The sequence below is a fragment of the Geodermatophilus sp. SYSU D00742 genome, assembly GCF_054049935.1.
The window spans coordinates 1-56,315 of the sequence record NZ_JBJGYJ010000028.1; the positions used below are offsets into that span (position 1 = coordinate 1).

A 56,315-nucleotide genomic window follows, 5' to 3' on the forward strand; every position below is an offset into this window, starting at 1 on the left:
ACGACACGACCGCGGCGGTGACCGCGATCGAGGAGATCAGCACGATCGTGGCGCAGATCTCCGACCGGCAGACCACCATCGCCTCGGCGGTGGAGGAGCAGACCGCGACCACCAGCGAGATGTCGCGGTCGGTGCAGGAGGCCGCGCAGGGCACCGGCCAGATCGCCGCGAACATCACCGGTGTCTCCGGTGCCGCCGACGCGACCACCCAGGCGTTGTCCCAGACCCGCACCGCCGTGGACGAACTCTCCCGCATGGCCGCCGACCTGCGGTCCGGGGTCTCGCGCTTCACCTACTGACGGGCGGGGGTGCCCGCCCCCCGCCTGGTCCCGTCCCGCGGGTCAGGCCCACTCGTTGGGCTTGACCCGCGGGCACTCCCCGCCGATGTACCACCCGGAGCGCGTGCAGCGCCGGATCGAGAGAGAAGAGCAACGTGGACGGTCTGGACGACATCGTCGAGGAGTTCCTGGTCGAGAGCCACGAGAACCTCGACCAGCTGGACACCGACCTGGTCGCCCTGGAGCAGGAGCCGGACTCGCGGGAGCGGCTCTCGAGCATCTTCCGGACGATCCACACGATCAAGGGCACCAGCGGCTTCCTGGCCTTCCACCGCCTGGAGGAGGTCACCCACGTCGGCGAGAACATGCTCTCCCGGCTGCGGGACGGCGCGCTCGCGCTGACCCCCACCCGGACCAGCGTGCTGCTCCAGATGGTGGACACGGTCCGCTCCCTGCTCGCCTCGATCGAGGCCACCGGCGGCGAGGGCTCGGTCGACGTCTCCGCCGTCGTCGCCGCGATCAGCGCGGCGATGGAGGACTCCCCCGCCGTCGAGATCGCCCCCGCCGTCGCCGCCCCCGATCCCGCGGCCCTCGTCGCCGAGGCGCCCGCGCCCGTGTCCGAGATCCCCGCGCCCCGGCCCGAGCCGGCGGTCGAGACGACCGAGCCCGCCGAGGGCGAGGCCGGCCCCACCGCCGACAACGCCGGCGGGCAGGCCCGCCGGGCCGTCGCCGACAGCACGATCCGGGTGGACGTCGACCTGCTCGACGAGCTGATGCTGCTGGTCGGGGAGCTGGTGCTCACCCGCAACCAGATCGTCCAGTACGTCGGCCGCTCCAACGACACCGACCTGGTGCGCGCCTCGCAGCGGCTGAACCTGATCGCCAGCGAGCTGCAGGAGGGCGTCATGAAGACGCGCATGCAGCCGATCGACCACATCTGGTCCAAGCTGCCGCGCGTCGTCCGCGACCTGGGCCTGCAGTGCGGGAAGAGCGTCCGCCTGGAGATGGAGGGCCGCGACACCGAGCTCGACAAGACGCTGCTCGAGGCGGTCAAGGACCCGCTGACCCACCTGGTCCGCAACTCCGTCGACCACGGCATCGAGGCCCCCGAGGGCCGCCGCGCCGCCGGCAAGCCGGCCGAGGGCGTCCTGACCCTGCGGGCCAAGCACGAGAGCGGCCAGGTCGTGGTGGAGGTCGCCGACGACGGCGCCGGCATCGACCCCGCGAGGGTCGGCGCCAAGGCCGTCGAGCGCGGCCTGATCAGCGCCGACGCGTTGAGCCGGACCAGCCCGGCGGACGTCCTGCAGATGATCTTCCTGCCCGGGTTCTCCACCGCGGCCGCCGTCACCAACGTCTCCGGCCGCGGCGTCGGCATGGACGTGGTCAAGACCAACATCGAGTCCATCGGCGGCACCATCGAGGTCGAGTCGGTGCCCGGCGAGGGCACCGTCTGCCGGCTGCGGATCCCGCTGACGCTGGCGATCGTCCCCGCGCTGACCGTCGAGTGCGCCGGCGACCGCTACGCCATCCCGCAGATCAGCCTGCAGGAGCTGGTCTCCCTGGACGCCGAGAAGGCCGCCACCGCGGTCGAGGAGGTCGGCGGCGCGCCGGTCTACCGGCTGCGCGGCGAGCTGCTGCCCCTGGTGCGGCTCACCGACGTCCTCGGGCTGACCTCCGACCGGCACGACGGGCACGTGGTCATCGCCGTCCTCCGCTCGGAGGGGCGCCGCTTCGGCCTCGTCGTCGACCGGGTCATCAACACCGAGGAGATCGTCGTCAAGGCCGTCGGCGGCCAGCTCAAGGCGATCGGCCTCTACTCGGGCGCCACCGTCCTCGGGGACGGCACCGTGGCGCTCATCCTCGACGTCCAGGCCCTCGCCCGGCGGGCGCTGCGCACCGAGACCAGCGAGCGCCAGGAGTCCCGCGAGGCGGCCCTGCACGCGGCGGCCACCGACGGCGACCGTCAGCGGATGCTGCTGGCCGCGATCGGCGGCGGACGGCGGGTGGCCATCCCCCTGGACACCGTCACCCGCCTCGAGCAGGTGCGCACCGAGTCCGTCGAGCGGGTCGGCAACCGCGAGGTCGTCCAGTACCGCGGCGCCATCCTGCCGATGGTGCGCCTCGACCGGCACCTGGGCGCCTACGGCGAGAGCGACCGCGACGTCCTCGAGGTCATCGTCTACAGCGACCACGGGCGCAGCGTCGCCATCGTGGTCGAGGAGATCCTCGACATCGTGGACGGCGAGGCCGCCGTGCGCAGCGACATCGACGACATGGGCCTGCTCGGCTCCGCCGTCCTCGGCGACCGGGTGACCGAGCTGCTCGACGTCCGCGCGGCCATCCTCGCCGCCGACCCCGCCTTCTACTCCGCCCCCGTGACGCCGGCCGGCGTCCCCGCGTCCCTCCTGGAGGCCTGACGATGACGACCGCGACCGAGGCCCCGGTCATCGGCGGCCAGCTGGCCACCTTCTGGCTGGACGGCGACCTCTACGGCATCGAGGTGGCGCACGTGCAGGAGGTCCTGAAGAGCCAGGGCCTCACCCGGGTGCCGCTCGCGCCCGCCGCCGTCGCCGGCCTGATCAACCTGCGCGGCCAGGTGGTGACCGCGATCGAGCTGCGGGAGCGGCTGGGGCGCCCGCCCCGCCCCGAGGGCACCGACGCGGTGGTGATCGTCGTCCGCCTGCACGGGGAGGCGGTCAGCCTGCTCGTCGACGCGATCGCCGACGTCGTCGACGTCGACCCGGCCGACTTCGAGGCGCCGCCGGACACGCTCGACGGGTCGGCCCGCGAGCTGATCCGCGGCGCGTTCAAGCTCGACGGGCAGCTGCTCCTCGCGCTCGACGTCCAGAAGGCGGTCAGCGCCTAGCCCCACCCCGACCCGGGCGCGGCCGGACTTCCCCGGCGGCCGTCGCCCTGCCTCCCCGACCCCCGGTCGGGCGGCCCCTCTCTCCGGAGGGCCGTCCAGCCGGGGGTCCCGGCGTCCGGGGGTCAGTCGTCGAGCAGCTCCCACTCCAGCAGCTCCTCGGCCCCCAGCAGCGGGACGACGACCAGCAGCACGAGGACGACGGCCAGCGCGGGCCGCGACCGGAGGACGGCACCGCCGGGCAGCGCCGCCAGCGACGAGCGGGCCTGGAGGACGGCGAGCGCGGACAGCGCCCGCCACCCCGGGGCCACCGGCACGGGCCCGGCGGGCGTCAGGTCCGCGGTGAGCGGCACGAGGTCCCGCTGGAAGCGGGCCCCGTAGGCCGTCGCCATGCGCTCGTCGCACTCGTCGAGGGTCAGCTGCCCGCGCGCGGTGGCGTCCCGGAGGACGCGCACGACGCCCTCCCGGTCGGCGTCGGAGGCGCGCAGCGGCGGCTGGGTCCGTGACGGCTGCGGCAGGTGCTCCTCGCCGGGGGAGGGCGGTGCGGTCATGTTCCTGGGCTCCTCGGTGGTCGGTGCTGTGCTGGGGGAGGGCAGGTGCGTCACCGGCGTCCGCCGTGGTGGGCGGGCTCGCCGGCCGCGCCGAGCGCGAGCGTGACGGTCAGGCCGCCGGACCCGCCGTTGGCGGCGGACACGCGGCCGCCGTGCGCGGTGGCGACCGCGGCGACGATGGCCAGGCCCAGGCCGGCGCCGCCGGGCTCGTGCCGGGCGTCGTCCACGCGGCTGAACCGGTCGAAGAGCACGGGCAGCCGGTCGGTCGGGACGCCGGGGCCGGTGTCGCGCACCCTGACCTCGGCGCTGGCCGGACCGGTGGCCTGGACCTCGACGGTGACGGACCCGCCGTCGGGGGTGTGCCGCAGCGCGTTGTCGACGAGGTTGGCCACCGCCCGCTCCACGCCTGCGGGGTCGCCGCGCACCACCGCCGCACCGCCGGCCTGCAGCCGGACGCCGCGCCGTGCGGCGAGGGTGGCGAACCGGCCGACCACCCGCTCGACCAGGTCGTCGAGGTCCAGGGGACGCTCGATCTCCAGGTGACCGGTGTCGGCCCGGGCCAGCACGAGCAGGTCGTCGATGAGCCCGGACAGCCGGCCGGCCTCCTCCAGCGCGGTGCCGAGGGCGGCCCGCACGTCGGGGTCCTCGGCGCCGTCGCGGGCCAGCTCCACCTCCGCGGTGAGGATGGCCAGGGGCGTGCGCAGCTCGTGGCTGCAGTCGGCGGTGAACTGGCGCTCACGGGCGACCGCGGCGGCCAGCCGGTCCAGCATCCCGTTGAGGGTCTGCACCAGCCGGCCGGCCTCGTCGGGGCGGACGGGCGGGGACAGCCGCCGGGACAGGTCCGCCGCGCTGATCGCCAGCGCCTCGTCGGTCGCCCGCCGGAGCGGGGCCAGCCCCCGGCGGGCGATGCCGTAGCCCAGCAGGCCGGCCAGGAGGGTGGCCAGCCCGGCGGTCGGCAGGTACCCGGAGACCAGTGCGTCCTGCGCCTCGTCGACGTCGTCGAGCTCGGCGGCGAGGACGGCGACCTGCCCGTTGTTCCCGTCGTGGACCGCGAGCACCCGCAGCCCGTCCCCGTCGTCGGAGACGGTGCCGAGCACGTCCTCGCGCGCGCGGGCCCGGTCGAGGTCCGCGGCGCCGAGGAGGGGGACGCCCGGGACGTCGTCCCCGGCCGTGCCGACCACGCGGTCCTGCGCGTCGACCAGCTGGACCATCCGGTCGTCGAGGTCGACGGCGAGCAGGTCCTCGTCCAGCTGGGGACCGTCCAGGCCGACCGGGAGCGCGCCGGCGAGGTCGTCGAGTCGCTGGTCGACGCCGGCGCGCAGCGCGGTGCCGAGCTGGAGGTGCACGACGACGCCGACGAGCGCCAGCAGGACGGCGAGCGATGCGGCCGAGAGCGCCGCGATCCGCGCGCTGATCGGCAGCCGGGACACGCCGTCACACCCCCGGCCCGGTGCAGGCCAGCCGGTACCCGGTGCCGCGGACGGTCTGCACCAGGTCGAGGGAGAACCGCCGGTCGATCTTGTCCCTCAGGTACTTCACGTAGACGTCGACCACGTTGGACAGCCCGTCGTAGTCGTGACCCCACACCTGTTCGAGGATCTGGCTGCGCGACAGCACCTGCCCCGGGTGGCGCAGGAGGAACTCCAGCAGGGCGTACTCCCGCCGGGAGAGCTCCACCTCCTCGCCACGGCACTCCACGGTGCGTGCGGCCGGGTCCAGGGAGAGCGGGCCGCACCGCAGCACGGCGGGCCGGGGTGGTGCGCCGCGGCGCTGGAGGGCGCGCAGCCGGCCCAGCAGCTCGGTGAAGGCGAACGGCTTGACCAGGTAGTCGTCGGCGCCGGAGTCCAGCCCGTGCACCCGGTCGGGGACCGCGTCGCGGGCGGTCAGCATGAGCACCGGCGTCCACACCTGCCGGTCCCGCAGCGTCCGGCACACGTCGAAGCCGTCCATGCCCGGCAGCATCACGTCGAGCACGACGGCGTCGTAGAGCACCGACGTCGCCCAGGCCAGCCCGGCCGCCCCGTCGGCCACCGCGTCGACCGCGTGCCCCGCCTCGGTGAGGCCCCGCGCGAGCACGTCACGCATGTTCACGGAGTCCTCGACGACCAGCACCCGCATGCCCCGAGGGTGACAGCTGGCGATGAGGGAGTGATGAGAACGGCGCGCGGTTGCGGCTCATCGTCCCCTCATCCGGCGCGGGCACCGTGGTCCCCGAGCACCGGCGCCCGGCCGGGTGCGTCGAGGAGGGCCGGTCCATGCACATCCGGAAGCGGGTCGCCGTGGTGACCGCGGGGGCCGCCGCGGTGCTCGCCGCGGCCGGTGGGGTCGCCGTCGCCACGGGCGGGGACGGCGAGCGGGACGACCTGACCCGCCCCGGCACGGTGCGGGTGGACGAGTCTGCGCTCCCGGAGGACGACGCCGCGGAGCAGCGGGCGCTGGCCGAGCTGACCTCCGTCGACGAGGCCGCCGCGACGGCCGCCGCCGTGGGGTCGCTCGGCGGCGGGCAGGCCGTCGAGGCCGAGCTGGAGGACGAGGACGGCTTCGTCGTCTGGGAGGTCGAGGTCCGCCGCGCCGACGGGACGCTGCACGAGGTCACCGTCGACGCCGGCGACGCGAGCGTCCTCGGCACCGAGGCGGAGGACGACGAGGGGGAGGACGACGAGGGGGAGGACGACGAGGGGGAGGACGACGACTGAGCCGCGACCCTCACGTCTCGTGACCGACCGGTGACAGGCGCCCGGGGGACACGCAGGCCGACCGCTCCCCGGGTCCGGCGATCGGGTGACGGTGACGTGGCGCTCCCTGCTGATCACCGTCAGCATGGTCTGACCTCACCTCGGGGGACGTGGAAAGGGAGGCGCTGCCGTGCCCTACTCGCTGGTCAGTGCCGCCACCCTCGGCTTCGACCTCGTCCGGCTGCCCGCCGGCCGGGCCGTCGCCGACGCCCTGCTCGCCGGGCTCGCGGCCGACGCCGCCACCCTCGGGCAGTTGGCCACCGTGCACCCGGGCGCCGGCCGTGACCGCGAGCAGCGGGCGGCGCTCGCCGTCCGGTCGCGCAAGGCCCGCGAGCTCGCCGTCTCGGTGCCGCACGTGCGTTCTGCCGCCGCTGACCTGCCCGGCACCGACCGCACCGCAGCCCTCGTCGCCCAGCTCGAGCGCAGCACCATCGGGGACGCCGTCGCCGTGGAGCGCGTGCTCCGCGAGGACGTCCTGGGGCCCGAGCACCCGGCCGTCCCCCTGGTCGACCGGGACGTCCTGGCCGCGGCCGCCGACGTCCTCGCCGACGCCGCCGTCGGCTCCTGGGCCGCCGCGGTGCTGCCGCCGCTGGTCCACCGCCAGCTCACCGGGCCGTTCGCCGTCGCGACGGCGGCGGGCATGGTCGGTACGCCGGAGCCCGACCTCGGCCCGGCCACCGCCGAGCTCACCGAGCTGTTGACCGGGCTGCGGGAACTCGACGCCGCGGGCCGGACCCGCTGGCTGGCGGCGGTCGACGCCGCGCGTGCCGAGCGCCGGCCGTGGGCGACCGCGATGCACGAGGCGGCGTGGGCCGCGCACGTCTCCGGCCGTACGCGCACCCTCGCCACCGCCCAGCTGCTCGCCGTCCAGGCGTTCGTGGACGGCGGTCTCGACGCCCCCGCGGCCGCCGCCGGGGTGTGGAACGCGGTCGCCGGCTGCGTCCAGGGCATCGTCATGGGCGACCTGCTCGGCGCCGACGCCCTCGCCGTGCTCTGCGCTCCGCGGTCCTCCGGACCGCACCGCGAGCACGGTCCCTCCCCCTGGTGAGCGCAGCCCTCCCGTGTCCCGGTCGCGGAGACGCTCCGGGCCTCCGCGACCGGTCCACTCCGGGTCGCCTGCCGTCCCCGGCCCGGGAGGGCGCTGCGCCTACCCCTCGTCGGGGTCGGGGTGGCGGGCGCCGGCGGGGAGCTCGGTGCCCGGGGCGACGGTGGCCTCCCGGCCGACCAGGGTGATGTCGCCGTCCCCGCCGACCGACGCCCCCTCCCCGACCTCCACCCGGTCGTCGAGGACCGCGCGGGTGACCGTGGCGCCGGCACACACGCGGGCCCCCGGCAGCAGCACCGAGTCGACGACGGTGGCGCCGGCCTCCACGACGACGCCGGGGGAGAGCACCGACCCGCTCACCCGGCCGGCCACCCGCGTGCCACCGGAGACGAGGCTCCCCGCCACCTCCGCGCCGCGCAGGACCCGGCCGGAGCTGTGTCGGCCGCCGCGGGTGTGCACGGGCCACCGCGGGTCGTCGAGGTCCAGCGGAGGCTCGGGGGAGAGGAAGTCCTGGTGCGCGGCCCAGTACGCCGGGATCGTGCCCACGTCCCGCCAGTAGGAGCCCAGTGCGTGCGCGCGGGCCCCGCCGTCGCGCGTCTGGGCCGGCAGCAGGTGGCTGCCGAGGTCCTCCAGGCCGTCCTCGCCGACCTCCGTGCTCAGCGCCTCCAGCCGGTCCAGCGTCGGGCCGGGGGAGAAGACGAACACCTCGTTGGTCGCGGTCGTCGTGCGCGGCTGGTCGGGCTTGTAGGCGTAGTCCCGGATCCGGTCGCCGTCCCCCACCTCCACGATGCCGTAGCGCGGGGCGTCGTCCTCGGCGACCTCGGTGGTCACCATCGTCACCTCGGCACCGGACTGCAGGTGCTCGTCGACGACCTCGCGGTAGTCCAGCTTGTAGACGGCGTCCGCGCTGACCACGACCAGCGCGTCGGCGGCGAAGTCGCGGACGAGGGGCGCGTAGCGCCACAGCGAGTCCGCCGTGCCCGACACCCAGCCGCCCCGCTCGGTGCCCTGGTACGGCGGCAGGGTGAGCAGGCCGCCGGTGGTGCGGTCGAGGTCCCACGGCCGGCCGTTGGCCAGGTGCTGCGCCAGGGACGTGGGGTGGAACTGCACCGAGACCCACACGTCGGAGACGTGGGAGTGCTGGCAGTTGCTCAACGGGAAGTCGATGAGCCGGTACACGCCGGCGAACGGGACGGCGGGCTTGGCGCGCTGATCGGTCAGCAGCTCCAGGCGGCCGCCGGCGCCACCGGCGAGGACGAGGACGAGGACACGGGGGAGCGCCATGCACCCCGCCTACCCCGCCGGTGGGCCGTCACCCGCGTCCAGGGATGTCTGCTGCTCTCCAGCCGTGCGGCTGGACACCTGCAGACGGCCCGAGGGACGCCGGTCGGAGAGTCGCACGGGCCGGCACCGGAGACCTGTCGACAAATGGCGTGAAATGGTCGCTCACCGCATTCCCGCGGCCCAGAAAAATGCGGCGGGAATTCGTCGGATCGGCTCAAGGAGTGGCGCGGACGGGCCGACAACACGGGGGACAGGCACCGTCTTCGGACGTACCGCGCCGGAGCGGTGCGCCCCCGCGCCCCGCGCGGCCTCCGGGCGACTGCCGACCGACGACAGCACTGCACAGCCCGCCGGCCCGGCCGGGGGGAGACGGAGGACGTATGGACCCGATCCGGGTGATGGTCGTCGACGACTCGGTGGTCGTCCGCAAGATCGTGACCGACGTCCTGTCCGAGGACCCGGCGATCGAGGTGGTCGGCACCGCGGTCAACGGCCGGCTCGCCGTCGGCAAGCTCGAGCAGCTGAAGCCGGACCTGGTCACGATGGACATCGAGATGCCGGAGATGAACGGCATCGAGGCGGTCCGCGCCATCCGCGCCGGTGCCGGGGGTGGTGGGGCGGGACGAGGGCACAGCCGGGTGCCGATCATCATGTTCAGCACGCTGACCGAGCGCGGCGCCGCGGCGACACTGGACGCGCTCTCGGCCGGGGCCAACGAGTACGTCACGAAGCCGGCCAACGTCGGCAGCGTCGCGCAGTCGATGGAGAGCGTGCGCGAGCAGCTCATCCCCAAGATCAAGGCGCTGACCGGCCGGCCCGTGACCCCCGGTCCCGCCCGCGTCGTGCCCCCGCCGGCCCGGGTCGTCCCGCCGGCGCCGCGGCAGGGCGCGGTCAAGGCGCCCGCCGTCCTGGTGATCGGCTCCTCCACCGGCGGCCCCGAGGCGCTGGCGAAGCTGCTCCCGGTGCTGCCGGCCTCCCTGCCGGTGCCGGTGCTGGTCGTCCAGCACATGCCGCCGGTCTTCACCCGGCAGTTCGCCCAGCGACTGGACCGGCTGTGCGCCCTGCGCGTCGTCGAGGCCGTCGACGGCACCCCGCTGGTGCCCGGCACGGTCCACCTCGCCCCCGGCGACCACCACCTGACCATCCGCAGCACCGGGCGTGGGCAGCAGACCGTGCTCAGTCAGGGTCCGCCGGAGAACTTCTGCCGCCCGGCCGTCGACCCGCTGTTCCGCTCCGCGGTCGAGACCTACGACGGCGCCGTCCTCGGTGTCGTGCTCACCGGCATGGGTTCCGACGGCCGGCTCGGTGCCGGTCGCATCCGCGGGTCCGGTGGCGCCGTCGTCGTCCAGGACCAGGCCACCTCGGTGGTGTGGGGGATGCCCGGTGCCGTGGCCGCGGCCGGCTTCGCCGACGAGGTGCTCCCGCTCGACCGCATCGCCGAGTCGATCCACCGGCGGCTGGCCCCGCCCCGCGCCACCACCCCCGCCCCGGTGGCCGTCGGAGGACGGCGATGACCCTCACCGCCACCAGCTTCGACTGGGTCCGTCAGCTGGTGCACCGGGAGAGCGCGATCGTGCTCGCCCCGGGCAAGGAGTACCTGGTGGAGGCCCGGCTGCTGCCGATCGCCCGCCAGCTCGGCCTGCCCGACGTCGGCCAGTTCGTCGACTCGGTCCGCACCCGCCCCAGCCCGGAGTCGACCCGGAGGATCGTCGAGGCGCTCACCACCAACGAGACCTCCTGGTTCCGGGACGGCGACCCGTTCACCGCCCTCACCTCCACGGTGCTGCCCGCCCTGCTGGCCGTGCGCGGCCCGGCCGAGCGGCTGCAGATCTGGTCGGCGGCCTGCTCCAGCGGGCAGGAGGCCTACACGGTCGCGATGCTGCTCGAGGACGCGATGCCCAACGCCGGTGCCCGGGTCTCCATCACCGCGACCGACATCTCCCGCGAGATGGTCGAGCGGACCAGGGCCGGCCGGTTCAGCCAGCTCGAGGTCAACCGGGGGCTGCCCGCGCCCATGCTGGTGCGGCACCTCACCCGGGTGGGCACCGAGTGGGAGGTCGCCACGGGCCTGCGGCGGATGGTGACCGCCTTCGAGTGCAACCTCGCCGCCCCGCTCCCGCGGATGGGCCCGTTCGACGTGGTCTACCTCCGCAACGTCCTCATCTACTTCGACCTGCCGACCAAGCAGGCGATCCTCCGCCGGGTGCGCGCCCTCATGCGCCCCGACGGGTGGCTCTTCCTCGGCGCCGCGGAGACGACCCTCGGCGTCGACGACTCCTGGGAGCGGGTCGTCATCGGCCGCAGCTCCGCCTACCGCCCGCTGAAGGGGGCCTGACGTGCGTGCTCTGGTGATCGACGACTCACGCGCCATGCGGCGCATCGTGAGCGGGACCCTGGGGGGCCTGGGCTACGGGACCCGCCAGGCCGGCCACGGCCAGGAGGCGCTCGACGTGCTGCACGAGGGATGGGTGCCCGAGCTGTGCACGATCGACTGGAACATGCCGGTGATGGACGGGCTGCAGTTCGTCTCCGCCGTCCGCGCCAACCCCGCCTGGCGGGCGGTGACGCTGATGATGGTCACCTCCGAGGGGGAGCAGTCCCAGATCGTGCGGGCCCTGGCCGCCGGCGCCCACGAGTACGTCCTCAAGCCGTTCACCGCCGACGCCATCCGCGACAAGCTCGCGCTGCTCGGCCTGCTCCCCCAGGAGGTCACCCTGTGAGCGGGCTGGCGAGCTCACCGGCGCCGGTCGTCACCTCGCTGATCGACGAGGCCACGATCGAGGAGATCGCCGACCAGGCATGGGCCGCCCTCGTGGGCGAGGACGAGGTCCTCGTGCCGCTCCCGGGCGGGCTCGGCACCGACACGCTCAGCTCGTGGGTCCACATCGTCGGCCCGTGGACCGGCACCGTCGTCCTGACCTGCGACCGGTCGACCGCCGAGGAGCTGGCCGTGGCGATGCTGCGCGAGCACGCCCCGGCCGTGCTGGACGACGAGGACGTCGCCGACGCCCTCGGCGAGCTGGCCAACGTGGTCGGCGGCAACGTCAAGGCCGTGCTCCCCGGACCCTCGGTCCTCGGCCTCCCCGAGGTCGGTACCGCCCCCGGTGTGCCCTCGCCGGCCGACACCTGCCGCGTCGACGCCCAGTGGCGCGGCCGCCCCCTGACCATCTCCGTCCAGGGCACCCCCGCCCCGGGCGGCGACGCAGACCCCTCGTACGAGAACGGAGTGCCCCTGTGAAGATCCTGATCGCCGACGACAGCCGCGTCATGCGGCAGATCGTCATCCGGACCCTGCGGCAGGCCGGCTACGACGACCACGACATCGTCGAGGCCGAGGACGGCCGTGACGCCTATGACAAGGTCCACGCCGAGAACCCGGACCTGGTCCTCTCCGACTGGAACATGCCGAACATGACCGGCATCGAGTGCCTGCAGGCACTGCGGTCGTCCGGCTCCGGCGTGCCCTTCGGCTTCGTCACCTCCGAGGGGTCCGCCGAGATGCGGGAGAAGGCCGCCGACGCCGGCGCGCTGTTCCTCATCGCCAAGCCCTTCACCGAGGAGACCTTCCGCGAGAACCTGGACGGGGTGATCGCGTGACCGCGCCGCTGGCCGTCAGCCTGCCGGACGCGAAGGCCGTCAAGGACATGCTCTCCGGCCTGGTCGGCAAGCCGGTCGCCGTCACGCCGGGCGCGCCGGTCACCCCGACCGAGAAGGAGCCGGTCTCGGTGGCGGTGTACGTCTCCCCGTCGATGGACGTGAACGCCCTGTGCGTCATGGACCTCGGCCTGTCCGCCTACACCGGTGGCGCCCTCGCGCTGCTGCCCCCCGGCGGCGTCCAGGACGCCGTCGAGGAGGACGGTGAGCTGACCACCATGCTCACCGAGGCGCTGCACGAGGTCGTCAACGTGCTCTCGGCGCTGTTCAACGTGCCGGGTGCGCCGCACTCGAAGCTGTACGCGCTGTACGCCCCGGGGGACGACCTGCCCGCCGACATCGCCGGCATGCTGGCCGACTTCAACCGCGTCGACCTGGCGGTCGAGATCCCCGGCTACGGCAGGGGCGGGCTCTCGCTGGTCGTCCCCTCGGCCGGCTGACGCCGGCACGGACGCCCCGGGGCGGCGGCGGGGATCCCGGTTCCCGCCGCCCCGGGCGCACACCGACGACGGCCCCGGGGCACCTGCCCCGGGGCCGTCGTCGTGCGCGCGCCCACCGGCCGGAGGCCGGTTGCACGTGGAACATCAGCTGTAGGCGGGCTCGCGGTCCCCGTTCGCGGTGGGCATGCACGCCCACACGTGCTTGCACCCGTCGTCGACGTACCAGCCGTGCGCGACCGCCAGCCGCGCCACCAGGTGGAGCCCCAGGCCGCCCTGCGCGGGGTCCCGGTCGACCGCCGGCGTCGGCATCGTCTCCGGGTCGTGGTCGCTGACGTCGAGCAGCCACCCACCGCTCCCGGCGACGACCGTCGCGACCACGGGCGACGTCCCGTGCCGCAGCGCGTTGGAGGCGAGTTCGTCGAAGGCCAGGATCAGCTGCTCGGCCGCGTGACCGTCGTCGTCCCGGGGGACGCCCACGTCGTCGAGCCGGGCGCGCAGGCCCGCCCGGGCGCCGGGGAGCTCGGCGACCGTCTGGAGGTCCCAACGCCACAGCTCGCCACGACCGTCCGGGAGCGGGCGCACCGGCCACGCTAGTCGACCCACTGCCCTCTCCTGTCGTCGTCGGCTCCGACGGGACAGGGGTGCCCACCCGACCCCCGGCTCAATCGTGCTCCCGACGGTTCCGCCCCCTCGGGGTGAGGCGTCTCACCCCGCGGTGGCCGGCCCGCCTGGTGCCGGCCCCCGCGGCTGCAGGCGGAGGGCCGTGAGCGCGACGTCGTCCTCGGGGACGCCGGCCAGCATGCGGGCCAGCAGCTCGTCGCAGAGCTGGTCCAGCGGCAGCCCCACCAGCTCGCCCAGGTGCTGCTGGAGCTGGGCCACCCCCGCGTCGACGCCGCGGTCGCGCCGCTCGACCAGGCCGTCGGTGTAGAGCAGCACGGTCGCCCCCGGGCGCAGCGGCAGGGTGAACTCCCGGCGGGGGGAGAGGGGGTCCACGCCGAGCAGCAGGTCCCCGAGCCCCCGGGACAGCACGCTCACCGTTCCGTCGGCGTCGGCCACCAGGGGTGGTGGGTGCCCCGCGCTGGCCCACCGCAGCAGGGTGCCGTCCCGCTCCACGCGGGCGATGGCCGCGGTGGCGAGAGTGCCCGGGTACATGTGCGCGATCGCGGCGTCCAGTCCGCGCAGCACCTCGGCCGGCCCCGCGCCGCTGTAGTGCGCGATGCCGCGCAGCAGGCCCCGCAGCTGGCCCATCTCCGCGGCGGCGGCCGTGTCGTGCCCGGCGACGTCGCCGATGACCAGGACCGGGTCGCCGGCGGGGTGCAGGAAGGCGTCGTACCAGTCGCCGCCGACCTGGGCGGCCTCCGCGGCCGGCACGTAGCGCACCTCCAGGCGGGCGCCGTCCACGCTGAGGGGCTCGGTCAGCAGGCTGCGCTGCAGCACCTCCGCCAGCTGCGCCTGGCGGCTCTGCCGGTGCACCCGGTCCACGGCGCGGCCGGCCCGGTCGGCCACCTCGCGGGCGGCGGCGAGGTCGTCGCCGTCCAGGGACCGTCCCGGATCGAGGTAGAGGGTCAGCACGCCGACCGGACGGTCCCCGGCCGGGAGGGGGAGGACGACGGCCGACGCCGGCCGCAGGGCGGCCAGCAGGTCCCGCGCCGGTCCGGGAACCATGAGCCCGAGGACGCCGTCCACCGACTCCTGCGCCTCCGTGCCCGTCCGGAGCGCCCGGGCGACCGGTGAGCTCTCCGGCAGGGTCTCCATCCGCACCGCGGCGTAGCGCGCCACCACCTCGCGGCGGTCGGGGTCGGCGTGCCAGGAGCCCACGTCGCGCGCCCGGCCGTCGCGGTCGATCACCGTGACGATGCAGCCGTCGGCGAGGTCGGGCACCACGAGGCGCGCCAGGTCGCCCAACGCCGACTCGACGTCCCGGGCCCCGGCCAGCTCGGCGCTGACCGCGGCCAGCAGCGCCAGCCGGGCGCCGGCCCGTTCCGCCTCCTGCCAGGCCTCCTCGGCGGCCTGCTGGGCCCGCCGCCGGGCGGTGATGTCGACGAACGCGAACGCCGGGCCGGCCGGGGTGGGCCAGGCGTGCAGCTCCGTCCACCGCGCGTCGGCACCGGCACCGGCCGGGGGCAGTTCCACGGCGACCGCCCGGCCGGTGGTCATCGCCTGGGCGCAGGCGGTACGGACGGCGGCGGCGACCCCGGGCGCCACGACGTCCTCCACCGGCCGGCCGAGGAGCTCGGCCGCGGGGCGGCCGAGCAGCCGCTCGGCCGCCCGGTTGGCGTAGCGGACGCGCTGGGCGAGGTCCAGACAGCACAGGGCGGCCGGCGCGCTCGCGAGCACCGCGGTGGACAGCGCCGGTTCGGGCGGCGTCCGGACGGCGGTCAACGGGACGACGGTCGGTGCCACCGCGGCTGGGCACCGGTCGTCCACACCGATCACCCCTCCTCCGTCGCGCACTCCGGGCGGCACTGCCCGGCGCGTTCCCCCCGCACCGGCCCGCCGGGGCGGGCTCCCGGATCGTGGCAGCGCGCGGACCGGCTGCCAAGCGTCCCCGGCGCGGCGGGACCGCCCCCCATCCGGGCGACGCCGGGCCCGCCGTGCCGGAGGGCACGGGGGCGATGCGGCAGAGTGATCACCATGGACCCGGAGGCGGCGCACGACCCCGGCCTGCTCCTGCAGGCCGTCGAGGGGATGGAGCGACCGCTGTTCGTCCTGGACGCCGACTGGCGGTTCCGCTACATCAACCCCGCGGGTGCACGGGTGCTCGACCGCACCGTCGGGGAGCTGCTCGGCCGGGACGTGTGGACCGAGTTCCCCCAGGCCGTGGGCGGGCCGTTCGAGGAGCTCTACCGGACGGTCAGCGCGACCGGGGTGTCGGGCAGCGTCGAGGCCTGGTTCGAGCCCCTGGACCGGTGGTTCCGCGCCGACGCCTTCCGCACCGACGCCGGGCTGGTCGTGACCTACGACGACGTGACCGAGCGGCGGCGCACCGAGCAGGAGCGCTCCCGGGCCGCGGCGGAGGCGGAGCGGACCGGCCGGCACCTCATGCTCCTCGGCGACATCAACCTGGCCATGACCTCCACCGTGGACGTGGACGAGGCCGTCGGCCGGTTCGCGCAGCTCGTGGTCCCGCTGCTGGCCGACTGGTGCCTGGTCAGCGTCGTCGACCCCGACGGCACCCGGCGCGACGTCGGCCGGGCGCACAGCGACCCCGCCATGGTCGAGGTCATGCACCGCTACGCCGACTCGCGGGTGCGCTCCAACGCGCCCAGCGCCCCGGTGCCGCAGTCCCTGCGCAGCGGCCGGCCGGTGGTCATCGAGGCGCTGACCGCCGCGGACGTGGAGGGGATGGTCAGCGACGCCGACGCCCGGCGCTTGCTCGAGGCCCTGCAGCCCGCGGCGGTCGCCACGTTCCCGCTGGTCGCCCGCGGTGAGGTCATCGGCGCGTTCACCCTGGTCAACGGCCCGGAACGCGGGCCGCACACGCCGGCCGAGCTCCGGACGGCGGAGATCGCCTCCCGCCGGGCCGCCCTGGCCCTGGACAACGCGCGGCTGGCCCTGGCCAACCAGCAGGTCGCCGAGCGACTGCAGGTCAGCCTGCTGTCCCCGCCCGTGCAGCCGGACCACATGCAGCTCGCCGTCCGCTACCGGGCCGCCACCCGCGGGGTGGCCATCGGCGGTGACTGGTACGACTCGTTCCTCCAGCCCGACGGCGACACGGTGGTCGTCATCGGCGACGTCATGGGTCACGACATCGAGGCGGCCGCGGCGATGGGCCAGGTCAAGACCCTGGTGCGGGCGATCGCCTTCGACCGCCTGGAGGAGCCGGCCGGCGTCCTGCGCCGGGTCGACCACGCGCTGGTCGGCCTGGCGGTGCCCGCGATGGCCACCGCGCTGGTCTGCCGGGTCGAGCAGTCCCCGGAGGACCGCGAGGCGGGGGTGCGCCGACTGCGCTGGGCCACCGCCGGCCACCCCGAGCCGATGCTGCTGAACCCCGACGGCACGGTCACCGACCTCTCCGCGCCCGTGGGCCCGCCGCTGGGCATCGGCTGGCGCGGGCCCCGCGCCGGCGGCCAGGTGGTCCTCCCGGACGGCGCGACGCTGCTGCTGTTCACCGACGGCCTCTTCGAGCGGCGGGGTGTCCTGCTCGACGACAGGCGGGACCAGTTGCGCCGGCTGCTGGCGGCCTCGCGGGAGGAGACCCTCGACGAGCTCGCCGACCGCCTGCTCGCCGAGATGGTGGGGGAGGGCACCGAGGACGACGTCGCCCTGCTGGCCGTCCGCCTGTACGCGCAGGACCGACCGCCGCCGCCGGTCCCGGGGCCGGTCCTGGTGCAGCCGGTGGCCCGCCGGCCCTGACCTCAGGTCCGGGCGGCGGCGGCCCGGGTGGCGTCGGCGATCGCGGCCACGCCCTGCGCGGCCCACAGGATCGAGTAGTGGTTGGTGTCCGGCACCTCGTGGGCCGTGATGCCGCTGGGCTCCAGTCCCAGGCCGGCCAGCCGGCGCTCGTCGTAGAGCCCGGGGGTCTGGTCGAGCAGCCCGCGGGTGGCCCACAGCAGGGTGGCCGGCACCGGCAGGTCGGTGGTCGCCTCGAGGACCCGCTCGTTGAGCAGCACGTCGCCGCCGTCCACGCGCACCGCCTCGGGGACGCAGGTGCTGCGCAGCGCCGGTGGCTCGCCCACCAGGTCGCGGTCCAGGTAGGCGGCGACGGCGGGGTCGTCAACCCACGGGCCGACCGCCGGGTGCGCCGCCCAGAAGCCGCGCACGGCCGCCCGGTCGGGGAAGGTCGTCGACAGCCGGTCCAGCGCCGGTCCCAGGACGGCGGCGAGCATCGCGTCGACGTCGGCGCCGGGCGGCTGCGGGAAGGCGAGGCCGCCGTCGACCAGCACGAGCCCGTGCACCCGGTCCCGCGCCGTCCCCGCGGCGGCCATCGCCGCGACGAACGCCCCCATCGAGTGCCCCACCAGGACCGCGGCGTCCGCGCCGCCCTCGGCGTCGCCCCCGAGGCGGTCGACCAGCGTGGCGACGTCGGCGGCGTGCGCCTCGATGCCGTACGGGCCGGGGAGGCCGGCCGAGCGCGCCCGGCCGCGCAGGTCGGGGGCCACCACCTCGAACTCCCCGGCCAGTGCCGGCGCCACCGCGGCCCACGCCATCGCGTTGGCGGTGATGCCGTGCAGGAGGACGGCGATGGGCGCCCCCGGTGCGGACGCCGGCCAGTGCAGGGCGGCGAGCTCCCCGCCCTCGACGGGGACGCTGATCTCCTGGGGCGCGCGCAGAGCTGAGGTCACGGGCCCACCCTGCCCGCGCCGCCCGCGGGCCGCAGCCCGGGTGCCCGGGTCCGGACCCCCGGCGAGGGGACCTGGGGTCTCCTCAATCGGCGTGCGCGAGCAGGTAGCGGCCGAAGTGGGGGACGGTGAAGGCGATCTGGCCGCGCTCGGCGGAGTAGACCAGGCCCTTCTTGATGAGTGCGTCGCGCGCGGGGGAGAGGGACGCCGGCTTGCGGCCCAGCGAGACCGCGACCTCGGAGGTGGACACGGCCGCCCCGGCCGGTCCGCCGAGCTCGGCCATGGCGTGCATGTACTCGCGCTCGGCGGGGGTGGCGCGGTCGTAGCGGGAGCCGAAGAAGCCCACCGCCAGCTCGGCCTCGGCGACCGGCGCGGCCATCGCGACGTCGGCGGCGGTGATGGGGGAGGCGGCGGCGACGTCCCAGGTGACCTTGCCGTAGGCCTGGACGAAGTAGGGGTAGCCGTCGGCGGCGGCGTACAGGGCGTCGAGGGCCTCGGGCTCGAAGGTGACGTCCTCCCGCTCGGCCGGCGCCAGCAGCGCGCGGTCGGCGGCGGGGCGGTCGAGCCGGTCGATGCGCAGGTAGCGGAACAGCCGCTCGGAGTAGCTCTTGGACGCCGAGAGCACCGCCGGCAGGTGCGGCAGGCCCGCGCCGACGACGATCAGCGGGGCGCCCTGCTGGGACAGCTCGTGGCAGGCGGCGCAGATGGCCGACACGTCCTCGGCCTGGACGTCCTGCATCTCGTCGATGAACAGCGCGACGCCCTTGCCGACGTCGGCGGCCAGCCCGGCGGCGTCGCTGAGCAGCTCGACGAGGTCGATCTCCATGTCGCCGGAGTCGGCGCGCCCGCTGGTGGCCACCACGTCGATGCCCGGCTGCCATCGGTCCCGCACCTTCGCGTCCGGCACCTGCCGCAGCGCGAACGCCTTGAGCACCCCCAGGACGGCGTCCATCGACTCCTGGTCGGGGTGGCGCAGCTCGCGCAGCGCCATGTGCAGCGCGGAGGAGACCGGCCGCCGCAGCGACTGGTCGGGCCGCGCCTCGATCTTGCCGGTGCCCCACCCGCGGCTGATCGCCGCCGAGCGCAGCTGGTTGAGCAGCACCGTCTTGCCCACGCCGCGCAGCCCGGTCAGGACCAGCGAGCGCTCCGGGCGCCCGTGCGCGATCCGCTCGAGGACGACGTCGAACGCCGACAGCTCGGTGTCGCGGCCGGCCAGCTCGGGCGGCCGCTGGCCGGCACCGGGGGCGTACGGGTTCCGCACGGGGTCCATGTCGACCACCGTATGGGCTCGTCTAGGCCAGCCCCTAGAGATCGGTAGAGGTCGCTACGGCGTGTCGTCCCCGGCGTCGTCACCCGGGCCCGGGTCCTCCGTCGCCAGGGCCTGGATGCGTGCGGCCCGCTGCTCGGCCCGCTCGGCGGCCGCCAGGTGGTCGCCGGGGGGCGTGCCGGTCCCGCCGTCCCCCAGGTCGGCCAGGCGCCGGTGCACCGCCGCGATCTCCAGCAGCTTGGAGGCGGCGTTGTAGATGGCGGCCTCCACCGCCTGGTGCTGGGCGTCGAGCAGCGTCTGCGCCGACCACACGTGGCCGACGTGGCAGGAGTAGCTCGCGGTGGAGTCCGGCAGGGTCTCGTACATGCCGCCCTGGCACTCGGGACAGCCCAGTGCCGCGGGGGTGCCCTGGTCGGTGACCGCAGTGGGGCCGTCCATCGTCGGCCTCCTCTCTGGCGGGGTGGCGGGGACGGGCGCCGGGTCGACCGGGGGCGTGGGACCGCGGACCAGTCCGGTGACGGCCGCGGCCAGGGCCGCGGTCGGGACGGCGCGGGCGCGGCGGACCGTCGCCAGCGCCGCGCGGGGCATCGCCGACACCCGCGCCTCGGCCGGGTCCTGCACGAGCACGGCCCCGTCCTGCGCCACCACGGCGGCGGCCCCCACCGCGCCGTCGTCGAGGGCTCCGGACAGGACGACGGCGACCACGCCGGGCCCGCACGAGCGGGCGGCGCTGCGGAAGAGGGCGTCGACGGCGGGGCGCTGCCGGTTCTCGCGCGGACCGCGGCTGAGCCGTACGTGGGAACCGCGCACGAGGAGGTGGCGGTCGGGCGGGGCGACCAGGATCCGCCCGGGGCGCAGCAGCTGGCCGTCCTCTGCGTGCGCCGCCGGCAGCGGGCCGGAGCGGGACAGCAGCCGGGGGAGGTGGCTGTCGGCCGTCGCCGGCACGTGCACGACCACGAGGACGACGGCAGGGAGGTCCTCGGGGAGACCGGCGACGAGCTCCTGCAGCGGGCTCACCCCGCCGGCGGAGGCCCCGACCACGACCACGCGGTGCATCGCGTCGCCTCCCCGGCCCCGTGTGTCCCCCCGGTGTTCTCCGCGCCGGCGCCGTCGATGCACCGCGCACGGGGAACGGGGGCGGCCGGGACGCTCCGGCGGCCGGACGCCCCCGGCACGGCCGGTGTCAGCGCGTCCGGCACAGGGCGTCGAGGTGCGCGGCGAGCACCTGCCGGGCGTGGCGGGCGGGCAGTGCCTCCACGTCGCGGGGAGCGCGCTGCCGCCGACCTGAGGCGGCGCCGCCCGGGAGGGGGAGGCCTCGACCGTCCTCTGTCCGCCTCTAGCCCTGGGACTAGACGGGCGTAGACCCCCCGACACGGCCCGGATCGTGATCACCGGCGGCTAGCGTGGGCCGCGTGCTGAGGTTCCTGGTCAAGGTCGTCCTCATGGCCGGCGTCTTCTACGCCGCGGTGTACACCTACGACAACGTCCTGCAGATGAGCGGCGTCGAGGTGGTGCCCAACCCGCAGGGGCCACTAGGCGAGCCGGGCACCTGGCTGTGGATCGCGCTCGTCTTCGCGCTGGTCAACGCGTTCATCGGGTCGGTCCTGCGGCTGCTGTCGCTGCCGTTCATCGTGCTCACCCTCGGGCTGTTCCTCCTCGTGGTGAACGCCGCCGTGCTCGGCATCACCGCCGCCGTCAGCGAACGCCTGCAGGTCGACACGTTCGGTGCGGCAGTGGTCCTCGGACTGATGCTGGCCATCGGGAATTGGATCGTCGACCTGGTCGTGGAGAAGGGCTGACCCCCGGCCCCCTGCAGGGGCCCGGCGCGGAACTCACGTCGTTGTGACGGCGCGCACTCCGCGGGCTAGCGTCAGTCGGCATGGCCAGCACCACCGGCACCGCCCCGGCGACCCCGGGGACGGCGCCCATCGACGGCACTCCATCCCCCGCCGTCGCCACGGACCTGGCCGCCCTGGAGGCGGCCCGTGACCAGAAGCGGCGGCTGCTGGAACGGGCGGCCCGCGAGGCCGTCGAGGCCGGGTCGGGGCTGCCCGCCGGGTGCGGCCCGGCCGACGTCCCGGGGCTGCTGCGGCGCTACTACTGGAGCGAGCCCGCCGCCGACGTGCTCGACCAGGACCCGGGCGACCTCGCCGCGCTGGCCCTGGGCCACCTGCGGCTGGCCGAGGTGCGGCCGCAGGGCTCGGCCACCGTCTCCGTGCAGCGGCTGCCGGGCCGGGACGGCCCGGCAGCGCGTTCCATCGTCCAGGTCGTCACCGACGACATGCCCTTCCTCGTCGACTCGGTCACCGCCGAGGTGGTCCGTCAGGGCTTCCGGCTCGAGCACGTCGTCCACCCGGTGCTGGTCGTCCGCCGGGACGTGACCGGGCGGGTCCTCGCCTTCTGCGACAGCGCCGACCCCGAGCGGTGCGGCCCCGACGCCCTGGCCGAGTCCTGGATGGCCGTGGTGCTCGACGGGCCGCTGGACGAGGAGGCCGCCGGTGACCTCGTCACCGGGCTGCGGACGGTCCTGGCCGACGTCCGGGCGGTCCACGAGGACGCCGCCCGCATGCGGGCGCGCGCGCTGGAGCTCGCCGGGCGGCTGGCGGAGCAGTCCCCGGTGCCCGACGGGGACCCGGCCGACGACCCCGCCGAGGCCGCGGCCCTGCTGCGCTGGCTGAGCGACGGCAACTTCGTCCTGCTGGGCGCGCGGGACGTCGAGCTGACCCGCTCCCGGGGGCGGACGACGGTCCGGGCGGTCCCCGGCAGCGGCCTCGGGGTGCTGCGCAGCGACACCGACATGGGCGCCACCCCCGAGACCGCGCCCGGCGACGCGCTGCTCACCGTCACCAAGACCGACCTCCGCTCGACGGTGCACCGCCGGGCGTGGCTGGACGTCGTCGCGGTCACCCTCCCGCCCGACGACGGCGGCCCCGCCCGCCAGCACCGGCTGGTCGGGTTGTTCCCCACCACGGCCGCCGCGCACGACGTCCGCGACGTGCCGCTGGTCCGCCGGCGGGTCGCCGCGGTGATCGAGGGCTCCGGCGTGCCGGCGGACAGCCACACCGGCAAGCAGCTGCTCGACGTCCTGGAGACCTACCCCCGCGACGAGCTGTTCCAGGTCGGCGCCGACCGGCTGCTGCCCGCCGCGCTGGCCGTGCTGCAACTGCAGGAGCGCCGGCAGACCCGGCTGTTCCTGCGCCGTGACCCGGCCGACCGGTTCTGGTCGGCGATCGTCTACCTGCCGCGCGACCGGTACACCACGGAGGTGCGGCTGGCGATCCAGCAGCTGCTGCTCGAGCGGCTCGGCGGCACCAGCATCGAGTACACGGCGTGGGTCACCGAGTCGGTCCTGGCCCGGCTGCACTTCGTCGTGCGGCCGCCGGTCACCCGGCGCGGCCGCAGCGCGCTGCCCGACGTCGACGTCGCGGCCCTGCAGGCCGCGCTGGCCGCCGTCGCGCGCAGCTGGACCGACGACCTCGCCGACGCCCTGGCCGCCCGCTACGGCGCCGACGCCGAGCGGCGGCTGGCCCGGATCGCCGACGCCTTCCCGGCCGCCTACCAGCAGGACTTCCCCGCCTCGGTCGCCGTGGAGGACGTCGAGCGGCTCGACGCCCTCGCCGAGGGCGAGATCGGCCTGGTCCTGCGCCGTCCGGCCCCGGGGTCGGGGGCCGAGCCGCGGCTGGCCGTGTACCGGGTGGGGCAGCGGCTGCTGCTGTCCGACGTCCTGCCGATGCTGCAGCACATGGGTGTGGACGTCGTCGACGAGCGCCCGTACGAGATCGACCGGATCGGCGCGCCGCTGGCCTGGCTCTACGAGTTCGGGCTCACCGCCCCGGCCGGGGAGCTGCCCTTCCCCGGCTCGCTGCCGGAGCGGTTCACCGAGGCGCTGTCGGCGGTCTGGCGGGGGGACGCCGAGGACGACGGCCTGGGCGCGCTCGTGCTGCTGGCCGGGCTCAACTGGCGCCAGGTCACCGTGGTGCGCGCCTACGTGCAGTGGCTGCGCCAGGCCGGGCTGCCCTTCGGTCAGCGGTACGTGGAGACGACGCTGGCCGCGCACCCGGACGTCGTCGCCCGGCTGGTCGCGCTGTTCGAGACCCGGTTCTCCCCCGACCGCGACGCCGGTCGTGCCGCCCGGACCGAGGAGCTGGTCCGGTCGCTGCGCGAGGCGATCGGCGAGGTGGCCTCCCTCGACGCCGACCGCGTGCTCACCGCGCTGCTGGCCGCCGTCCTGGCCACCCAGCGGACGACGTACTACGCGGGTGGGCCGCTGGCGCTGAAGCTGCACCCCGCGACCGTCCCGGACCTGCCCGAGCCGCGGCCGGCCCGCGAGGTGTGGGTCAGCTCGCCGCGGGTGATGGGCGTGCACCTGCGCTTCGGCGCGGTCGCGCGCGGCGGGCTGCGCTGGTCCGACCGGCACGAGGACCTCCGCACCGAGGTGCTGGGGCTGGTCAAGGCGCAGATGGTGAAGAACACCGTCATCGTGCCGACCGGCGCCAAGGGCGGGTTCGTCGTCCGCAACCCGCCGCCGGACGGCGCCGGCCGCGACGCCTGGCTCGCCGAGGGGCAGGCCTGCTACGAGCTGTTCATCGGCGCCCTGCTGGCCCTGACCGACAACCTGGTGGAGGGTCGGGTCGTCCCGCCGGAACGGGTGGTGCGCCACGACGGGGACGACACCTACCTGGTGGTCGCCGCCGACAAGGGCACCGCCACCTTCTCCGACCTGGCCAACGCGGTCGCCCTCGAGCGCGGCTTCTGGCTCGGTGACGCCTTCGCCTCGGGCGGCTCGGTCGGCTACGACCACAAGGCGATGGGCATCACCGCCCGCGGCGCGTGGGAGTCGGTGACCCGCCACTTCCGCGAGCTCGACCTCGACGTGCAGAGCCAGGACTTCACCGTCGTGGGCATCGGGGACATGTCCGGGGACGTCTTCGGCAACGGGATGCTCCTGTCCCCGCACATCCGGCTGGTGGCCGCCTTCGACCACCGACACGTCTTCGTCGACCCCACCCCGGACGCCGCGACGTCGTTCGCCGAGCGGCGCCGGCTGTTCGAGCTGCCGCGCTCCTCGTGGGCCGACTACGACCCCTCGCTGATCAGCCCCGGGGGCGGGGTGTGGCCGCGGACGGCGAAGTCCGTCCCGGTCAGCGAGCCGATGCGGACGGCGCTGGGGCTGCCCGCCGAGGCGACGTCGCTGTCGCCGGTGGAGCTGGTCCGCGCGGTCCTGCTCGCGCCGGTGGACCTGCTGTTCAACGGCGGGATCGGCACCTACGTCAAGGCCTCCACCGAGAGCGCCCTCGACGCGGGGGACAAGGCCAACGACGCCGTCCGCGTCGACGGCCGGGACCTGCGGGTGCGGGTGGTGGGGGAGGGCGGCAACCTCGGCCTCACCCAGCGCGGCCGGGTGGAGTACGCCCTGGCCGGCGGGCGGATCAACACCGACGCCATCGACAACTCCGCCGGCGTCGACACCTCCGACCACGAGGTGAACATCAAGATCGCCCTCGACCGGGTGGTGGAGGCCGGGGCGCTGGACGCCGAGGGCCGGGCGGCGCTGCTGGGTGACATGGCCGACGAGGTGGCCGCCGCCGTCCTCACCGACAACCACGCACAGAACGCGACGCTCGCCGCCGAGACCACCGCCGCCCGCAGCCTGCTCGACGCCCACCAGCGCTACCTGCGGGCGCTGGAGCGCTCCGGGCGGCTGGTGCGCAGCGTGGAGGCGCTGCCCGACGACCGCGCGCTCACCGAACGGCGTCGCGACGGGCACGCGCTGACCGGCCCGGAGCTGTCGGTGCTGCTGGCCTACGCCAAGCTCGAGACCGGGGACGCCGTCCTCGCCTCGGACCTGCCCGACGACGCGGCACTGCAGCACCTGCTGGTCGAGTACTTCCCGGTGGAGCTGCGCCGTCGCTTCCCCGAGGCGGTCACCGGGCACCCGCTGCGCCGGGAGATCGTGGCCACCGCGCTGACCAACCGGGCGGTCAACGTCGCCGGGGTCACCGGGCTGTTCCGGCTGGGCGAGGAGACGGGGGTGCCGCCGGCCGGGGTCGTGCGGGCGCACGCCGTGGCGCGCGCGGTCTTCGAGGTGGACCGGCTGTGGGACGCGGTCCGGCCCCTGGACAACCGGGTGTCGGCCGCCACCCAGGTGGAGCTGCGCACCGAGGCCACCCGGCTGGCCGAGCGGGCGACGCGCTGGCTGCTCGGGCTGCCCGAGCTCGCCGCGGAGGACGGCGCGCCCATCGGTGAGGTGACCGAACGGTTCGCCGCCCCGGTGGCCGCCGTGCGCTCCGGCCTGCCGTCGTGGCTGCTGGGCGCCGAGGCCGCCGCCCACGCCGACCGCGCCGCGCGGCTGCAGGACGCGGGTGTGCCCGGACCGCTCGCCGCCGAGGTGGCCGCGGCGCCGCTGCTGCCGGCCGCCCTGGACCTCGCCGTCGTGGCCGAGCGCACCGGCGCGCCGATCGCCCTGGCCGGGCAGGTGCAGCAGTGCCTCGCCGAGCGGCTGGCCCTGGTGCCGCTGCGCGAGCTGGTCATCGCGCTGCCGCGGGACCGTCGCTGGCCGTCGATGGCCCGGGCGTCGCTGCGGGACGACCTGGCCGGTGAGCAGGCCGCGCTCACCGCGGAGGTGCTGGCTGGCCGGCGGGGCGACACGGAGCACGCCGACCAGCTCGTGGCCCGCTGGGTGGGCGGCTGGGACGGCACCCAGCGGCGCGCCGCGGCGCAACTGGTCGACATCGCCTCGGGGGACCGGCAGGAGCTGGCCGAGCTGCTGGTCGCCGTCCGCACGCTCCGCGGCCTCCGCCGCCGCACCTGAGACTCCTCGCGGGTCTCCGCCGCTGTCCGGGCGGACGGCTGGCGGGCGGCGGACGCGGTCACCGTGGTGGGGCCCAGGCCGGGTCGCGGCCGAGCAGGCCCAGGGCGCGGTCCTGCAGCGGCGCGTCGGAGGGGACCTCGACCACCGGCCCGAAGACGACGACGCCGGGGCCGAACGCCTCCGGGACCCGCATGACGTCCGGGATCTCCTGCAGGCCGGGCCACATGCGCTCCAGCTCGGTGACGTCGATGGCGTCGTCCTGCCCGGTCGCGCGGGCGAGGTCCCAGCGGTGGAACACCAGGTCGTCGCTGGCGACGTGGTCCACCATGTCGGCGCCGGGCATCGTGCCGGCGGGGCTCTCCGTCTGCCGGGTGGCGAGCCCGGGGTCGGCCAGGATCGCCTCGACCTCCGCCCGGGCCGCGCGGAAGGCGGCGAGCGGGTCGTCGTCCACGCCCGGGGCCGGTGCCGGCGTCCGTCCGTGCGGGCGGAGCATGACGTGGTGCATGTCGATGACGTGCCGGACGACGTCGCGCGCGTCCCACTCCACGCACGGCGACGGCCGCGACCAGCCGCCGTCGGGCACAGCGGCCACCGTGGCCTCGAAGACCTCCGCCCGACGCCGGTAGCGCTCGGCCACCGCGGCGACGTGCTGGTGGTCGACGGTGCGGGGTCCTGCGTCCGATGTCATGCCGTCACGACCGTCGGGCGGCACCGGACTCATCGGTCGAGCCGCGTCTGCCGGTGTCTAGGGCCTCGGCAAGAGAGACGTAGACGACCTCAGAGGGGCGGGCGGCGCTGCCCGAAGAGGGTGGCCTGCTCGAAGGCGTGGCCCACCTCGAGCACCCGGCGGTCGGCCCGCGGCGCGGCGACGACCTGCAGCCCGACCGGCAGGCCGTCGGGCGTGAACCCGGCCGGCACCGACAGGGCGGGACAACCGGTCGGTGTGATGAGCGTGCAGGCGCGCATCCACTCCAGGTAGTCGTCGAGCTTCACGCCGTTGATCTCCGTGGGGTACTCCTGCTCCACCGGGAAGGGCAGCACCTGCGTCGTCGGGGCCAGGAGCACGTCGTACCGGTCGAAGAAGGCCACCGTCCGCTCGTAGAGGGCGGTGTGCGCGATCTCCGCCCGCGCGACGTCGGAGCCGGAGAGCTTGGCCCCCATCTCGGCGTTCCAGCGGATCGACTCCTTCACCTGGTCCGGGTGCTGCCGGGCCAGCTCGGTGAAGGAGGCGTCGAACAGCCAGGCGCGCAGGGTGCCGAAGACGTCGTCGGCGCCGGTGAGGTCGGGGCAGTCGTCGGCCACCGTGGCGCCGAGCTCCTCGAACACCCGGACCGCGTCGGAGAGCACCGCGGTGATGGCCGGGTCGACGGTGATCCGGCCGCCGAGGTCCGGCGCCCAGGCCACCCGCAGCCCGTCCAGACGCTCGGGCAGCGGCGCCGCGAAGGGGGCGCCGGGGTCGCCGAGGGAGATCGGCACCCGCAGGTCGGGCCCGGCGACCGCCGACAGGGTCAGGGCCACGTCGGCGACGGTGCGGCCCATGGGGCCCTGCACCGACATCTGCGACCAGCCGATCGGCGCCGGCCACGTCGGCACCCGCCCGGGCGTGGGCCGCAGCCCGACGACGTTGCAGAAGGCCGCGGGGTTGCGCAGCGAACCGCCCATGTCGCTGCCCTCGGCCAGGGGCACGAACCCGGCCGCCAGCGCCGCGGCGGCGCCGCCGCTGGAGCCGCCGGCCGACAGTCCGTGCCGGTACGGGTTGTGGGTGACGCCGAAGAGGGTGTTGAAGGTGTGCGACCCGGCCGCGAACTCCGGGGTGTTGGTCTTGCCCACCCGGATCGCGCCCGCCGCCCGCAGCCGGGCCACGACCAGCTCGTCGTCGGCCGGGACGGTGTCGGCGTGCAGCGGCGAGCCCCACGTGGTGCGCATGCCGCCCGTCGCGTGGGTGTCCTTGTGGGCGACCGGCAACCCGTGCAACGGGCCGACCGCCTCACCGGCGGCCAGGGCGGCGTCGGCGGCGTCGGCCGCGGCGCGGGCGCCCTCGGCGTCGAGGGTGACGATCGCGTTCACCCGGGAGTCGAGCCGCTCGATGCGGTCCAGGCAGGCGTCGGTCAGCTCACGGGCCGACAGCTGCCGGGTGCGGATCAGTGCGGCCAGCTCCGTCGCAGGGCGCAGGCACAGCTCGTCAGTGGTGGCGGTCACCGGACGAGGTTGCCACATGATCGACACACCGTCGTCCCCCGGACGGCACCCGGCTCAGGTCGTCGCCGGCTCCTCCGGGACGACGTCCGGGACGACGTTGGGGCCGGCCTCGGGCGGCCGCGGCCGGTCCTGCGGGTGCAGCCGGACGGCGACCAGCGCGACGTCGTCCTCCGGGCGGCCGCCCACCAACCGCTGCACCACCTCGTCGAGCATCTCCTGCAGGGGCAGCCCGGCCAGTTCGACCAGGGCCTCCCGCAGCCGGACCATGCCCGCGTCGAGGTCGGCGTCGCGGCGCTCGACGAGCCCGTCGGTGTACAGCAGCACGGTCGCGCCGCGGTCGAGGGTCACCACCGACTCCTGGCGCTGCGCCTCCGGGTCGACGCCGAGCAGCAGGTCGCCGCGCCAGGAGGCGAGCTCGGCGACGCTCCCGTCGGGGTTGATCACCAGCGGCGGCAGGTGACCGGCGTTGGCCCAGCGCATGCGGGTGACGCCGCGCCCGCGCTCGTCCGGGGTCTGCTCGAACCGGGCCACCGCCGCGGTCGCCAGCACCCGGGTCTGCAGCACCGCCATCGACGCGTCGAGGCCGCGCAGCACCTCGGCCGGCGGGGCGTCGCTGTAGGTGGCGATCCCCCGCAGCAGCCCGCGCAGCTGGCCCATGGCGGCGGCGGCCTCGGTGTCGTGCCCGACGACGTCGCCGATGACCAGCATCGTCGCGCCACCGGGCTGGAGGAACGCGTCGTACCAGTCGCCGCCGACCCGCGCCGCCTCGACGGCCGGCTGGTACCGGACGGCGATCTCCGCGTGGTCCGGCTCCGGCGGCTCGGTGAGCAGGCTGCGCTGGAGGCCCTCCGCCAGCTGCTCCTGCTGGGCGTAGAGCTGCGCGTTGTCCAGCGCCAGCCCGGCGCGGTCGGCGACGTCCTGGGCGACGGCGACGTCCTCGGGGGTCGGCGCGTGCCCCGCGGCGTAGAAGAGCGTGAGCAGTCCCACCGTCCGGCCGCGGGCGCGCAGCGGGAGGGCGACCTCGGTGGCCGGCGCCAGGACGGCGAGCAGGTCCTTGGCCCGGCCCGGGGGCAGCACGTCCAGGACGTCCGCCCCGGAGAAGGTGACCGCCTCCCCGGTGTGCAGCGCGCGGGCGACGGGAGCGGTGAGGGGCATGACGTCCATGCGCACCTCGGCGTACCGCTCGAGCACCGGTCGGTTCGCGGGGGCGACGTGCCAGCTGCCCACGTCGCGCGGACGGCCGTCGGGGTCGATGACGGTGAGCACGCAGAAGTCGCTCAGGGCCGGCACGACCAGGCGCGGGAGGCGGGCGGTGGCGGCCTCGACGTCCAGGGTGCCGGCGAGCTCGGCGCTGACCTGCGCGAGGAGCGCCAGCTGCTGGGCGGACCGCTCGGCGCGCTCGCGCACCCGGCGCCGCTCGGTGACCTCCAAGAAGTAGACCGACAGCCCCTCGGGGGTCGGCCAGGCCCGCAGCTCGTACCAGCCGTCGAGCGGCGCGGGGTAGTACGCGTCGAAGTTGACCGGGCGCCCCGTGCGGACGGCGTCGCGGTAGCTCTCCTCGAAGACGCTGGCGACGGCCGCGGGGAAGGCCTCCCACAGCACCTGGCCGAGCAGGTCCTCGCGGGAGCGGCCCAGCAGCCGCTCGGCCTCGGCGTTCACGTGCGTGAACCGCCACTCGTGGTCCAGGGAGTAGAAGCCCGCCGGCATCGCCTCCAGCACGCGGGTCACGCGGGCCTGGGCGCTGCGGTCCTCGGTGGTGTCGGAGGCGGCGCCCAGCAGCCGGACGGCGGTCCCGTCCGGGCCGGCCAGCGCGCGGCCCCGGGCCTGCACCCACCGGGTGTCGCCGCCCGGGCGCACCACCCGGTACTCCGCCTCGAACTCGCCGACGGTCTCGATCGACGTCCGCAGCGCCTCGCTGACCCGCGGCAGGTCGTCGGGGTGCAGGCGGCGGTTGAAGGCCTCGATGGTGCCGTCGAACTCCTCGGCGGTGTAGCCGAACATCACCATCAGCGGCTCGTCCCAGATGAGCTCACCGGTGCGCAGGTCCCAGTCGAAGGTGGCGACCCGGCCGGCGTCCATGGCCAGCACCCAACGCACGCGCTGGCGCTCGTGCTCGCCGGCCAGCGCCGCGTACTCCAGCTCGGTGACCACCGCGCCGGCCAGCTGGGCGAGGGTCGCCACGTCACCGTCGGTCCAGGCGCGCGGCTCGGCGTCGAAGACGCAGAGGGTGCCGACGGCCAGTCCCGCCCCGTCGGTGAGCGGCACGCCGAGATAGGACCCCACGACGCCCGACGTGACCGGGGCGAGGTCGCGGACCCGTTCGTCGGCGCGGGCGTCGGGGACCACCAGGGGGGTCCGCAGCACCGCGGCGAGGGCGCAGGGGGACTGGTCCAGGGGGGACTCCTGACCGCGCCCACCCGGCGGGACCCCGGCGATGCCGGCGATCGTGTGGGCGTCGTCCAGGATGGAGATCTGTGCCGAGCGGGCGGACAGCAGCCGCGTGGCCAGCTCCACGAGCCGGTCCAGCGCGGGGCTGCCTCCGTCGGAGACCCGCAGCCGCCGTGCCGCGCGGACGCGTGCGGGGTCGCTGCGCAGCTCGACCGCGGCCTGGGCGGCGTCGAGCGCGCGCACGGCGACGTCGCGCCGTGTGATCTGCTCCACCGCAACCCTTCTCATCCGGCCGATCGGCCGGCTCTCCACCACGCGGGGCCACGGCTGTTCGAGCTCGACGCGCTCCCGCAGTTATGCCACCCGCAGCGGCATCGGGCAAGGAGACCTGACCGATGTCACTTCTCGTCTCACGGTCCGTGACGGCTCAACGGGTGACGTGCCCGGCCGGGACGACCAGCGTCAGCACCGTCCCGCCGTCGTGTTCCACGTGCAACCCCGCCCGGCGCAGCAGCGCCCGCAACCGGACGACGTCCCCCGGCTCGGCCGTGGTCGTGGCCAGCAGGCGGGCGACCCGGCCCTTGTGTGCCTTGTTGAAGTGGCTGACCACCGACCGGCTGCCGTCCGGGCGCTCGCTGAGCACGTCGACGGTGACCGCGCCCGGCACGGGTGCCAGGGCGGCGTAGGAGCTGCTGCGCAGGTCCACGACCAGCTCGTCGACGTCGGCCAGCACCGGGCCGAGCACGGGCCGCCACAGCGCCCGCAGGGTCGGTCGGCCCGGCAGGGCGGACCCGGCCGAGAGCCGGTAGGCCGGGACGGCGTCGGAACCGCGGACCAGGCCGAACAGCGCCGAGCTGACGGCCAGCCGCCGGTCGGCGCGGGCCCGCTGCGCCCGGCTCAGCGACCGGACGTCGAGCGCGTCGTAGAGGACGCCGGTGTAGCGCTCCAGCGCCGGCATCGTCGGGCTGGTGAACAGCGCGGCGTTGCGGGCGATCTCGTCGTCCTGCTTCGGGGACAGCCCGAGCGCGGCGCGCGAGGCGGGCAGGTCGGCGGCGAGGTCGACCAGTGTCTTCGCCACCTCCGTGCGGACGGCCGTCAGCTCCGGGGAGGTCAGTGCGTCCAGGTCCAGCGGTGCGCCGTCACCGCCGGGGGCCTTGGTCTCCGACGGCGGCAGCAGCACGAGCACGGGGAGCAAGGCTACGTGCCCGACGCCCGGGCCCGGCCCCGTCCCGGCCCCCTGCAGGGGCCCGCCACGCGCCTGCGGGCGGTGGGGGCCGGGGGTGCGCTCTCAGTCCGCGAGCTCGACGACGACCGGCGCGTGGTCGCTGGCGCCCTTGCCCTTGCGCTCTTCCCGGTCGATCCGCGCGCCGGTGGTGCGGGCGGCCAGGGCGGGGGAGCCGAGGACGAAGTCGATCCGCATGCCCTCGCGGCGGGGGAAGCGCAGCTGGGTGTAGTCCCAGTAGGTGTAGACGCCGGGTCCCGGCGCGTGCGGGCGGACGACGTCGGCGTACCCGGCGTCGACGATGGCCCGGAACGCGGCCCGCTCGGGCTCGGAGACGTGCGTGGAGTGCGCGAAGACGCGCATGTCCCACACGTCGTCGTCCTGCGGGGCGATGTTCCAGTCGCCGACCAGCGCGACCTGTGCGGTGGGGTCCTCGGCCAGCCAGCCGGACGCCGTCGTCCGCAGTGCCTCCAGCCAGCGCAGCTTGTACTCGTAGTGCGGGTCGGTCAGCGTGCGGCCGTTGGGCACGTACAGGCTCCAGACCCGCACCCCGCCGCAGGTGGCCCCCAGCGCGCGGGCCTCGGCGTCGGGGTCCTCGCCCCAGCACGGCTGGCCGGGGAAGCCGACCTGGACGTCGTCCAGGCCGACCCGCGACAGGACCGCCACGCCGTTCCACTGCGAGTAGCCGACGTGCGCGACCGAGTAGCCGAGGTCGGTGAAGCGGGACTCCGGGAACTGGTCGTCGCGGCACTTGGTCTCCTGCAGCGCCAGGACGTCGACGTCCGAGCGCTCGAGCCAGGCGACCACCCGGTCGGCACGGCTGCGGATGGAGTTCACGTTCCAGGTCGCCACTCGCACGGCCCCGACCCTAGGCAGGTCCTCCGACGGTCCCGACCGGAGGTCCGTGGGCGTGACGCCGACGGACGGCCTCCGTCAGCCCCGCCTCGCGGCCTCGCGGGCCCGCATGCGCTCCCGGCTCTCCACGAAGCGGGTGGCCTGCGCGTCGAGACCGGTGAGGAACGCCGCCAGCTCCTCGCGGGCCTTCTCGCCGGCCGGGCCGAGGTCGGTGCGCTCGAACACCCGCCACGCGCGCAGCACCGGGCTGACCACCTCGTCGTGGTGCAGCCGCAGGTCGTAGATGCCGGCCTTGGCGATGATCATCGAGTTCTTGCGGAAACCGGTCATCGTGGCGCCGGGCATCTCGAAGCCCACGACCTCCTTGGTGACCGCCTGCATGGCGAGGTCGGGGTCGATGTCGAACGCCGCGGCCATCAGGTTCCGGTAGAAGACCATGTGCAGGTTCTCGTCGGTGGCGATGCGGGCCAGCAGCCTGTCGGCGACCGGGTCGCCGGTGGCCCGGCCGGTGTTGCGGTGCGAGACGCGGGTGGCCAGCTCCTGGAACGAGACGTAGGCGACCGCCTCCAGCGGCGTCTTGTCCCCGGAGTCGTAGCCGAGGGTCATGTAGTCCATCCGGGCCCGCTCGAGCGCGACCGGGTCCACCCCGCGCGTGACGACGAGGTAGTCGCGCAGCGCGACCCCGTGCCGGTTCTCCTCCGCCGTCCAGCGGCCCACCCACTGCCCCCAGGCGCCGTCCCGGCCGAACCGGGTGGCGATCTCCCGGTGGTAGCTGGGCAGGTTGTCCTCGGTGAGCAGGTTCACGAACATCGCCGCCCTGGCCGACTCGTCGAGCCGGGACTGCTCCGGCGACCAGTCCGCGCCGCCCAGGAAGGCGAAGTTGCGCCCCTCGTCCCAGGGGACGTAGTCGTGCGGGTGCCACTCCTTGGCGACGGCGAGGTGGCGGTCGAGGTTCTGGGCGACCACCGGCTCGAGCTCGTGCAACACCGCCGCGTGCGGGGACGTCTGGGACACGGGGACCTCCGGACGGCTCGGCCTGCGCTGCCGCGACCATGCTGCCGTGAGCACGCGCCGGCTTGCTCGGTGGGTGCCCCGCTGGGACCCCGGACACGCATGCCGGGGTCCCCGATCGGGTGGAGGGGCAGGTGGCGGGGGCCGGACGGGCGGTACGGGTGGTGCAGGAGTGGGAGCATGGCCGCGTGACCGGGTTCTGCCGCACGGGGGCGTGCACATGACCGAGTGGGACCAGACGCGTCCCATCGGCCCCTCGCGACCGCTCCCGCCACCTCCGCACGGACCGGTCCGCACCCCCCGGCGGCGGGAGGGGCGCCGGTTCCGCTCCGCGCTGGGCTGGACGGTCCTGGGCGCCGTCGTCCCGGGAACGGCGTTCCTCGCGGCCGGCCGGCGTGTGCTCGGCGCGGTCACGCTGTCCCTGTTCCTGCTCCTGGTCGGCGGGGGCGTCTGGCTGGCCACGGCCGGCCGGCGGACCGCCCTCCAGATCGCCGTCGACTCCCACTGGCTGGGCTGGGTGCTCGGCGGGGTCGCCGCGGTGGCCCTGCTGTGGATCGTCGTCGTCGTCGCCGGCTACCGGATGCTGCTCCCGCGGCCCACCTCCGGCTCCCGGCACGTGCTCGGTGCCGTCGTGGTCCTCGCGCTGGTGGCCGGCATCGCCTATCCCGCCTACACGGCGGTGCAGGTGGCGGCGGCGCAGCGCGGGCTGCTCGACGACGTCTTCGCCGACCGGCAGTCGGCGACGGTCGTGGACACCCCCGACCCGTTCGGCGACCAGGAGCGGGTCAACGTGCTGCTCCTCGGCGGGGACGGCGGGGTGGGTCGCGAGGGCGTGCGCACCGACACCGTGATCGTCGCGAGCATCGCGACCGAGACCGGGGAGACGACGCTGTTCAGCCTGCCCCGCAACCTGCAGGACCTCCCGTTCCCCGAGGACAGCCCGCTGGCCGAGGTCTACCCCGACGGCTTCGAGGGCGGCAGCGAGAGCGAGGGCCTGCTCAACGCCGTCTACCGCAACGGCCCGGCGGCGCACCCCGACATCCTCGGCCCCACCGACGACCCGGGCGCGGACTTCCTCAAGCTGGGCGTCGGCGAGGCGCTGGGCCTGGGGATCGACTACTTCGTCCTGGTCAACCTCGACGGCTTCAGCCGGCTGGTCGACGCGCTGGGCGGCATCACCGTCAACGTCAACTACTACGTGCCCATCAACGGCGACCCGGGCACGGGCGAGCTGCCCGACGACTACATCGAGCCCGGCCCCGACCAGCACATGGACGGCGAGCGGGCGCTGCAGTTCTCCCGCGGGCGCTTCGGTCTCACCGACTACGACCGGATGGCCCGCCAGCGCTGCACGATCTCGGCGATCATCGACGCGGCCGACCCGGTCACCCTGCTCCAGCGCTACCAGGACCTCGCGGCGACCACGCAGGACATCGTCAGCACCGACATCCCGCGGTCGGCCCTCGACGACTTCGTGGACCTCGCGTGGCTGGTCAAGGACACCGAGGTGCGCAGTGTCGTCTTCGACGCCAGCGTCATCGACCCGGCCTACCCGGACTACGACCTGATCCGCGGGATCGTCTCCGACGCCCTGGCTCCGCCGCCGCCGGCGGACGACGCCGCGGAGCAGCCGACCGACGGCGCCACCCCCGAGGCCACCGCGACCCCGCCGCCTCCGGGGGCCCCCGAGGGCGACGCCCAGGCCGTGACCGACGTCGGCGACGCCTGTGCCTACGACCCCGCCCAGGCGGCCGAGGCGATCGCGGCGGGCGAGCCCCCGAACAAGGCGGACTGAGGAAGGACCCCTGCAGGGGGCCGCCGGCGCGGACCGCCCAGTCGTCCGCCGCTCAGCCGGGCAGCAGGTCCCGGCGGCGGAACCCGCCCGTGCCCAGGAGCAGCAGGGCCGCGCCGACGGCGCCCAGGGCGACGAGGGTGCCGGCCGACACCGCCTCCACCGGCGCCGCCGGTGTCCAGGCGACCGGTGACAGGGCGTCGACCCAGCCCGGCCAGTCGAGGGAGTCGGCGAACACCGTCATGACCGCCACGTAGGCGACCGCGGCCCATGCCGCTGCTGCGGCCGCCCGTGGCAGCAGGCCGACCAGGGCGACCGCCAGGCCGGCCACCACCCAGACGGCGGGCAGGTGGACCAGTGTGGCGCCCAGCAGCCGGCCGAACTCCCCGCCGTCCCCGGTCGTCGAGGCCCGCACCGCGCCGGTCGTCACCCCGGAGGCGACCAGCACGACGGCCGAGCCCAGCAGTGCGACGGTGACGTGACCGCCCAGCCACCGGGTGCGGCTGGTCGCGGTGGCGAGCACCGGCTCGGCGCGGCCGGCGGCCTCCTCCGCCCGGGCGCGCAGCACCGCGGAGGCGGCGTAGGCGGCGGCGAGCAGGGCGTTGATGGCCAGCGTGGTGGCGAGGTAGGCGTCGACCAGGCTCGCGGCGTCGGGCAGGAACGCGCGCGCCTCGGGGTTGTCGGCGAACAGCGTCTCCACCGACTCGGCGAGCCCGCCGTAGACCAGGCCGAGCAGGCCCAGCCCGACGGTCCAGCCGGCGAGCGCGCCGCGCTGCAGCCGGACCGCCAGGCCCAGCGGCGAGCGCAGCGTGCGGGGCGCGGCCGCCGGCCCGGGCCGCGGTGCGACCAGGCCCGCCCCGAGGTCACGGCGGTCGAGCAGCGCGCCCGCGACGACCAGCAGGACGGCGGCGGCGGCGAGGCACAGCAGCAGGGGCCAGGCCCGGTCGCCGGAGAACGGGTGGACCGCCTGGGCCCAGCCGATGGGGGAGGTCCACACGACCCAGTTCCGCTCCACGTCGCCGACGGCCCGCAGCACGAAGGCCAGCGCCAGGACGGCGCCGACGACCCCGTAGGTGGCCCGGGTCGAGCCGGTGACCTGCGCCACCACCGCCGTGGTGGCGGTGGCGACGAGCCCGGCCGCCCCCACCGCCGCGCCCAGCAGGAACGACCCGCCGGCGGGCAGCCCGGTGGCCGTGCCGACGGCGCCGATGGCCAGTGCGGTCGCGACGCAGCCGAGCGCGGAGACCAGGACGGCGGCCAGCAGCGGCGCGTGCCGGCCGACCCGGGTGGCGCGCAGCAACTCGGTGCGGCCCGCCTCCTCGTCGCCGCGGGTGTGCCGCCCGGTGGTGAACACGGCCATGAGCGCGGCGACCAGGATCACGGACGCGGAGATCTCGAACGCCACCGCGCCGGCCACGGTGTCCAGCCCGACCGGAGGCCCGGCGAGGGCGATCGTCGCGGCGTTGCTGCCGACCGACGCCTGGTAGGCGGCGAGGTCCTGCGGCGAGTCGTACAGGGCCTGGCTGCCCACCGACTGGCTCGCCACCAGGCCGGCCGCGACGGCGACCCACACCGGCAGCCGCAGCCGCTCCTGGCGCAGCGCGGAGCGCAGCAGCGTGCCGGTGCCGGTCAGGGCGAGGGCGGGCATCACCGCACCGCCTCGGGCACGCGCCCCTCGGCCGGCTCCTCGCCGTAGTGGCGGAGGAAGAGCTCCTCGAGCGTCGGGGGGCTGCTGGTCAGCGAGCGGATGCCGAACCCGGTCAGGTGCCGGACGACGCCGCCGAGGGCGTCGCTGTCGACGGCGACGCGGGCCCGGGCGCCGTCCACCCGGACGTCGTGGACGCCGGGGAGGGCCGCCAGCCCGGTGACCGGTCGCGCCGTCTCCACGGTGATGGACGTGCGGGTGAGGTGGCGCAGGTCGGCCAGGCTGCCGCTCTGCACCGTCCGGCCGTGCCGGATGATGCTCACCCGGTCGCACAGGGCCTCGGCCTCGGCGAGGATGTGGCTGGACAGCAGCACGGTGCGGCCCGCGGCGCGCAGCCCGCGCACCTCCTCCTGGAACACCGCCTCCATCAGCGGGTCCAGGCCCGACGTCGGCTCGTCGAGGACGAACAGGTCCGCGTCCGAGGCGAGCGCGGCCACCAGGGCGACCTTCTGCCGGTTGCCCTTGGAGTACGTGCGGGCCCTCCTGCGGGGATCGAGGTCGAAGCGCTCCAGCAGCTCGGCGCGGCGGGCCGGGTCGAGGCCGCCCTGCAGACGCCCCAGCAGGTCGATCGCCTCGCCGCCGGTGATGCCGGGCCACAGGGTGACGTCGCCGGGCACGTAGGCCAGCCGCCGGTGCAGGGCGACGGCGTCGGCCCACGGGTCGCCGCCGAGCAGCCGCACCCGGCCGGCGTCGGCGCGCAGCAGCCCGAGCAGCACCCGGATGGTCGTGGACTTACCGGCACCGTTCGGGCCCAGGAAGCCGTGCACCTCTCCGCTGGCCACCTCGAGGTCGAGGCCGTCGAGGGCGCGGGTGGCGCCGAAGGTCTTGACGAGGCCGGAGACCGAGATCGCACTCTTCATGCCGCCAGAAGCTACACAACATTCACGATGTTGTGAATCTACTTCATGCCGCTTATCGTGATCATGACGGACGGACGGCGGGCGGGAGGGGCGCGCGTGGCGGAGGACGACGACGAGCGGACCACCCTGCTGCGGTTCGTGGAGCGCTTCGCACTCGTGCTCCGCGAGGCAGGCATGGCGCCGATGCCCGCCCGCGTGCTGGCCTACGCCCTGTCCGACGACGCCGACCACTACACCGCGGGCGACCTCGCCCGCGGCCTGGGCGTGAGCCCCGCGGCCATCAGCGGCGCGGTGCGCTACCTGGTGCAGGTCGGCTTCTTCACCCGGGAGCGCGAGCCGGGCACCCGCAGCGACCTGTACGTGCTCGACGACCGGGACCTGTGGTCCCGCTTCATGGCCGCCGAGCTGCACTCGCTGCACCGGTTCCAGGAGACGGTGGCCCGTGGGGTGGAGACGCTCGGGGTGGACCGGCCCGGTGGACGGCGCCTGGCCGAGACCCGTGACTTCATGGCGTTCCTGCACGCCCAACTGACCGACGCGGTGCGCCGCTGGCCGGCGGAGCGGGACCGGCTGGCGGCCGGCCGGGACGAGGCCGCCCCGGCCGGCTGACCGGTCGGGTACCCGGCCCGACCAGGGCGGCCGTCCGCTCCTGACGACGACTCCCGGGCGTCTGGGAGGCTCATCGGACGGACGGGTCCGACGGCGGGAGGCGCAGGCGATGGTGCAGGGGTCGGGCGGGGACCGCCGGGAACGGCTGGTCGCGCTGCTCGCGGCCGGGGTCGCCGTCGTCCTGCTGGTGTCCTCGGTGACCTGGTTCGCCAGCGACCAGGCCCTCGTCGGCGTCGCCCAGCTGTTCCTCGGCGTCGTCCTCGCCGGGGTGGCCGCCTTCCTGTACCGGCGTGCCCAGGGGCGCTGAGCACCGGCGGGCACGCCGTGGCAGCGGGCCGGGAGGTGACGCCGGGACCGGATCGTGACCGGGGCGGTTCCGGCGCGGAGACGTTGCAGGTCAGCGTGGCGCACATCACGCTGGACGGCGACGGTCGGACGATTCGCGGAGGTCAGGCGTGAAGCTGGACAAGCAGGAGCTGCTGCGGGTGCTGCGCACCGAGGGCGACAACGACACCGCGGAGAAGGTCGAGGCCCAGCTGCCCGACGAGATCGACACCGACCGGGACGGCGACGCGCTCGATGCCGTGGGGCTGGACCGCACGCAGCTCATGGCGAAGCTGGCCGGTGGGGGCTTCGGCTCGACGCTCAGCCCCTGAGCCCTGCCCGGTGCCGCCGCCCGGCTCGGACCCGCCGGGTGCCACGGGTGGCGGCCGCGGGGGTCGTCATCGCGCCCGCAACCGGGTGCCGAGCTCGACCGCGTGGTCGAGGAACGTGGTGACGAGCTCGGGGTCGACCTCGGTCGGGTCGGTGAACTCCAGGCTGCGCACCTGCCTGCCGGTGCCCCCCAGCCGCCCTCCGGGGTCGGGCAGCCGGGCGCCGTGCTCGAAGACGAGCTGCACGCGCGCCGCGGTGGGGAAGAGCGCGCAGACGAAGCCGGCGGCGGCGTCCCGGTAGTTGATCGAGTGCCAGCCGAGCCGCACCCGCTCCTCCAGCTGCGGGTGCGCGTCGAGGAGCACGGTCCGCAGCCGCTGGGCGGTGGCGGCCACCGTGTCGGGGTGCTCGGCGAGGAGGTCGTCGGCGGCGGCGTCCCGTGGCATGGGCCCAGCCTGGCACCGGGGACCGACAGGACCGGCGGGAGTGGGAGGGCGCCCCTCCGCGCCCTCCCACTCCGCGTCAGCCCACGTGCGGGCGGTCCCGGACCAGTTCCTCACGGGCCACCGAGCGCAGGTGGACGGCGTCGGGCCCGTCGGCGATGCGCAGCGTGCGGGCCGAGGCGTAGAAGCGGGCGAGCACGGTGTCGTCGCTGACGCCGGCGCCGCCGTGCACCTGGATCGCGCGGTCGACGACCTCGCAGGCCACCCGCGGGGCGACCACCTTGATGCCGGCGATCTCCGTGCGGGCGCCCTTGGCCCCGAACCGGTCGATGAGGTCGGCGGTCTTGAGCACCAGCAGCCGCGCCTGGTCGATCTCCAGCCGGGACAGCGCGATCAGCTCGCGGACCGTGCCCTGCTCGGCCAGCGGCCGGCCGAACGCCACCCGCGCCTTCGACCGCTCGACCATGAGGGCCAGCGCCCGCTCGGCCATCCCGAGCGCCCGCATGCAGTGGTGGATGCGGCCCGGGCCCAGCCGCGCCTGGGCGATCATGAAGCCGTCGCCCTCCCCGGCCAGCATGTTCGACGCCGGCACGCGGACGTCGGTGAAGACGATCTCCGAGTGGCCGTGCTGGTCCTGGTAACCGAACACCGGCAGGTGGCGGGTGATCTCCAGCCCCGGGGCGTCGCGGGGGACGAGGACCATCGACTGCTGCCGGTGGGCAGCGCCCTCCGGGTCGGTCTTGCCCATCACGATGAAGACCTGGCAGCGCTCGTCGGCGGCGCCGCTGGTCCACCACTTGCGGCCGTTGACCACGTACTCGTCGCCGTCCCGGACGATCGAGGTCTGGATGTTGCGGGCGTCGGACGACGCGACGTCCGGCTCGGTCATGGCGAAGCCGGAGCGGATCTCCCCGGCCAGCAGCGGCTCGAGCCAGCGCTGCTTCTGCTCGGGCGTCCCGAACAGCATCAGCGTCTCCATGTTGCCGGTGTCGGGGGCGGCGCAGTTGGTGGCCTCGGGGGCCAGGGTCGGGCTCCAGCCCATGATCTCGGCGACGGAGGCGTACTCGAGGTTGGACAGCTCACCGAGTTCCGGGGAGAAGAGGTTCCACAGCCCGCGGCGCCGCGCCTCGGACTTGAGCTCCTCGAGCACCGGCGGGTGGGCGTGGTCGTCGTGGCCGCGCGCCGCGCGCCACTGCTCGTAGACGGGCTCGGCGGGGAACACGTGCTCCCGCATGAAGTCCCACATCCGGCGGCAGACGTCCTCGGCTCGGGCGGAGAGGGCGAAGTCCATGCCCGCAACGTAGAGGGCGGGGCCCTGGAGCGGCTCCGGGTCCCGCTGTCAGGGCGGTCCGTCGACCGGCGGTCGGGCGGCCCACAGCACCACGACCGGGGACGCCAGGACGAGCAGCATGCCGATCACGCCGAGCGCGTGCAGGCCGAGGGCCAGCGGTGCGACGACGCCGACCGCGACGGCGGCCAGCAGCACCAGGAGGGCGCCGGCCCCCGTGCGGCGGTGCGCGCGGTGGCGGGCCGGCGGGCCGGGCCCGTCGCGGAGCAGGGCGGCCAGGCGGGGGTCCTCGCGGGCCAGGTCCTCACCGAGCTCGCGCAGTACGGGGTCGTCGTCCACGGGGTGCTCCCGAAACGGGTGACCGTGCGGTCCGCCGTCCCGGCGCCGACGGCGGACCCGCTCCGGGTTCGTCCTCCTGCAGGACGGGACGGTGGTGCACCGTCCAGTGGGCGACGGGTCCCCGCGGTGGTCGAGTGGCCCAGGTCACCGTGCGGGCAGGGACCTTCGGCGCTGCCCGCCGTGGCCCCTGGAGCGGCGTCCGGTGCCGCCGGGTCCGGGTGCGCCGGGCCGACGCCCCCGGCGGCCCTCGTCCCCGGGCCCGGACACGCCGGAGGCCGGGCCCCCGTGGGGACCCGGCCTCCAGTGGGTGTGCCGACCCCTCAGAGGCGGCTGGAGCGGCCGCGGACGGCGGAGCGCACCGGGCCCATCGCGATCGCCAGACCGACGGCGGCGGTCAGGAGGTGCAGGATGTTGTCGGCCCAGTTGAGGTTGAGGAAGTCCCACTCCTTGCCGACTGCGAACAGGCCGTACAGGAACGCGGCTCCGTAGCCGACGGCCAGCAGCCAACCGTAGGTGCGGGCGCCGCTGAGGGTGCGGGCCAGGACGAGCCCGGCGACGCCGATGAGGATGTGCACCACGTTGTGCATCGGGTTGATCATGAAGCCGAGCAGGTTCGCGTCGACGTGGTGCGGCGTCCCGGCCTCGTTGCCGAAGAAGTTCTCGAAGCCGGTGATGAAGAAGCCGATGATGCCGATGAGCAGGTAGATCGCGCCGAAGGCCAGCGCCAGCATCTGAGGCCAGGTCATGGCCCCCCGGCCGGCACCGGTGTGGTCGGATGCTGCGGACATGGTGGTCCTCCCAGGTCGATCCGTGGGACCGTCCTGTCCTGGACGGTCCGGGACCGGGTTACCCCTGGTCGGCGGCCCGTAACGGCCGGACCCCCCGCGGGGGACGACCGTTGCCGAACCGTCACCTTCCAGCGGCGGCCCCGCGCCCGGCACCGGGAGGCGGAGCCGCCGCTGGAAGGTCAGCGCCGGGTGGGCCTGGGCCGGCGGACGACGAAGGGCCCGATGGCCAGCAGGTCCACCGGCGCCGACCCGAAGCACTCCAGCGCGTCGCGCGGGTCGTCGACCATCGGCCGGCCCGCCGTGTTGAGGCTGGTGTTGACCACGACGGGCAGCCCGGTGCGCCGTTCGAAGGCCGAGATCATCCGGTGCACCAGCGGCTCGGTGTCGGGGTCGATGGTCTGGATCCGCGCCGTCCCGTCGACGTGGGTGACGGTCGGGATGCGGTCCCTCCACTCCGGGGCGACGTCGTGCACGAACAGCATGTAGGGCGAGGGGATCGGCCCCCGGCTGAAGATCTCCGGGGCCCTCTCCAGCAGCACCATCGGCGCGACCGGGCGGAACTGCTCGCGGCCCTTGACGTCGTTCATCCGCTCGAGGTTGGCCTCGTGGCCCGGGTGCGCCAGCAGGGAGCGGTGGCCCAGCGCCCGCGGCCCGTACTCGCTGCGCCCCTGGAACCAGGCGACGATCCCGTTGTCGGCCAGCACCTCGGCGACGGCCTCGGCGACGTCCTCGGGCCGCTCGTAGTCGATCGCGGCGGTCCGCAGCCACTGCTCGATCTCGTCGTCGCTCCAGCCACGGCCGAGTGCCGCGCCGGGCATCGGCTGGGTCTGCTCGCCGAGCTCGCGGGCCACGTGCAGGGCGCTGCCCAGCGCCGTCCCGGCGTCCCCGGCGGCCGGCTGCACCCAGACCTGCTCGAAGGGGCTCTCGGCGAGGATGCGGGTGTTGGCCACGCAGTTCAGCGCCGTGCCACCGGCCATGGTGAGGACCTTGTCACCGGTCTGCTCGTACACCCAGCGGGCGAGGTCGACCAGCACCTCCTCGAGCCGCTGCTGCACGCTGGCGGCGAGGTCGGCGTGGTCCTCGGTCCACTGGTCGCCCTTGCCCAGCCGCGGCGCGAACTCCGTGAAGTCGATCTTCTCGGTGCGGAAGCCGCCGTCGCCGGTGGCGCGGATCAGCTCGGACAGCTCCCCGACGAAGCGTGGCTTGCCGTAGGAGGCCATCGCCATGACCTTGAACTCGTCGGAGCTGCGCAGGAACCCGAGGTGGTCGGTGAGCTCCTCGTACATCAGGCCGAGCGAGTGCGGCAGCGCCTGACCGGCGAGGACCTCCAGCCGGCCGTCGACGTACCGGCCGGCCAGGTGGCTGTGCGCCTCGCCGCGGCCGTCGAGCACCAGCACCGCGTTGTCCCGCTGCGGGGCGGCGAGCCCGGCCGAGGCCGCGTGGGCGACGTGGTGCTTCACGAAGCGCACCTTCGCCGGGTCGAGACCGGGCAGCGCGTGGGCCAGGAAGTCCGGGGCCATCTCGGCGTACTTCTTGCGCATGACGTCGCCGTCGTCGAACAACCCCGACTCCTCCGGCGTCCCCATCAGGGCGGGGTCGAAGGAGTAGGCGACGGCGTCGAGCTCCTCGGGGCGGATGCCGGCCTCGGCCAGGCACCAGGCCGCGGACAGCTCGGGCAGCTCCCAGGCGCTCCACGGCAGCGGCCGCTTGCCGTGCTTGCGCCGGCTGAAGCGCTCCTCCTCGGCCGCGGCCACGACCCTGCCGTCGATGACCAGGGCCGACGCCGGGTCGTGGTAGATGGCGTTGATGCCGAGGACCTTCACCCGTGTACTCCTCTCGCCGGGCTGGTCCGCCCGGTCTCCGCTGTGATCATCGAGCCGATGACCTTGGTCCGCAGCGCGAGCAGGCCGCGTTCCCCCGCCCGTGGCCCGGCGAGGGCCGGTCGTCGGCCCTGCTGCGGGGACCCGCGCCGGGCCCGCGAGGCGTGCGGGGCAGCGGGGTCCTCCCTCAGTCGCGCCGGGCGAGCAGGTCGTTGTCCAGGACGGCGGCCAGCCCGAGGGTCTTGTAGCCGACCTCCTCGAACAGGACGACGACCCGGTCGTCCTCGACCCGCATGACCACGCCCGGCCCCCACTCGGTGTGCTGCACCGGCGTCTGCGCGGGGAACGGGGTGTCCCCGTCGTCCGCACCCGGCTGCTCCTGGGACAGGCCCGCCGAGCAGTTGTCGCAGTTGCCGCAGGGCTGTTCCAGCTGCTCGCCGAAGTAGCCGAGCAGGAACTGTCGGCGACACTCGGTGGTCTCGGCATAGCCGCGCATCATCTCCACGCGGCTCTGGTCGACCCGCTCGTGGTGCTCGGCGAGCTCACGGGCGGCGGCCGCCGCGTCACCGGGGTCCGGCGCACCCTCGGCCGGGTGGGCGGCACCCTCGTCGTCGAGCACGACGGCCGACACCTGCTCCAGCAGGTTGAGGTCGCGGGCCAGCGGGGTGGCGCCGCGGCCGGTCTCCTCGCGCAGTTGCCTGACGGCGACGCCGTCGTCCACCCCGGCGGCCTCCGCCGCCCGGACGAGGCCGGCGACCTGCTGCAGCTCCTCCTCCGCCGGGACGCCGGCGGCGAAGAACCTGCGCAGCCCGAGGTCCTCCTGCCGGTACACCAGCAGCGCCAGCGCCGGCTCGCCGTCCCGGCCGGCCCGGCCGATCTCCTGGTAGTAGCTGTCGATCGAGTCGGCCGGCTCGGCGTGGACGACGAAGCGGGTGTCGGGCTTGTCGATGCCCATGCCGAAGGCGGTGGTGGCGACGACGACGTCCAGCTCGTCCGCCATGAACGCCCGCTGGGCGTCCTCGCGGTCGGCCTTGCGGAGCCCCGCGTGGTAGGCGCGGGCGCGCAGGCCGCGGTCGGTGAGCTCCGCGGCGACCTCCTCGGTGCCCTTGCGGGTGGCGCTGTAGACGATGCCCGGCACGTGACCCTCGCCGACCTGCTCCAGTACGCGGTCGAGCACCGCCTGCTGCTTGCCGTGGGCGTCGGCGTGCTGCTCGACCTCCAGCCGGATCTCCGGGCGGTCGAACCCGGCGACGACCACCCGGGCGTCGCGCATCTCCAGGCGTTCCACGATCTCGGCGCGCACCGGCGGGGCGGCGGTCGCGGTCAGCGCGAGCACCGTGGGGTGGCCCAGCTGCTCGATGACCGCGCCCAGCCGCAGGTAGTCGGGGCGGAAGTCGTGCCCCCACGCCGACACGCAGTGCGCCTCGTCGACGACGAACAGCGCCGGGGAGGCCTGCCCGATCGCCTCGACCACCTCGGGCTTGGTCAGCTGCTCGGGCGCGAGGAACAGGTAGCGGACCGTGCCGTCGGCCAGGCCCTCCAGGGCCGCCCGCTGGTCCCCGGCGCTCAGGGCCGAGTTCAGCTGGGCGGCCTGGCCGTCCAGGCCGTCGAGCTCGTCGAGCCGGTCGACCTGGTCGCGCTGCAGGGCGATGAGCGGGGAGACGACGAGCACCGGCCCGTCGGTCAGCTGCCCCGCGACCTGGTAGACGGCGGACTTCCCGGCCCCCGACGGCAGCACCGCCAGGGTGTCCTGGCCCGAGACGACGGACTCCATCGCCTCCTCCTGGCCCGGCCGGAACTCCTCGACGCCGAGCAGCTCCCGGGCCACCTCCCGGATGCGGCGGGTGCGGACGGAGGCGGACGCCCCGGCGGGGTCGGTCTCTTCGGTGCGGGGCACCGGCACGTCGTCCCCGCGCACCGAGATCGGCAAACAGCGGCTCGCGAGCGGGCGACGGGCTACTGTCCGGCCGTGGCCGCCTCCTACCGCATCGCCGAGGCCGCCGCGCTCCTCGGGGTGAGCGACGACACCGTGCGCCGCTGGGTCGACAGCGGCCGGCTGCCGGCCCGCCGTCAGGGCGGTGGCCCGGCGCAGGTCGCCGGCGCAGACCTCGCGCGGGTCGCCGCCGCGCTGCACGATGCGCCCGAGCCGGGCACGACCCGCGGGTCGTCGGCCCGCAACCGGCTCACCGGCATCGTCACCCGCGTCGTCCGTGACACCGTGATGGCGCAGGTGGAGATCCAGGCCGGCCCGTTCCGGGTGGTCTCCCTCATGTCGCGGGAGGCCGCCGACGAGCTGGGGCTGGAGGTCGGCGTCCGGGCGGTGGCCACGGTCAAGGCCACCCAGGTCAGCGTCGACGTCCCCTGAGGCCGGGCACGGCCGCCCGCCCTCGACGGCGAGCGCGACCGCCGTGCCGGGGAGTCGGTCGCGGGTGGACGGCCCCCCGTGGTCGCAGGCACGCGCCTGCGGAGGGACCCCGCGAACGGACTGCGCAGGTGCGCGGGATCATCGGCTACTGTCCCGCAGGCGCGGACTGGCGCCGTGGCCGTCCGGGGAGGTGGAGGTGCGATGGACAAGCGCGTCCCCCTGGTGCTGCCGTTCGCGACCACGCTCGTGCTGACCGCCTGCGGCGGCGGGTCGGACGTCGGGGCCGCCGCGCCGTCCCCGGGCCCCGGGTCCAGCTCGTCGGGCGCCGAGCTCGGCGGCACCCTGACCGTCTTCGCGGCCGCCTCCCTCACCGACGTCTTCACCGACCTCGGCGACCGGCTCGAGCAGGCCAACCCCGGCCTCGACGTCCGGTTCAACTTCGCCGGCAGCTCCGCGCTGGCCACCCAGCTCACCCAGGGCGCGCCGGCCGACGTCTTCGCCTCGGCCGACGAGGCGCAGATGGCCGTGGTCGCCGATGCCGGGCTGCAGGCCGAGGACCCCGCGGTCTTCACCTCCAACGTCCTCCGGATCGCCGTCCCCGGAGGGAACCCCGCCGGGGTGACCGGCCTGGCCGACTTCGGCCGGGCAGAGCTGGCGCTGGCGGTCTGCGCGCCCGAGGTCCCGTGCGGCGCGGCCGCCGAGGACGTCTTCGCCGCCGCCGGCATCACGGCGGTGCCGGACACCCTGGAGGAGGACGTGCGGGCCGCGCTCACCAAGGTCGAGCTGGGGGAGGTGGACGCCGCGCTGGTCTACGCGACCGAGGTCATCGCGGCCGGGGACGCCGTCGAGGGCGTGGACTTCCCCGAGGCCGAGGACGCGGTCAACGACTACCCGATCGTGACGTTGGCCGACGCTCCCAACCCCGGGGCAGCGGCCGCCTTCGTCGACCTCGTCCGGTCCGAGGAGGGGCAGCAGGCCCTGGCCGACGCCGGCTTCCGCGCCACGGCCGGTTGAGCCGCCGACGGGACCGCGCCGGTGGCGTGCCGGCGCCGCTGCTGGTGCCGGCGCTGCTGGCGGTCGCCTTCCTCGTCCTCCCCCTGGCCGGTCTGGTCATCCGGACGCCCTGGGCCGACCTCCCCGGCCAGCTCGCCCAGCCCGCGGTCGGCCAGGCGCTGCGGCTGAGCCTGGTCTCGGCGACCCTGGCCACCGCCGTCTCGCTGCTGCTCGGCGTGCCGCTGGCCTGGGTGCTGGCCCGCTCGCGCATCCGCGGGCGGTCGGTGCTGCGGGCGCTGGTCACCGTGCCTCTGGTGCTCCCGCCGGTGGTCGGCGGCGTCGCGCTGTTCCTCGTCCTGGGCCGGCAGGGCATCGTCGGCCGCTGGCTGGACCAGGCCTTCGACGTCACGATCCCGTTCACCACCACGGCGGTCGTGATCGCCGAGACCTTCGTGGCGATGCCGTTCCTCGTGATCAGCGTCGAGGGCGCCCTGCGCGCGGCCGACGCCCGCTTCGAGGACGCCGCGGCCACCCTCGGCGCCGACCGGTGGACGACGTTCCGGCGGGTCACCCTCCCGCTGGTCGCCCCGGGGATCGCCGCCGGCGCGGTGCTGTGCTGGGCCCGCGCGCTGGGCGAGTTCGGCGCCACGATCACCTTCGCCGGCAACTTCCCGGGGACGACGCAGACGATGCCGCTGGCCGTCTACCTGGCGCTGCAGCGGGACCCGGACGCGGCGATCGTCCTCTCGCTGGTCCTGCTCGTCGTCTCGCTGGCCACGTTGCTCCTGCTCCGAGACCGCTGGCTGTCCCGGGCGGTGTCATGAGCCTGGCAGCCGGCCTCACCGTGGCGCGCGGGGCGCTCACCGTCGACCTCGACCTCGACGTCGCCGACGGCGAGGTGCTCGCCGTCCTCGGGCCCAACGGGGCGGGCAAGTCCACCCTGCTGCGGGTGCTCGCCGGACTGCTGCGGCCGGACACCGGCCGCGTCGTGGTCGACGGCGACCGAGTCTGGGACGACGTCGCCGTCGGGGTGCACGTGCCCGCCCACGCCCGCCGGCTGGGGATGGTCTTCCAGGACCACCTGCTCTTCCCGCACCTGTCCGCCGTCGACAACGTCGCGTTCGGCCTGCGCACCCGCGGGGTGCGGAAGGCCGCCGCCCGGGCCGCCGCCGGGGACTGGCTGGCGCGGGTGGGGCTCGAGGGCCTCGGCGACCGGCGTCCCGGCCAGCTCTCCGGCGGGCAGGCGCAGCGGGCGGCGCTGGCCCGGGCGCTGGTGGGCGACCCCGCCGTCCTCCTGCTGGACGAGCCGCTGTCGGCGCTGGACGCCCGCACCCGGCTCACCGTCCGCGCCGAGCTGCGCCGGCACCTGGCCGCCTTCGGCGGCAGCACGGTCCTGGTCACCCACGACCCGGTCGACGCGATGGCGCTGGCCGACCGGGTCGTCGTCGTGGAGGAGGGACGGGTCGTGCAGGCCGGGACGCCGGCCGACGTCAGCCGGCACCCGCGCACCGACTACGTGGCCCGGCTGGTCGGCCTCGCCCTGCTCCCCGGCACCGGAGCGGGCGACACGGTCCGGCTCGACGGCGGGGGCACCGTGGCGGTGGCCGAGCAGACCGCCGGACCGGTGTTCGTCGCCGTCCGCCCGGAGTCGGTCGCGCTCTACCTGAGCGTGCCGCACGGCAGCCCCCGCAACGTCTGGCCCGCCCGCCTGGTCTCGGCGACCCCGCACGGTGCGACGGTGCGCTGCGAGCTGGACGGTGAGGTGCCGCTGGTCGCCGACGTCACGGCGGCCGCCTTCGCCGAGCTCGGCCTGGCCCCGGGATCGCAGGTGTGGGCGACGGTGAAGGCCTCCGAGGTCGCCGTCTACACCCGGTGAGGAGGGGTCGGTACGACCACCCCCGCCCCCGGTGACAGGGTGGGGGGGTGAGCACGGTCGCCGGACTGGTCCTCGCCGCAGGGGGCGGCCGTCGGTACGGCATGCCCAAGGCGCTGGTCGAGTACGGGGGCAGTCTGCTGGTCGAGCGGGCGGTCCGGACGGCGCGGGCGGTCTGCGACCCGGTGCTCGTCGTGCTCGGTGCCCGGGCGGTCGACGTCTGGCGCGCCGCCGACCTCGACGGGGCCACCGTGCTGGCCAACCGGGACTGGGAGACCGGCATGGCGTCGTCCCTGCGCACCGGGCTGGAGGGCCTGCGCGGCTGGCCGGGGCGGGTGGACGCCGCGCTGGTGCTGCTCGTGGACATGCCCGGGATGACGCCGGCCGCACTGGAGCGCCTGGCCGCGCAGGCCGGCCCGGACGCGCTGGCCGTGGCGACCTACGACGGCGTCCGCGGGCACCCGGTGCTCCTCGGCCGCGAGCACTGGGCCGGCGTCGCCGCGTCGGCGACCGGCGACGAGGGCGCCCGCCGCTACCTCGCCGCGCACCGGGTCAGCGAGGTCGACTGCACCGGCCTCGCGGATCCGACCGACCTCGACGTGCCCCCGGGCGAGGTACCGTCGGCGCCGTGATCGCCCGAGTCGTCGACGCGCCCCTGTCGATCGCCGAGCACGAGGACGCCGTCGCCGACAAGGCCGCCGGTGCGGTCGTCTCCTTCGCCGGGGTGGTCCGCGACCACGACGGCGGCCGGTCGGTGACCGAGCTGGAGTACGTGGGTCACCCGAGCGCGCAGGAGCTGCTGGCCGAGATCGCCGGGGAGTTCGCCGCCCGGCCGGAGGTGCACGCCGTGGCGGTGTCGCACCGGGTGGGCATGCTCGGCATCGGAGACGTCGCCCTCGCCTGCGCGATCAGCGCCTCCCACCGCGGGGAGGCCTTCACCGCCTGCGCCGAGCTCGTCGACGAGGTCAAGAAGCGGCTGCCCATCTGGAAGCGGCAGGTCTTCACCGACGGCGAGGAGGAGTGGGTCGCCTGCCCCTGAGGGCCGTCCGCGTCCTGCGTCAGTCGTCGACCAGGACCACCTCGTACTGGTCCGCGGTCGGCGGGATGCCCGTGTCGAACTTGGCGTTCACCACGGCCAGCTCACCCTCGTACCGGATCGCGGTGGCCGGGCTCTGGAAGCGCTCGTCGGTGATCACCTCGCGGACCTCACCCGACGTCAGGTCCCGACCGAGCCGGACCTCGACGACCAGGTTCTCCGGGTTCCGCACCACCCACAGCCGCCGGCCGTCCAGCACGAGCCCGTCGGCGTTGGGCACGCTCACGCCCTCGACCAGGGCGCTCGCGCCGGTCTCCGGGTCGACGGTGTACAGCGCCCCGTTGCCCGAGTGCGCGACGACGAGCGTCTCCCCGGAGCGGGTCGCGGCGATCCCGTTGAGGTTGAACTCCCCGCTCGTGTCGGCCGCCGGGCCGGTCAGGGCCAGCGTCCTCGCCTCACCGGGCTCCCGGCGCGGGCCGATCGGCACGAAGTACAGCTGGGCCTGCCGGCTGTCGGTGAACCAGGCGCCCTCGCGGGTGACCGTGACGTCGTTGACGAACGACTCGGCCGGGTCGCCGAACCGGTAGGTCGCCACGGTCTCGCCGGTGCGGGTGTCGTACACGTAGGCGGCGCCGGGCCCGCCGGCGACGAAGAGCAGGCGGTGCCGCGAGTCGGTGTCCATGCCGACGGCCATGCGCCCGTCCGGGACGTCGATGAACAGCTCGGCCGTGCGCTCCTCCAGGTCGCCGCGGAAGACGTCGCCGCGGAACAGGTCGCCGGCGTAGAACGTGGCGCCTCGGCCCTGGGCGATCCCCTCGGCGGAGCTGGCTCCGGGGAGTACGATGAGGTCGTCGTCCTGTGGCGCCGCGGCGGCCGGGCCCCCGGTGCCGACGACGAGGCCGAGGACGGCGCTCAGGAGCACCGTCGTGCGTGCCGGAGAGAGTGACCTGGGCATCCGTGCCTCCCGGTCGACACCGCCGCCCCTCGGTCGGGCGCGGGCGTCCCACGATGGCACCGTCCGGTCGTCACCGGAAGAGGCGGCGGTACCGCCGGCCTGGTCACCCCGCGGCGGTGTCCGCGGGCCCGGGTCGGTCGGCGGCGGGGTCGCCGGCCGGGTCGCTGCCCGCGGGGCGGGGGTCCGGGCCCGGCGGGTCCGGCGGGGTCATGCCGGCAGCCATCAGCGTGCTCAGCATCCGCGCCACCATCTCGACCACGGGGAGGTCGCGGTGGGCGCTGCGCGGCCGGGCGCGGTAGCCCACCGCGCACACGGTGCCGAACAGCTCCCCCTCCGCGGTGACCAGCGGGACGCCCAGGTAGGCCGCCACCCGGTGCACGGGCCCCATGGAGCGGCTGGCGTACTCGGGGATCGCGGCGGTCACCGTGGCGGCACGGGGGGCCTCACCGGCGACCATCAGCCGGCAGAAGCTCTCCTCCCACGGCAGGGAGGCCCCCGGTGGCAGTGCCTCGGCCGGGTGGGCGTGCAGGACGACCTGACGGTCGTCGACGACGCGGGTCACCGTCCACACGTCCCAGCCGAGGTGCTGGTGCAGGAACTGCAGGGCGCCACAGGCCGCAGCGGCGAAGTCGCGCCAGGGCGCCACGTCTGCGATCCCGGGCACTGTCAGCATGTCGTCCGCCGTCCCCCGTCGCGCACCGACCGGCGGTCGTCGGCCGGTGTGACGGCCGCGCTCAGTGTCGTGCGGGCACCCCGTCGTCGTCCTGCGGCGGACGGCGGCCGGCCTCGCCGCCGAGCTCGGCCTCCTCCTCCGCCTCGGCCTCCAGCCGCCGCGCCTCGCCGGCGACCTGCGCCGCGGCGTCGCCGTGCGACTCCCCGTACACCTCCTCGGCCCGGCCGATGAGCTCCTCGGCCTTCGCCTTGGCCCTGCCCCAGATGCTCATGCGCCCATTGTCGGGCGTCGTGACCTGGGGCGCAGCGCCCTCGTGCGCGGCATCACCGGTGCACCGTGTCGCGGATCTCGCCGACCAGCTCCTCGAGGATGTCCTCCAGCGCGACGACGCCGAGGACCGCGCCGTCCTGCGTCACCGCGGCGAACTGCGCGCCGTCGGCCTGCATGGTCTGCAGCGTCGTGCGCAGGTCGCCGGTGCCGGGCACGCGGGGGAGCGGGCGGGTGATGTCGGAGACCAGCACGTCGGGCTCCCCGTCGGCCACGAGCACGTCCTTCACGTGGACGTAGCCGGTGAACTCGCCGTCACGGACCACCGGGAAGCGGGAGAAGCCGGTGCGTGCGGCGGCGCGCTCGACGGCCAGGGCGCCGTCGTCCGGGCGCACGGTGGTGAGCTGGCCGCGGGGGATCAGGACCGACCGGATGTCGCGGTCCTCGAGCGTCAGCGCGCCGGTGAGCAGGTCGTGCTCCCGCTTGTCGAGCAGCCCGCCGGCGCGGGACTGGTCGAGCAGGCCGGCCACCTCATCACGGGTGAACGAGCTGGTGACCTCCTCCTTGGGGTCCACGCGCAGCAGCCGCAGGACGCCGTTGGCCAGGGCGTTGAGGGCGACGATCACCGGCTTGAGCACGGTGACCACGGCCGACAGCGGCGGCGCCAGCACCAGCGCGGCGCGGTCCGGCCCGGCCAGCGCCAGGTTCTTCGGCACCATCTCGCCGATCACCACGTGCAGCGCCACCACGACGGTGAGGGCGAGGGCGAACGAGATCGGGTGGACCAGCGCCTCGGGCACGCGCAGGGCCTCGAACGCCGGTTCCAGCAGGTGGGCGACGGCCGGCTCGCCGATGGCGCCCAGGCCCAGCGAGCAGACGGTGATGCCCAGCTGCGCCCCGGCCATCATGAGCGAGACCCGCTCCATCGCCCCCAGCGTGGTGCGGGCGCGACGGGACCCGGCCTCGGCCAGCGGCTCGATCGACGAGCGTCGCGCCGAGATCAGCGCGAACTCCGCGCCCACGAAGAAGGCGTTGGCCAGCAGCAGGACCACGGCCACGGCCACCCCGGCCCAGTCAGGCACCGGTGGCCTCTTCGTCCTCGGCGGTGAGCGCGCCGACCAGCGCCCGGTCCACGCGGGTGCCGTCGAGGCTCTCCACCTCGACCCACACGCCGCCGGGGTGCCCCTCGGCCTCGCCGGCCAGCTCGGGCGGCAGCTGCCGGAGGGCGGTCACGCGGTCCCCCGGTTCGGGGATCCGGCCCAGGTGGTGCAGCACGAGGCCACCGATCGTCTCGTAGTGCCGGTCGGCGGGGACCGCCAGACCGGTGAGTGCGCTGACCTCGTCGGGGCGCAGCAGCCCCGACACCGACCAGGTGCCGGCACCGCGCTCGACGACGTCCTGCCCGTCCTCGTCGTCGTGCTCGTCGGACACCGCCCCCACCAGTTCCTCCACCAGGTCCTCGACGGTCACGACGCCGTCGGTGCCGCCGTACTCGTCGACGACGACGGCCATCTGCAGGCCGCCGCGGCGGAGGTCGACCAGCAGGTCGTCGAGCTGCCGGGACGTCGGGACGAACCGCGGCGGCACCATCACCCGCTCCACGGGAACGTCCCCCCGCTGCTCGCGGGGAACCGCGAGCGCGTGTTTCACGTGGACCATCCCGACGACGTCGTCGGCACCGGCCCCCGAGACCACGGGGAAGCGCGAGTGGCCGGACTCGCGGGCGGTGGCGAGGACGGCGGCGACGGGGGCGCTGACCTCCACGGTGGTCATCCGGATCCGCGGGGTGGCGACGTCGCTGGCACGCAGCTCACCGAAGGCCAGCCCGCGCTCGAGCAGGGTCGCCGTCCCGGCCGGCAGCGTGCCCACGGTCCGCGAGCGGCGGACCAGCGAGGTGAGCTCCTCCGGGGAGCGGGCCGAGGCCAGCTCCTCCTGCGGCTCGACGCCGAACAGCCGGCGCAGGATCGCGTTGGCCCAGCCGTTGAGCAGCCGGATGACCAGGGCGGTGGCCCGGGTGAAGCCGCGCTGGAAGCCCGCGACCCGCTTCGCCACGCCCAGCGGCGCGGAGATGGCCAGGTTCTTGGGCACCAGTTCGCCGAAGACCATCGTCAGCGCGGTCGCGAGGACGAGGGCCAGCGTGATGGACACCGAGCGCGCGGCCGGGCCGGAGAGCCCCACCGAGGCCAGCGGCCCCTGCAGGAGCGCCGCGATGGAGGGCTCGGCGACGAAGCCGATGGCCAGGTTGGTGACCGTGATGCCCAGTTGTGCGCCCGACAGCTGGGTGGAGAGCGTCTGCATCGCGGTCAGGACGCCGGCGGCCCGGGGCCGGCCGGCCTCCGTCTCCCGTTCCACGGTGGCGCGGTCGACGGTGACCAGCGCGAACTCGAAGGCGACGAACGCGGCGCAGGCGGCGATCAGCAGGATCCCGACGCCGACGAGCAACCACTCGGTCATCGGGCGGCGGGGGTGCGCCGGCGCGCGGGTCCGCGCTCGGTCAGCAGGGGTGCAGGGGTGGGGCGATGGTGAGGCAGCGCCTTCACGAGGGCGGGATCATCCTCCGGCGAACGGGGGCAGCACGTCGACGACCGCCCCGGGTTCCAGCACCAACGCACGGTCCCGCGTCTGCGTTCCGTCGACGAGGAAACTGCAGGCGGTGAGCACCCGCTCCAGCCGCTCGCCGTGGGCCTCGACGATCTGGCCGACCAGCTCCTCGAGGGTGGTGGCGGTGCGGCTCTCGGTGTCCACGCCGGCGGCTGCGCGGGCGCCGGCGAAGTAGCGCACCGTGACGTGCGCGGGGCTGCCGGGGAGGCTCATGGTCAGCCGCCGATCGCCGACATCGGCCGGGACGGCTGCAGGAAGCTGGGGTCGTCGATGCCGTGGCCGGGGAGCTTGGACAGTGTGGCGATCCGCCAGCGGTCGGCCAGCTCCTCGTCGGTGGCGCCCTCCCGCATCGGCGTCCGCAGGTCGGACTCCTCGCGGGCGAACAGGCAGTTGCGGACCTGGCCGTCGGCGGTGAGCCGGGTGCGGTCGCACGTACCACAGAACGAGCGGGTCACCGAGGCGATCACGCCGACGGTCGCCGGGCCGCCGTCGACCAGCCAGCGCTCGGCGGGGGCCGAGCCGCGCTCCTCGGTGTCCGGGGTGAGGGTGTGCGCCGCCGACAGCCGCTCGAGGATGTCCTCGGCGGTGACCATCCGGCCGCGGGTCCAGGCGTGGTGGGCGTCGAGCGGCATCTGCTCGATGAAGCGCAGCTGGTAGCCCTGCTCCAGGCAGAAGTCCAGCAGCGGGACGGCGTCCTCCTCGTTCATCCCGTGCAGCAGGACGGCGTTGACCTTCACCGGCGTCAACCCGGCGTCGCGGGCGGCGGCCAGGCCGGCGAGGACGTCGTCGAGCCGGTCGCGGTGGGTGAGCTGCTTGAACCTGTCGCGGTCGAGGGTGTCGAGGCTGACGTTGATGCGGTCCAGCCCGGCCTCGGCCAGCGCGGGCGCCACGCGGCTCAGGCCGATCGCGTTGGTGGTGAGGCTGACCTCGGGGCGCGGGTGGAGCGCCGTGGCGGCCGCGACGATGCCGACCAGGCCGGGGCGCAGCAGCGGTTCACCGCCGGTGAAGCGCACCTCGCGGACGCCCAGCTGCTCCACCCCGATGCGGACCAGCCGGCCGACCTCCTCGTCGGTCAGCACCTCGACCTTGGGCAGCCAGTCCAGCCCCTCGGGCGGCATGCAGTAGGTGCAGCGCAGGTTGCAGCGGTCGGTCAGGGACACCCGCAGGTCGGTGGCCACCCGGCCGTGCCGGTCGACCAGGCCGCCGGTGCCCGGCAGGGGGTCAGGGCGGCGCACGACCGGGTCCGGCAGCGGGCTCGTCGAGGTCACGCCCCCGAATGTAGTGGCGGACCACGACAGCGCGCCGTCCCCCGGACACGCGACGGGGGCGACCGGAGCTCCGGCCGCCCCCGTCGGGGTGTGTGCTCGGTCAG

Annotated in this window: 54 protein-coding genes and 2 pseudogenes (1 of these 56 running past the window's edge); 25 read left to right on the forward strand and 31 right to left on the reverse strand. The window is 75.5% G+C overall.

The annotated features are described in order from the left end of the window. The 3 genes and pseudogenes from ACI78V_RS17260 to ACI78V_RS17270 all read left to right on the forward strand — a co-directional run. Positions 1-299 (forward strand): annotated as a pseudogene (locus ACI78V_RS17260) (methyl-accepting chemotaxis protein); the annotation flags it as partial. Positions 300-433: 134 nt separating this feature from the next. Further along, complete coding sequence (locus ACI78V_RS17265; RefSeq protein ID WP_456852923.1) at positions 434-2,695, forward strand: chemotaxis protein CheA; 2,262 nt, start codon at positions 434-436, stop codon at positions 2,693-2,695. A gap of 2 nt (positions 2,696-2,697) precedes the next feature. Beyond that, positions 2,698-3,144, forward strand: a complete 447-nt coding sequence (locus tag ACI78V_RS17270; protein WP_456852925.1) for a chemotaxis protein CheW — start codon at positions 2,698-2,700, stop codon at positions 3,142-3,144. A gap of 122 nt (positions 3,145-3,266) precedes the next feature. Here ACI78V_RS17270 and ACI78V_RS17275 read toward each other — a convergent pair whose 3' ends face one another. From ACI78V_RS17275 to ACI78V_RS17285, 3 genes are read right to left on the reverse strand one after another with little or no spacing between them, the layout of a single operon-like run. Next, a complete protein-coding gene (locus tag ACI78V_RS17275) occupies positions 3,267-3,692 on the reverse strand; it encodes a DUF1707 SHOCT-like domain-containing protein (protein WP_456852927.1) in 426 nt (141 codons plus the stop codon). 50 nt (positions 3,693-3,742) lie between these two features. Beyond that, positions 3,743-5,122 carry a sensor histidine kinase gene (locus ACI78V_RS17280; RefSeq protein WP_456852929.1) on the reverse strand — a complete coding sequence of 460 codons (1,380 nt, stop codon included), beginning with the start codon at positions 5,120-5,122 and terminating at the stop codon, positions 3,743-3,745. A 4-nt stretch (positions 5,123-5,126) separates the two neighbouring features. Further along, positions 5,127-5,810 (reverse strand): response regulator transcription factor, encoded by a 684-nt coding sequence (locus ACI78V_RS17285; RefSeq protein ID WP_456852931.1) that lies wholly within the window; start codon positions 5,808-5,810, stop codon positions 5,127-5,129. 137 nt (positions 5,811-5,947) lie between these two features. Between ACI78V_RS17285 and ACI78V_RS17290 the strand changes: the two genes are divergently transcribed. Together ACI78V_RS17290 and ACI78V_RS17295 are read left to right on the forward strand one after the other, a co-directional pair. Next, positions 5,948-6,388, forward strand: coding sequence for a PepSY domain-containing protein (locus ACI78V_RS17290; protein ID WP_456852933.1), 441 nt, complete (start codon positions 5,948-5,950; stop codon positions 6,386-6,388). 169 nt (positions 6,389-6,557) lie between these two features. Next, complete coding sequence (locus tag ACI78V_RS17295) at positions 6,558-7,475, forward strand: hypothetical protein (RefSeq protein WP_456852935.1); 918 nt, start codon at positions 6,558-6,560, stop codon at positions 7,473-7,475. Between the two features lie 99 nt (positions 7,476-7,574). On the opposite strand, the gene ACI78V_RS17300 is transcribed toward ACI78V_RS17295, so the two are convergent. Continuing rightward, positions 7,575-8,756: a glucose-1-phosphate adenylyltransferase family protein gene (locus ACI78V_RS17300; protein ID WP_456852937.1), complete on the reverse strand. Its 1,182-nt coding sequence runs from the start codon at positions 8,754-8,756 to the stop codon at positions 7,575-7,577. Between the two features lie 380 nt (positions 8,757-9,136). Between ACI78V_RS17300 and ACI78V_RS17305 the strand changes: the two genes are divergently transcribed. From ACI78V_RS17305 to ACI78V_RS17330, 6 genes are read left to right on the forward strand one after another with little or no spacing between them, the layout of a single operon-like run. Further along, on the forward strand, positions 9,137-10,270 hold the full coding sequence (locus ACI78V_RS17305) for a protein-glutamate methylesterase/protein-glutamine glutaminase (RefSeq protein WP_456852939.1): 1,134 nt from the start codon (positions 9,137-9,139) through the stop codon (positions 10,268-10,270). Then, positions 10,267-11,091 carry a CheR family methyltransferase gene (locus ACI78V_RS17310; RefSeq protein ID WP_456852941.1) on the forward strand — a complete coding sequence of 275 codons (825 nt, stop codon included), beginning with the start codon at positions 10,267-10,269 and terminating at the stop codon, positions 11,089-11,091. The genes ACI78V_RS17305 and ACI78V_RS17310 overlap by 4 nt, the downstream gene beginning before the upstream one ends. Position 11,092: 1 nt before the next feature. Further along, on the forward strand, positions 11,093-11,476 hold the full coding sequence (locus ACI78V_RS17315) for a response regulator (RefSeq protein ID WP_456852943.1): 384 nt from the start codon (positions 11,093-11,095) through the stop codon (positions 11,474-11,476). Further along, positions 11,473-11,994, forward strand: a complete 522-nt coding sequence (locus tag ACI78V_RS17320) for a chemotaxis protein CheX (protein ID WP_456852945.1) — start codon at positions 11,473-11,475, stop codon at positions 11,992-11,994. The genes ACI78V_RS17315 and ACI78V_RS17320 overlap by 4 nt, the downstream gene beginning before the upstream one ends. Then, on the forward strand, positions 11,991-12,353 hold the full coding sequence (locus tag ACI78V_RS17325; RefSeq protein WP_456852947.1) for a response regulator: 363 nt from the start codon (positions 11,991-11,993) through the stop codon (positions 12,351-12,353). The genes ACI78V_RS17320 and ACI78V_RS17325 overlap by 4 nt, the downstream gene beginning before the upstream one ends. Next, positions 12,350-12,850 (forward strand): hypothetical protein, encoded by a 501-nt coding sequence (locus ACI78V_RS17330; protein WP_456852949.1) that lies wholly within the window; start codon positions 12,350-12,352, stop codon positions 12,848-12,850. The genes ACI78V_RS17325 and ACI78V_RS17330 overlap by 4 nt, the downstream gene beginning before the upstream one ends. Positions 12,851-12,994: 144 nt before the next feature. Here the strand turns inward: ACI78V_RS17330 and ACI78V_RS17335 are convergent, their stop codons facing one another. Beyond that, on the reverse strand, positions 12,995-13,432 hold the full coding sequence (locus tag ACI78V_RS17335; protein ID WP_456852951.1) for an ATP-binding protein: 438 nt from the start codon (positions 13,430-13,432) through the stop codon (positions 12,995-12,997). Between the two features lie 123 nt (positions 13,433-13,555). Next, positions 13,556-15,232 carry a SpoIIE family protein phosphatase gene (locus ACI78V_RS17340; RefSeq protein WP_456852952.1) on the reverse strand — a complete coding sequence of 559 codons (1,677 nt, stop codon included), beginning with the start codon at positions 15,230-15,232 and terminating at the stop codon, positions 13,556-13,558. A 252-nt stretch (positions 15,233-15,484) separates the two neighbouring features. On the opposite strand from ACI78V_RS17340, the gene ACI78V_RS17345 reads away from it, so the two are divergent. Beyond that, positions 15,485-17,206: a SpoIIE family protein phosphatase gene (locus ACI78V_RS17345; protein ID WP_456852954.1), complete on the forward strand. Its 1,722-nt coding sequence runs from the start codon at positions 15,485-15,487 to the stop codon at positions 17,204-17,206. A gap of 2 nt (positions 17,207-17,208) precedes the next feature. Here the strand turns inward: ACI78V_RS17345 and ACI78V_RS17350 are convergent, their stop codons facing one another. The 3 genes from ACI78V_RS17350 to ACI78V_RS17360 form a co-directional block, all read right to left on the reverse strand. Continuing rightward, on the reverse strand, positions 17,209-18,135 hold the full coding sequence (locus ACI78V_RS17350) for an alpha/beta hydrolase (RefSeq protein ID WP_456852956.1): 927 nt from the start codon (positions 18,133-18,135) through the stop codon (positions 17,209-17,211). A gap of 82 nt (positions 18,136-18,217) precedes the next feature. Further along, the gene (locus tag ACI78V_RS17355) at positions 18,218-19,402 is read right to left on the reverse strand and encodes an ATP-binding protein (RefSeq protein ID WP_456852958.1); all 1,185 of its coding nucleotides are present in this window, start codon (positions 19,400-19,402) and stop codon (positions 18,218-18,220) included. Positions 19,403-19,456: 54 nt separating this feature from the next. Further along, complete coding sequence (locus ACI78V_RS17360; RefSeq protein WP_456852960.1) at positions 19,457-20,455, reverse strand: chemotaxis protein CheB; 999 nt, start codon at positions 20,453-20,455, stop codon at positions 19,457-19,459. Between the two features lie 356 nt (positions 20,456-20,811). On the opposite strand from ACI78V_RS17360, the gene ACI78V_RS17365 reads away from it, so the two are divergent. Both ACI78V_RS17365 and ACI78V_RS17370 read left to right on the forward strand, forming a co-directional pair. After that, positions 20,812-21,198, forward strand: a complete 387-nt coding sequence (locus tag ACI78V_RS17365) for a phage holin family protein (RefSeq protein WP_456852962.1) — start codon at positions 20,812-20,814, stop codon at positions 21,196-21,198. 80 nt (positions 21,199-21,278) lie between these two features. After that, on the forward strand, positions 21,279-26,210 hold the full coding sequence (locus tag ACI78V_RS17370) for an NAD-glutamate dehydrogenase (protein ID WP_456852964.1): 4,932 nt from the start codon (positions 21,279-21,281) through the stop codon (positions 26,208-26,210). A 58-nt stretch (positions 26,211-26,268) separates the two neighbouring features. Here ACI78V_RS17370 and ACI78V_RS17375 read toward each other — a convergent pair whose 3' ends face one another. From ACI78V_RS17375 to ACI78V_RS17400, 6 genes are all read right to left on the reverse strand, one after another. Beyond that, positions 26,269-26,898 carry a TIGR03086 family metal-binding protein gene (locus tag ACI78V_RS17375; protein WP_456852966.1) on the reverse strand — a complete coding sequence of 210 codons (630 nt, stop codon included), beginning with the start codon at positions 26,896-26,898 and terminating at the stop codon, positions 26,269-26,271. Between the two features lie 89 nt (positions 26,899-26,987). After that, positions 26,988-28,409: an amidase gene (locus ACI78V_RS17380; RefSeq protein ID WP_456852968.1), complete on the reverse strand. Its 1,422-nt coding sequence runs from the start codon at positions 28,407-28,409 to the stop codon at positions 26,988-26,990. Positions 28,410-28,463: 54 nt separating this feature from the next. Beyond that, positions 28,464-31,070, reverse strand: coding sequence for a SpoIIE family protein phosphatase (locus tag ACI78V_RS17385; protein ID WP_456852970.1), 2,607 nt, complete (start codon positions 31,068-31,070; stop codon positions 28,464-28,466). Positions 31,071-31,224: 154 nt separating this feature from the next. Further along, a complete protein-coding gene (gene yaaA / locus ACI78V_RS17390) occupies positions 31,225-31,983 on the reverse strand; it encodes a peroxide stress protein YaaA (protein WP_456852972.1) in 759 nt (252 codons plus the stop codon). A gap of 102 nt (positions 31,984-32,085) precedes the next feature. Then, positions 32,086-32,877, reverse strand: coding sequence for an exodeoxyribonuclease III (locus ACI78V_RS17395; RefSeq protein ID WP_456852974.1), 792 nt, complete (start codon positions 32,875-32,877; stop codon positions 32,086-32,088). Between the two features lie 75 nt (positions 32,878-32,952). Then, positions 32,953-33,888 (reverse strand): acyl-ACP desaturase, encoded by a 936-nt coding sequence (locus tag ACI78V_RS17400; protein WP_456852976.1) that lies wholly within the window; start codon positions 33,886-33,888, stop codon positions 32,953-32,955. A 217-nt stretch (positions 33,889-34,105) separates the two neighbouring features. Here ACI78V_RS17400 and ACI78V_RS17405 point away from each other — a divergent pair, with 217 nt between their 5' ends. After that, a complete protein-coding gene (locus ACI78V_RS17405) occupies positions 34,106-35,680 on the forward strand; it encodes an LCP family protein (RefSeq protein ID WP_456852978.1) in 1,575 nt (524 codons plus the stop codon). Positions 35,681-35,732: 52 nt separating this feature from the next. Here ACI78V_RS17405 and ACI78V_RS17410 read toward each other — a convergent pair whose 3' ends face one another. Beyond that, positions 35,733-37,325, reverse strand: a complete 1,593-nt coding sequence (locus ACI78V_RS17410) for an ABC transporter permease (protein ID WP_456852980.1) — start codon at positions 37,323-37,325, stop codon at positions 35,733-35,735. Further along, positions 37,325-38,242 (reverse strand): ABC transporter ATP-binding protein, encoded by a 918-nt coding sequence (locus ACI78V_RS17415; protein ID WP_456852982.1) that lies wholly within the window; start codon positions 38,240-38,242, stop codon positions 37,325-37,327. Before ACI78V_RS17415 ends, ACI78V_RS17410 begins: the two co-directional genes overlap by 1 nt. A 96-nt stretch (positions 38,243-38,338) precedes the next feature. Between ACI78V_RS17415 and ACI78V_RS17420 the strand changes: the two genes are divergently transcribed. The 3 genes from ACI78V_RS17420 to ACI78V_RS17430 all read left to right on the forward strand — a co-directional run bounded on the left by ACI78V_RS17420 (position 38,339) and on the right by ACI78V_RS17430 (position 39,507). Then, positions 38,339-38,851: a GbsR/MarR family transcriptional regulator gene (locus ACI78V_RS17420; RefSeq protein WP_456852984.1), complete on the forward strand. Its 513-nt coding sequence runs from the start codon at positions 38,339-38,341 to the stop codon at positions 38,849-38,851. 109 nt (positions 38,852-38,960) lie between these two features. After that, positions 38,961-39,158 (forward strand): hypothetical protein, encoded by a 198-nt coding sequence (locus tag ACI78V_RS17425; RefSeq protein WP_456852986.1) that lies wholly within the window; start codon positions 38,961-38,963, stop codon positions 39,156-39,158. A 148-nt stretch (positions 39,159-39,306) separates the two neighbouring features. After that, positions 39,307-39,507 carry a hypothetical protein gene (locus tag ACI78V_RS17430; protein ID WP_456852988.1) on the forward strand — a complete coding sequence of 67 codons (201 nt, stop codon included), beginning with the start codon at positions 39,307-39,309 and terminating at the stop codon, positions 39,505-39,507. A gap of 66 nt (positions 39,508-39,573) precedes the next feature. Here the strand turns inward: ACI78V_RS17430 and ACI78V_RS17435 are convergent, their stop codons facing one another. The 6 genes from ACI78V_RS17435 to ACI78V_RS17460 form a co-directional block, all read right to left on the reverse strand. Next, positions 39,574-39,948 carry a DUF1801 domain-containing protein gene (locus ACI78V_RS17435; protein WP_456852990.1) on the reverse strand — a complete coding sequence of 125 codons (375 nt, stop codon included), beginning with the start codon at positions 39,946-39,948 and terminating at the stop codon, positions 39,574-39,576. A 76-nt stretch (positions 39,949-40,024) separates the two neighbouring features. Then, entirely contained in the window at positions 40,025-41,236 is a 1,212-nt protein-coding gene (locus tag ACI78V_RS17440) for an acyl-CoA dehydrogenase family protein (RefSeq protein WP_456852992.1), read from the reverse strand. A 48-nt stretch (positions 41,237-41,284) separates the two neighbouring features. Beyond that, positions 41,285-41,572: a DUF3040 domain-containing protein gene (locus ACI78V_RS17445; protein WP_456852994.1), complete on the reverse strand. Its 288-nt coding sequence runs from the start codon at positions 41,570-41,572 to the stop codon at positions 41,285-41,287. A gap of 320 nt (positions 41,573-41,892) precedes the next feature. Further along, positions 41,893-42,360 carry a DUF4383 domain-containing protein gene (locus tag ACI78V_RS17450; protein ID WP_456852996.1) on the reverse strand — a complete coding sequence of 156 codons (468 nt, stop codon included), beginning with the start codon at positions 42,358-42,360 and terminating at the stop codon, positions 41,893-41,895. A 179-nt stretch (positions 42,361-42,539) separates the two neighbouring features. Continuing rightward, complete coding sequence (locus tag ACI78V_RS17455; RefSeq protein WP_456852998.1) at positions 42,540-44,183, reverse strand: carbamoyltransferase family protein; 1,644 nt, start codon at positions 44,181-44,183, stop codon at positions 42,540-42,542. Between the two features lie 184 nt (positions 44,184-44,367). Further along, positions 44,368-46,077, reverse strand: a complete 1,710-nt coding sequence (locus ACI78V_RS17460) for a RecQ family ATP-dependent DNA helicase (RefSeq protein ID WP_456853000.1) — start codon at positions 46,075-46,077, stop codon at positions 44,368-44,370. A gap of 72 nt (positions 46,078-46,149) precedes the next feature. Between ACI78V_RS17460 and ACI78V_RS17465 the strand changes: the two genes are divergently transcribed. The 7 genes and pseudogenes from ACI78V_RS17465 (at position 46,150) to ACI78V_RS17495 (ending at position 50,450) form a co-directional block, all read left to right on the forward strand. After that, entirely contained in the window at positions 46,150-46,545 is a 396-nt protein-coding gene (locus ACI78V_RS17465) for a TOBE domain-containing protein (RefSeq protein ID WP_456853002.1), read from the forward strand. A 201-nt stretch (positions 46,546-46,746) separates the two neighbouring features. Then, positions 46,747-47,559 (forward strand): molybdate ABC transporter substrate-binding protein, encoded by an 813-nt coding sequence (gene modA, locus ACI78V_RS17470; protein ID WP_456853004.1) that lies wholly within the window; start codon positions 46,747-46,749, stop codon positions 47,557-47,559. A 26-nt stretch (positions 47,560-47,585) separates the two neighbouring features. Beyond that, the gene (modB, locus tag ACI78V_RS17475; RefSeq protein ID WP_456853006.1) at positions 47,586-48,362 is read left to right on the forward strand and encodes a molybdate ABC transporter permease subunit; all 777 of its coding nucleotides are present in this window, start codon (positions 47,586-47,588) and stop codon (positions 48,360-48,362) included. A gap of 29 nt (positions 48,363-48,391) precedes the next feature. Then, positions 48,392-48,838: pseudogene (locus ACI78V_RS17480) on the forward strand (ATP-binding cassette domain-containing protein); the annotation flags it as partial. Positions 48,839-48,958: 120 nt separating this feature from the next. Continuing rightward, positions 48,959-49,414: a TOBE-like domain-containing protein gene (locus ACI78V_RS17485; RefSeq protein ID WP_456853035.1), complete on the forward strand. Its 456-nt coding sequence runs from the start codon at positions 48,959-48,961 to the stop codon at positions 49,412-49,414. Positions 49,415-49,461: 47 nt separating this feature from the next. Beyond that, a complete protein-coding gene (locus ACI78V_RS17490; protein WP_456853007.1) occupies positions 49,462-50,043 on the forward strand; it encodes a nucleotidyltransferase family protein in 582 nt (193 codons plus the stop codon). Next, complete coding sequence (locus tag ACI78V_RS17495; RefSeq protein ID WP_456853009.1) at positions 50,040-50,450, forward strand: molybdenum cofactor biosynthesis protein MoaE; 411 nt, start codon at positions 50,040-50,042, stop codon at positions 50,448-50,450. The genes ACI78V_RS17490 and ACI78V_RS17495 overlap by 4 nt, the downstream gene beginning before the upstream one ends. A gap of 19 nt (positions 50,451-50,469) precedes the next feature. On the opposite strand, the gene ACI78V_RS17500 is transcribed toward ACI78V_RS17495, so the two are convergent. The 8 genes from ACI78V_RS17500 to ACI78V_RS17535 form a co-directional block, all read right to left on the reverse strand. Beyond that, the gene (locus ACI78V_RS17500) at positions 50,470-51,402 is read right to left on the reverse strand and encodes an SMP-30/gluconolactonase/LRE family protein (RefSeq protein ID WP_456853011.1); all 933 of its coding nucleotides are present in this window, start codon (positions 51,400-51,402) and stop codon (positions 50,470-50,472) included. Positions 51,403-51,505: 103 nt separating this feature from the next. Continuing rightward, on the reverse strand, positions 51,506-52,048 hold the full coding sequence (locus ACI78V_RS17505) for a GAF domain-containing protein (protein WP_456853013.1): 543 nt from the start codon (positions 52,046-52,048) through the stop codon (positions 51,506-51,508). A gap of 88 nt (positions 52,049-52,136) precedes the next feature. Next, positions 52,137-52,346, reverse strand: a complete 210-nt coding sequence (locus ACI78V_RS17510; protein ID WP_456853015.1) for a hypothetical protein — start codon at positions 52,344-52,346, stop codon at positions 52,137-52,139. A 52-nt stretch (positions 52,347-52,398) separates the two neighbouring features. Next, positions 52,399-53,424, reverse strand: a complete 1,026-nt coding sequence (locus ACI78V_RS17515) for a hemolysin family protein (RefSeq protein WP_456853017.1) — start codon at positions 53,422-53,424, stop codon at positions 52,399-52,401. Beyond that, a complete protein-coding gene (locus tag ACI78V_RS17520) occupies positions 53,417-54,796 on the reverse strand; it encodes a hemolysin family protein (protein ID WP_456853019.1) in 1,380 nt (459 codons plus the stop codon). Before ACI78V_RS17520 ends, ACI78V_RS17515 begins: the two co-directional genes overlap by 8 nt. Positions 54,797-54,892: 96 nt before the next feature. Then, complete coding sequence (locus tag ACI78V_RS17525; protein WP_456853021.1) at positions 54,893-55,156, reverse strand: MoaD/ThiS family protein; 264 nt, start codon at positions 55,154-55,156, stop codon at positions 54,893-54,895. Between the two features lie 2 nt (positions 55,157-55,158). Continuing rightward, positions 55,159-56,211 carry a GTP 3',8-cyclase MoaA gene (moaA, locus tag ACI78V_RS17530; protein WP_456853023.1) on the reverse strand — a complete coding sequence of 351 codons (1,053 nt, stop codon included), beginning with the start codon at positions 56,209-56,211 and terminating at the stop codon, positions 55,159-55,161. Positions 56,212-56,311: 100 nt separating this feature from the next. Further along, positions 56,312-56,315, reverse strand: partial view of a hypothetical protein gene (locus tag ACI78V_RS17535; RefSeq protein ID WP_456853025.1) — the end only. The gene runs 866 nt beyond the window's last position; 4 of the gene's 870 nt are visible here — the last part of the coding sequence; its start codon lies beyond the right edge, outside the window — the gene reads right to left on this strand; it ends in the stop codon at positions 56,312-56,314.

Excerpts from the sequence above, each read along its gene's own strand:
- ACI78V_RS17525 (WP_456853021.1), bottom strand. The coding sequence starts at position 55,156 with ATGAGCCTCCCCGGCAGCCCCGCGCACGTCACGGTGCGCTACTTCGCC.
- ACI78V_RS17415 (WP_456852982.1), bottom strand. The coding sequence starts at position 38,242 with ATGAAGAGTGCGATCTCGGTCTCCGGCCTCGTCAAGACCTTCGGCGCC.
- ACI78V_RS17290 (WP_456852933.1), top strand. The coding sequence starts at position 5,948 with ATGCACATCCGGAAGCGGGTCGCCGTGGTGACCGCGGGGGCCGCCGCG.
- ACI78V_RS17375 (WP_456852966.1), bottom strand. The coding sequence starts at position 26,898 with ATGACATCGGACGCAGGACCCCGCACCGTCGACCACCAGCACGTCGCC.
- ACI78V_RS17435 (WP_456852990.1), bottom strand. The coding sequence starts at position 39,948 with ATGCCACGGGACGCCGCCGCCGACGACCTCCTCGCCGAGCACCCCGAC.
- ACI78V_RS17300 (WP_456852937.1), bottom strand. The coding sequence starts at position 8,756 with ATGGCGCTCCCCCGTGTCCTCGTCCTCGTCCTCGCCGGTGGCGCCGGC.
- ACI78V_RS17355 (WP_456852958.1), bottom strand. The coding sequence starts at position 19,402 with ATGGACCCCGTGCGGAACCCGTACGCCCCCGGTGCCGGCCAGCGGCCG.
- ACI78V_RS17410 (WP_456852980.1), bottom strand. The coding sequence starts at position 37,325 with ATGCCCGCCCTCGCCCTGACCGGCACCGGCACGCTGCTGCGCTCCGCG.
- ACI78V_RS17310 (WP_456852941.1), top strand. The coding sequence starts at position 10,267 with ATGACCCTCACCGCCACCAGCTTCGACTGGGTCCGTCAGCTGGTGCAC.
- ACI78V_RS17510 (WP_456853015.1), bottom strand. The coding sequence starts at position 52,346 with ATGAGCATCTGGGGCAGGGCCAAGGCGAAGGCCGAGGAGCTCATCGGC.
- ACI78V_RS17275 (WP_456852927.1), bottom strand. The coding sequence starts at position 3,692 with ATGACCGCACCGCCCTCCCCCGGCGAGGAGCACCTGCCGCAGCCGTCA.
- ACI78V_RS17450 (WP_456852996.1), bottom strand. The coding sequence starts at position 42,360 with ATGTCCGCAGCATCCGACCACACCGGTGCCGGCCGGGGGGCCATGACC.
- ACI78V_RS17405 (WP_456852978.1), top strand. The coding sequence starts at position 34,106 with ATGACCGAGTGGGACCAGACGCGTCCCATCGGCCCCTCGCGACCGCTC.
- ACI78V_RS17440 (WP_456852992.1), bottom strand. The coding sequence starts at position 41,236 with ATGGACTTCGCCCTCTCCGCCCGAGCCGAGGACGTCTGCCGCCGGATG.
- ACI78V_RS17370 (WP_456852964.1), top strand. The coding sequence starts at position 21,279 with ATGGCCAGCACCACCGGCACCGCCCCGGCGACCCCGGGGACGGCGCCC.
- ACI78V_RS17305 (WP_456852939.1), top strand. The coding sequence starts at position 9,137 with ATGGACCCGATCCGGGTGATGGTCGTCGACGACTCGGTGGTCGTCCGC.
- ACI78V_RS17425 (WP_456852986.1), top strand. The coding sequence starts at position 38,961 with ATGGTGCAGGGGTCGGGCGGGGACCGCCGGGAACGGCTGGTCGCGCTG.
- ACI78V_RS17485 (WP_456853035.1), top strand. The coding sequence starts at position 48,959 with ATGGCGCTGGCCGACCGGGTCGTCGTCGTGGAGGAGGGACGGGTCGTG.
- ACI78V_RS17345 (WP_456852954.1), top strand. The coding sequence starts at position 15,485 with ATGGACCCGGAGGCGGCGCACGACCCCGGCCTGCTCCTGCAGGCCGTC.
- modA (WP_456853004.1), top strand. The coding sequence starts at position 46,747 with ATGGACAAGCGCGTCCCCCTGGTGCTGCCGTTCGCGACCACGCTCGTG.
- ACI78V_RS17285 (WP_456852931.1), bottom strand. The coding sequence starts at position 5,810 with ATGCGGGTGCTGGTCGTCGAGGACTCCGTGAACATGCGTGACGTGCTC.
- ACI78V_RS17270 (WP_456852925.1), top strand. The coding sequence starts at position 2,698 with ATGACGACCGCGACCGAGGCCCCGGTCATCGGCGGCCAGCTGGCCACC.
- ACI78V_RS17360 (WP_456852960.1), bottom strand. The coding sequence starts at position 20,455 with ATGCACCGCGTGGTCGTGGTCGGGGCCTCCGCCGGCGGGGTGAGCCCG.
- ACI78V_RS17520 (WP_456853019.1), bottom strand. The coding sequence starts at position 54,796 with ATGACCGAGTGGTTGCTCGTCGGCGTCGGGATCCTGCTGATCGCCGCC.
- ACI78V_RS17500 (WP_456853011.1), bottom strand. The coding sequence starts at position 51,402 with ATGCCCAGGTCACTCTCTCCGGCACGCACGACGGTGCTCCTGAGCGCC.